This is a genomic window from Rhodocaloribacter sp., assembly GCF_056451265.1.
The window spans coordinates 1-41,708 of sequence record NZ_JBWOPL010000049.1; the positions used below are offsets into that span (position 1 = coordinate 1).

Annotated in this window: 33 protein-coding genes; 14 read left to right on the top strand and 19 right to left on the bottom strand. The window is 62.5% G+C overall.

All coding sequences use genetic code 11. The features are described 5' to 3' along the window. The 4 genes from AC1HIY_RS08335 to AC1HIY_RS08350 form a co-directional block, all read left to right on the top strand. On the top strand, positions 1-371 hold a 371-nt coding region (locus AC1HIY_RS08335; protein ID WP_479576264.1), incomplete at its 5' end, for an aldehyde dehydrogenase family protein. A gap of 522 nt (positions 372-893) precedes the next feature. Further along, a complete protein-coding gene (locus tag AC1HIY_RS08340; protein WP_479576296.1) occupies positions 894-1,121 on the top strand; it encodes a type II toxin-antitoxin system HicB family antitoxin in 228 nt (75 codons plus the stop codon). After that, positions 1,118-1,354: a type II toxin-antitoxin system HicA family toxin gene (locus AC1HIY_RS08345; protein ID WP_479576265.1), complete on the top strand. Its 237-nt coding sequence runs from the start codon at positions 1,118-1,120 to the stop codon at positions 1,352-1,354. The genes AC1HIY_RS08340 and AC1HIY_RS08345 overlap by 4 nt, the downstream gene beginning before the upstream one ends. A gap of 232 nt (positions 1,355-1,586) precedes the next feature. Next, complete coding sequence (locus AC1HIY_RS08350) at positions 1,587-2,522, top strand: DUF5655 domain-containing protein (RefSeq protein ID WP_479576266.1); 936 nt, start codon at positions 1,587-1,589, stop codon at positions 2,520-2,522. 658 nt (positions 2,523-3,180) lie between these two features. Here the strand turns inward: AC1HIY_RS08350 and AC1HIY_RS08355 are convergent. The 6 genes from AC1HIY_RS08355 to AC1HIY_RS08380 form a co-directional block, all read right to left on the bottom strand. Then, positions 3,181-5,082 (bottom strand): ABC-F family ATP-binding cassette domain-containing protein, encoded by a 1,902-nt coding sequence (locus AC1HIY_RS08355; protein WP_479576267.1) that lies wholly within the window; start codon positions 5,080-5,082, stop codon positions 3,181-3,183. 112 nt (positions 5,083-5,194) lie between these two features. Continuing rightward, positions 5,195-6,694 (bottom strand): amidophosphoribosyltransferase, encoded by a 1,500-nt coding sequence (gene purF, locus AC1HIY_RS08360; RefSeq protein ID WP_479576268.1) that lies wholly within the window; start codon positions 6,692-6,694, stop codon positions 5,195-5,197. A gap of 104 nt (positions 6,695-6,798) precedes the next feature. Continuing rightward, positions 6,799-7,290 carry a hypothetical protein gene (locus AC1HIY_RS08365; RefSeq protein ID WP_479576269.1) on the bottom strand — a complete coding sequence of 164 codons (492 nt, stop codon included), beginning with the start codon at positions 7,288-7,290 and terminating at the stop codon, positions 6,799-6,801. Then, positions 7,244-8,635, bottom strand: coding sequence for a hemolysin family protein (locus AC1HIY_RS08370; protein ID WP_479576270.1), 1,392 nt, complete (start codon positions 8,633-8,635; stop codon positions 7,244-7,246). The genes AC1HIY_RS08365 and AC1HIY_RS08370 overlap by 47 nt, the downstream gene beginning before the upstream one ends. 125 nt (positions 8,636-8,760) lie before the next feature. Beyond that, positions 8,761-10,134, bottom strand: a complete 1,374-nt coding sequence (locus AC1HIY_RS08375) for a sodium-dependent transporter (protein ID WP_479576271.1) — start codon at positions 10,132-10,134, stop codon at positions 8,761-8,763. Positions 10,135-10,429: 295 nt separating this feature from the next. Further along, on the bottom strand, positions 10,430-10,894 hold the full coding sequence (locus tag AC1HIY_RS08380; protein WP_479576272.1) for a single-stranded DNA-binding protein: 465 nt from the start codon (positions 10,892-10,894) through the stop codon (positions 10,430-10,432). Between the two features lie 365 nt (positions 10,895-11,259). Between AC1HIY_RS08380 and mazG the strand changes: the two genes are divergently transcribed. From mazG to AC1HIY_RS08400, 4 genes are all read left to right on the top strand, one after another. Beyond that, positions 11,260-12,084, top strand: a complete 825-nt coding sequence (gene mazG, locus AC1HIY_RS08385; RefSeq protein ID WP_479576273.1) for a nucleoside triphosphate pyrophosphohydrolase — start codon at positions 11,260-11,262, stop codon at positions 12,082-12,084. A 109-nt stretch (positions 12,085-12,193) separates the two neighbouring features. Further along, positions 12,194-13,306 carry a type III polyketide synthase gene (locus tag AC1HIY_RS08390; protein WP_479576274.1) on the top strand — a complete coding sequence of 371 codons (1,113 nt, stop codon included), beginning with the start codon at positions 12,194-12,196 and terminating at the stop codon, positions 13,304-13,306. 99 nt (positions 13,307-13,405) lie between these two features. Beyond that, on the top strand, positions 13,406-14,614 hold the full coding sequence (locus tag AC1HIY_RS08395; protein ID WP_479576275.1) for a hypothetical protein: 1,209 nt from the start codon (positions 13,406-13,408) through the stop codon (positions 14,612-14,614). A gap of 274 nt (positions 14,615-14,888) precedes the next feature. Continuing rightward, complete coding sequence (locus AC1HIY_RS08400; RefSeq protein WP_479576276.1) at positions 14,889-19,616, top strand: DUF3320 domain-containing protein; 4,728 nt, start codon at positions 14,889-14,891, stop codon at positions 19,614-19,616. A 53-nt stretch (positions 19,617-19,669) separates the two neighbouring features. Here the strand turns inward: AC1HIY_RS08400 and AC1HIY_RS08405 are convergent, their stop codons facing one another. The 8 genes from AC1HIY_RS08405 to AC1HIY_RS08440 form a co-directional block, all read right to left on the bottom strand. Next, complete coding sequence (locus tag AC1HIY_RS08405; RefSeq protein ID WP_479576277.1) at positions 19,670-21,013, bottom strand: amidohydrolase family protein; 1,344 nt, start codon at positions 21,011-21,013, stop codon at positions 19,670-19,672. Between the two features lie 56 nt (positions 21,014-21,069). Next, a complete protein-coding gene (locus AC1HIY_RS08410) occupies positions 21,070-22,458 on the bottom strand; it encodes an amidohydrolase (protein ID WP_479576278.1) in 1,389 nt (462 codons plus the stop codon). Positions 22,459-22,519: 61 nt separating this feature from the next. Continuing rightward, positions 22,520-24,265 carry an amidohydrolase family protein gene (locus AC1HIY_RS08415; protein ID WP_479576279.1) on the bottom strand — a complete coding sequence of 582 codons (1,746 nt, stop codon included), beginning with the start codon at positions 24,263-24,265 and terminating at the stop codon, positions 22,520-22,522. 161 nt (positions 24,266-24,426) lie between these two features. Beyond that, positions 24,427-25,680 carry an NAD(P)/FAD-dependent oxidoreductase gene (locus AC1HIY_RS08420; RefSeq protein ID WP_479576280.1) on the bottom strand — a complete coding sequence of 418 codons (1,254 nt, stop codon included), beginning with the start codon at positions 25,678-25,680 and terminating at the stop codon, positions 24,427-24,429. Between the two features lie 159 nt (positions 25,681-25,839). Beyond that, on the bottom strand, positions 25,840-26,841 hold the full coding sequence (locus AC1HIY_RS08425) for a 4-hydroxyproline epimerase (RefSeq protein WP_479576281.1): 1,002 nt from the start codon (positions 26,839-26,841) through the stop codon (positions 25,840-25,842). A gap of 35 nt (positions 26,842-26,876) precedes the next feature. After that, positions 26,877-28,469 (bottom strand): aldehyde dehydrogenase (NADP(+)), encoded by a 1,593-nt coding sequence (locus AC1HIY_RS08430; RefSeq protein ID WP_479576282.1) that lies wholly within the window; start codon positions 28,467-28,469, stop codon positions 26,877-26,879. Between the two features lie 13 nt (positions 28,470-28,482). After that, complete coding sequence (locus AC1HIY_RS08435; protein ID WP_479576283.1) at positions 28,483-29,136, bottom strand: GntR family transcriptional regulator; 654 nt, start codon at positions 29,134-29,136, stop codon at positions 28,483-28,485. A gap of 34 nt (positions 29,137-29,170) precedes the next feature. Beyond that, positions 29,171-30,085, bottom strand: a complete 915-nt coding sequence (locus AC1HIY_RS08440) for a dihydrodipicolinate synthase family protein (protein ID WP_479576284.1) — start codon at positions 30,083-30,085, stop codon at positions 29,171-29,173. 362 nt (positions 30,086-30,447) lie between these two features. Between AC1HIY_RS08440 and AC1HIY_RS08445 the strand changes: the two genes are divergently transcribed. From AC1HIY_RS08445 to AC1HIY_RS08470, 6 genes are all read left to right on the top strand, one after another. After that, on the top strand, positions 30,448-31,578 hold the full coding sequence (locus tag AC1HIY_RS08445; RefSeq protein WP_479576285.1) for a S1C family serine protease: 1,131 nt from the start codon (positions 30,448-30,450) through the stop codon (positions 31,576-31,578). Between the two features lie 51 nt (positions 31,579-31,629). Next, positions 31,630-33,594: an ATP-dependent zinc metalloprotease FtsH gene (gene ftsH / locus AC1HIY_RS08450; protein ID WP_479576286.1), complete on the top strand. Its 1,965-nt coding sequence runs from the start codon at positions 31,630-31,632 to the stop codon at positions 33,592-33,594. Between the two features lie 73 nt (positions 33,595-33,667). Next, positions 33,668-34,828 carry a VLRF1 family aeRF1-type release factor gene (locus AC1HIY_RS08455; protein WP_479576287.1) on the top strand — a complete coding sequence of 387 codons (1,161 nt, stop codon included), beginning with the start codon at positions 33,668-33,670 and terminating at the stop codon, positions 34,826-34,828. A gap of 71 nt (positions 34,829-34,899) precedes the next feature. Further along, positions 34,900-35,232 (top strand): thioredoxin, encoded by a 333-nt coding sequence (gene trxA / locus AC1HIY_RS08460; RefSeq protein ID WP_479576288.1) that lies wholly within the window; start codon positions 34,900-34,902, stop codon positions 35,230-35,232. 343 nt (positions 35,233-35,575) lie between these two features. Continuing rightward, positions 35,576-36,529, top strand: coding sequence for a HipA domain-containing protein (locus AC1HIY_RS08465; RefSeq protein WP_479576289.1), 954 nt, complete (start codon positions 35,576-35,578; stop codon positions 36,527-36,529). 11 nt (positions 36,530-36,540) lie between these two features. Continuing rightward, a complete protein-coding gene (locus AC1HIY_RS08470; RefSeq protein WP_479576290.1) occupies positions 36,541-37,305 on the top strand; it encodes an HIRAN domain-containing protein in 765 nt (254 codons plus the stop codon). A 206-nt stretch (positions 37,306-37,511) separates the two neighbouring features. Here AC1HIY_RS08470 and AC1HIY_RS08475 read toward each other — a convergent pair whose 3' ends face one another. The 5 genes from AC1HIY_RS08475 to AC1HIY_RS08495 form a co-directional block, all read right to left on the bottom strand. Then, on the bottom strand, positions 37,512-38,336 hold the full coding sequence (locus AC1HIY_RS08475; protein WP_479576291.1) for a hypothetical protein: 825 nt from the start codon (positions 38,334-38,336) through the stop codon (positions 37,512-37,514). Between the two features lie 62 nt (positions 38,337-38,398). Next, entirely contained in the window at positions 38,399-38,854 is a 456-nt protein-coding gene (locus AC1HIY_RS08480; protein WP_479576292.1) for a hypothetical protein, read from the bottom strand. A gap of 49 nt (positions 38,855-38,903) precedes the next feature. Continuing rightward, positions 38,904-39,557, bottom strand: coding sequence for an RNA polymerase sigma factor (locus AC1HIY_RS08485; RefSeq protein WP_479576293.1), 654 nt, complete (start codon positions 39,555-39,557; stop codon positions 38,904-38,906). A gap of 15 nt (positions 39,558-39,572) precedes the next feature. Next, positions 39,573-41,129, bottom strand: coding sequence for a Do family serine endopeptidase (locus AC1HIY_RS08490; protein WP_479576294.1), 1,557 nt, complete (start codon positions 41,127-41,129; stop codon positions 39,573-39,575). A 95-nt stretch (positions 41,130-41,224) separates the two neighbouring features. Further along, the coding region (locus AC1HIY_RS08495; RefSeq protein ID WP_479576295.1) for an Hsp70 family protein at positions 41,225-41,708 on the bottom strand (484 nt) is incomplete at its 5' end.

Below are 41,708 nucleotides of genomic sequence, written 5' to 3' on the forward strand. Positions count from 1 at the left end.
TGCCCGAGGGCCCGGGCGCGTTCTATCCCCCCACCGTGCTCACCGACGTGAAGCCGGGCATGCCCGCGTACGACGAAGAACTGTTCGGTCCCGTGGCCGCCGTCCTCCCCGTACGCGACGAAGCCGAGGCCATCCGCGTGGCGAACGACACCGTGTTTGGCCTTGGCGCGGCAGTCTTCACCGCCGAAGTGGCGCGGGGGCGGCGCATTGCGGTGGAGGAGCTGGAGGCAGGGAGCTGTTTCGTGAACACCTTCGTCCGCTCCGACCCGCGTCTGCCCTTCGGCGGCGTCAAAGAGAGCGGCTACGGGCGCGAACTGGCCGAGCCGGGCATCAAGGAGTTCGTCAATCTCAAGACCGTGTACGTGAAGTGAAGGGGGCGTATTTCGTCGTGCGTAATCGGGCGGGATAGGGGGGGGTATGGCATTGATCCGTGAGAAACGACACCGTCATTTCACACCTCGCCCCTGTGTTTTCGCAACACGGCAGGCGCTCCGCACTCTTACCTTCACCCTTGCGACAAAGACGAACCGCTTGCCGAAAAGACCTCCAGCACGCTTCAATGGGCGTTTTTCGCTTGAAACAGTCAACACCTAGCCTCGCAAGGAAAGGCATTGCTCTTTCGGGAGAGATTCATGGTATCCTGCTCTCTCGGAGGGCCGGGGTGAGGGGGAATCGAAGCGGTTTCGGTGGGTTCAAAGCGCACGGAGCGCCGAGGGGGTGCATCGAGGAGTCGGCCCCGATGGAATGCCGAAGGGATGGTGGTTCGCAGCCTTACCCTCCATTATAGGGACCTCCACGTTATACGGTCGGAAAGAAACAGTGACCGAATCAATTACCTCCGGTACGGGTATCTGACTCTACACGGAAACGCGATTCTCAAGCAAGTCCCCATGATTCGGAACATCAAAATTATCGTCGAGAAACATCCCGATGGCTACGTCGCCTATCCGGTAGGACTCAAAGGCGTCGTCGTTGCCGAGGGTGATTCCTTAGAAGAGGCGCTAGCTGAAGTCAAGTCCGCCATCGCATTTCACATCGAGACCTTCGGAAGCGAGGTGCTCGACGAGGAAGAGATGGCGCAGGAAGTCTTTGTGGCCGAAGCCGGTGTTTCGGTCTCATGAAGTTTCCGGTCGATGCGCCGCAGTCGCGCGTAATCAGAGCGTTGGAGCACTTGGGCTTCGTGCTCGTACGCGAGGGCAATCACATTGCGATGCGGCGTGAGAATTCGGATGGTAGTGTCACGCCGCTGACGATGCCGAATCATCGTCGGATCAAGCGTTCGACGTTGCGGACGATCTTGCGTCAGTCGGGGATATCGCGGGAGGAGTTCCTGGCAGCGTACGAGGCTGCATAACCCCTGAGGCTTTAGGGCTAATAAATGATACTAAGGAAATAATTGAGGAAATGTTCAATTAGACTTTTGCTAACAATTGGCTTAACTTGACGACAGGGCTGTGTAGATTTTTCAAGGTTGAAGCTCGCATAAAATTTATTATTTTTTAAGAATTTATACCCCGCAACCTGCTCCAAGTTAGTCAAAACGTTATATGCCTTGAAGCAACACTATCACAGAAACCGTTTCTGAAATGCCAATATTTTATATTAAAGGACAATCGCTGGTGCCGATACAGCAGCGTAATTTTCGCAAGGAGAAAGAACTCCAGGCGCTCATCGAAGCTAATCTCGGTCCTGTCTTCAATTGCCGATTCGTAGCGTCTGAGTTTTCAACGGGAGCCGTTCATGCGGGCCGAATCGATACGCTTGCGCTGTCCGAAGACAATAATCCCGTTATAATCGAGTATAAGAAAGTTGAATCGTCGGAGCTGATTAATCAAAGCCTGTTCTACCTACATTGGCTGCAAGATCACCGAGGCGACTTCGAGATCGCTGCTCAGAAGGCTCTCGGCCCAAGTGCAGAGGTAGATTGGTCTGACACCCGCGTGATCTGCATTGCCCCGAATTACAAGAAGTACGACATCCTGGCCGTGCAGGTCATGGGCGCAAACATTGAACTCTGGCGGTACAGGCTCTTCGACAATTCTACGATCTACCTTGAGGAAGTTTATCAACGTTCCGTCACGGTCCATCCATCGATGAGCACTGACGGCAAAGATCCCGTCATGGTAGCGGCAGGCAAGAAAGCGGCCATTACAAGAGCAACAGCCGTTTACACGTTCGAGGAACATATTGAAGGGAAATCAGAAAAGATCAAAGGGTTGGTCTTTGCAATACAAGATTATATCGTAAACCTGGATTCGGCTGTCGAGGAAGTGCCAAAGAAATACTATATCGCCTATAAAATATCGCAGAACATCATGTGCATGGAGGTTCAACGACAACGGCTGTTGTTGTATCTAAAACTAGATCCCAAACAGTATGACAGCCTACCCAAGAATACCCGAGATGTGACAGATATTGGACATTATGGCACCGGCGACCTTGAACTGTCGGTAAGTTCAGAGGAAGACTTGGAAGTCGCAAAGCATTATATTGAAATGGCTTACCAGAGAATAGGAGGGTGAATGGCATATAACTAACCAGGCGCTCCAGGTAAAAATGGGCAAGACGGTCTTGCCCATTGCAAGCCTCAGGTCTATGTTGCTGTAGTTGAAAGTTGTGCCGCAAGCCCACTGCACCGGAAGTTAGATGTAGTACACATCAGTGAATAATAAAGCTGAAAAATTATAATAGATATAGAGTGGTTAATAAGTGAATTAATTTTGGCATTCCAGCAATACCTAAAGGCAGGAGGAAAAAGTATAGCTTAAGCTTCACAGGAAGCCGAGGGGCTTAGTGCGATCCTGAGAAATCTGACAATACATGAAGGTGTTGCCGAAGAAGTCGAAAAATTTAGAGGCTCTACAGGAGTAAAGGAACAGGTGAGTCGCTTCCCTGCTCTGAATGAGAATGGCACAGCAAAATATCGAGGCTAACCATCAGCGGAGATGCGGCGCGTATGGGATTTGTATTCTACTCGTCCAGAAGCAGTAGAAATCATGGCAAAAGCAATAATAGACGCATTTGCAAAAGGTTAGATCAAGGAGGAGTGCATAACAAGGCCACCAATACGGATGAAAAGCGCGCCGGTGTTGAAATCAACTTCCCTGCAGGGCCTCGGAAACGCCCATCTCGGAAGCGAGAGGGGTATCGGGACCTGTGGAACGGCGGGAGAAGTTGCGTCTACGAAGCCGCCATTGCCCGTTCGGCCAACGTGCTCCACCGGTCCATATCGGCTTCCAGTTCGGTCAGAAGGGCCTGCATCTCGGTGGAGAGGGCCGAAACGGTTTCGAAATCGCCTGCCAGGGTGGCCAGTTGCGCTTCGATTGCAGCCTTGCGTGTTTCGGCCTCGGAGATGCGGGCCTCGAGGGCTTCCAGTTCGCGCTGTTCCTTGTACGACAGCTTGCGGTTTTCGGGGGGGCGCCGACGGGGTTTCTCGGACTTGACCTTTCGGGGTGTTTCAGTCGCCGGTTTCGTCCCTGCTTCGCGCGCCTGAACCTCCAGAAATGCACGATAATTGCCGGGATAGATGCGGATGTGTCCGTCGCCCTCGAAGCGCAAAAGGTGGTCTACGGTGCGGTCGAGGAAGTATCGGTCGTGTGAGACGACGACGAGGCATCCGGCGAAGGAATCGAGGTAGGCTTCGAGGGCGACGAGCGTGGGGATGTCGAAGTCGTTGGTCGGTTCATCGAGGAGGAGCACGTTGGGCGCGCCCATGAGGAGCCGGAGGAGATGGAGCCGTCGCCGTTCTCCCCCCGAGAGGCTCCCGACGAACGTGTACTGCGCCTTCGGTGGGAACAGGAACCGCTCCAGCATCTGGCTCGCCGTGATCACGGAGCCGTCAGCCGTGGTTACGTTTTCCGCGACCTCCCGGACGTATTCGATCACGCGCAGATCGTCCTTGAGCGCTCGGCTCTCCTGATCGTAATAGCCCATCACGACCGTTTGTCCCACCGCCACGGTCCCGGTATCGGGCGAAATACGTCCGGCGATGAGTTCGAGGAGGGTGGTCTTTCCCGAGCCATTCGGACCGATGATGCCGATGCGGTCGTCGCGAGTGAAGTTGAACGAGAAATCGCGGATGAGCGTTTGCCCGTCATACGCCTTCGAGACGCCTTCGAGGTCAACCACCCGGTTGCCCAGGCGCGAAGCTGCTGCGGCCAGTTCGAGCGACGCTTCGGGCTGCTCTTTCGGCGTCGCCATGAGGTCCATCGCGCGGTCGATACGGGCCTTTTGCTTGGTGGTGCGGGCTTTTGCGCCGCGCCGGAGCCAGGCCAGTTCCCGGCGGATCAGCCCCTGCCGCTTCCGGTCCTCCGCCTTGCGTTGGGTTTCGCGTTTCGCCTTTTGCTCCAGATAGTAGGTGTAATTCCCCTCGAAACGGTTGACCCGTCCCCGTTCTATTTCGAGCATTCGGTTCGTGACCCGGTCGAGGAAATATCGGTCGTGGGTGACAAGCAGGAGCGCGCCGGTATATCGGGCGAGATAAGCTTCGAGCCAGCCGATGGTGTCGGCGTCGAGGTGGTTGGTGGGCTCGTCGAGGAGGAGGAGGTCGGGTTGTAGGATGAGGGCTCGGGCGAGGGCCACCCGCTTGCGTTGCCCCCCGGAGAGCATCGCGATGCGGGCGGTGGTATCGGTGATGCCGAGTCGACTCAGTATGGCTTCGGCCCGCGCTTCCAACTCCCAGCCGCCCGACATATCGAGCGCGTGGGCCAGGTCCGTCACGCGCTGGAGGAGGGCTTCATCCGCGCCGCCCGCCTCGGCAAGCGCCCGGGTCGCGGCCTCGTAATCATGCAACCGCCGCATGGCTTCGTCGCCACCGGAGAAGACGGCGTCGCGTACCGACTGGTCGGTTGCGAAGGCGGGGTTCTGGGGCAGGTAAGCGACGTGTTTCCCACGCGCCGGCATCACGCGCCCGCCGTCGGGCGACTCGGTCCCCGCGATGATCCGGAGGAGCGTCGACTTCCCGCACCCGTTCGGCCCGATGATCCCCATCTTCTCGTCGTCTTCCAGACTGAAGGTCACCGCTTCGAAGAGCGGATCCATGCCGTAACTTTTGGAGACCGATTCGAGGGTGAGGACGTTCATGGGTGGCGCGAGGGTGGGTCGGTCGGGGGACGGGCGCGTGCTCGGCGGAGCCCGGGGCCGGGAGCGGGAGAAAGAAGGTCAGGCGCGTCGCATACGTTTCGCCTGACGGGGCTCACCACTCATTTTCCTCTTTCGTCACGCCCATTTCGACGGGGACGGGATACTTCGCCGTGAAGCAGGCATTGCAATAGCCGTGGGGGCCGTCGTTGGCCGAGCGGACAGCGCGCATCAGCCCTTTTTCCGAGAGGTACGCCAGCGAATCGACGCCGAGCCATTTTTGCATGGCTTCGAGGTCGTCGAACTGGTTGGCGAACAGCTCTTCGGCGCTGGGGAAGTCCATTCCGTAGAAGCACGGGCTGATGACCGGCGGCGAGGCGACGCGGAAGTGCACTTCCTTCGCGCCGGCTTCGCGGACCATGTTCACGAGGAACTTCGCCGTGGTGCCGCGCACGATGGAGTCGTCCACCATCACCACGATGCGGTCCTTGAGCACGCCCTCGACGGTGTTGAACTTGCTCCGCACTTTCTGCTCGCGGCGGTTCTGCCCGGGCGAGATGAAGGTGCGCCCGACGTAGTGGTTGCGGATGAGCCCGATCTCGTACCGGCACCGATAGCCGAGTTTCCGGCATTCGCTCACGAAGCCGAGCGTGGCCGTGTTTGACGAGTCCGGCACAGCGATGACGATGGGCTGCTTCTCGTGCATCGGCGCTTTGGGCACGGGCGCGTCATGGGCGAGCTGTTTGCCGATCTTCCGGCGCACCTTGTCCACCATCTCGCCGAAGATCTTCGAGTCGGGACGGGAGAAGTAGACGTATTCGAAGACGCACTGGCTGACGCCGTGATGGCGGGCGAGGTGATAGCTCTCGAAGCGGCCCGTCTCGCAGCCTTTCCGGTTGATGACGAGCACTTCGCCCGGCTCGATGTCGCGGATGTACTCGGCCCCGATCATGTCGAAGGCGCACGTTTCGCTGGCGACGCAATAGGCCGGGCCGCCGTCGCGGTCGGCGTCGCCGAGGCGGCCGAGCGCAAGGGGGCGGAAGCCGTTCGGGTCGCGCACGGCGATGAGGCTGTCGTCGGTGAGGATGACGAGCGAGAACGCGCCTTCGACCTGTGTGAGCGCGTCGAGGATCTGGTCGATCTGTTTGCGCCGGGCGCTCTGCGCGATCAGGTGGAGGATGAGTTCGCTGTCGCTGGTAGTCAGAAAGAGGGTGCCGCGCTGGCTGAAGCTGTTGCGCAGTTCGCGGGCGTTCGAGAGGTTGCCGTTGTGCGCCAGGGCCAGGTTGCCGTCGCGGTAATGCACCACGAACGGCTGGATGTTCGCCCGGTTGTCGGCGGCGCCGCTGGTCGAATAGCGGTTGTGCCCGATGCCCGCGCGTCCGAGCAACTTCGTCTCGAAAATTCGGGGATCGTCGAAGACGTCGAGCACCAGCCCCTGATCCTTGTGGTAGGGCATCACCCGGCGTTTCTTGCGCTCGTCATACGTGGACGTGACGATGCCCGCGGATTCCTGTCCCCGATGCTGGAGGGCGTGAAGCCCGTAGTAAATGTGCTGCGCGGCATTGTCCGCATTGAAGATGCCGAAGATGCCGCAATACTCTTTGATGCGTCGCATAAGACAGGGCGCGGATGGACCGCCCGTTGGATTCGGAAGAAATTGGGGGCCGGGGGTAAAATACGGAAACGACGAACGGCGCGTGTGGGTTTTCGGTGTTTTTTTCAAAGCAGAATGAAGCCGGCGGCAAGGAGGATGCCGAAAGCGTCGGCGGCGAGGTCGCGGCGGCTGAAGGTGCGTCGGGGACCCGCGCGCCAGTCATACAACTCCTTGCCGAGCCCGAGCGCCGCCCCGAAGCCCATCGACACCGGAAGCGCCCGCCGCTCGGACCACCCGGCCTTCCGGACCAGCGTGTATTGCCCGCCGATGACGCTGAGGAAGGCAAAGGCCGCATGCTGCGCTTTGTCGAAGGCGAGCCAGCGGTCGGGCGCCGGGAGCCGGATGAGGGGGGGCGCGGCGGGGGGATGCACGAGCCGGGCGCGCACCTCGGCGTGCGTCGGCTTCGGCTGCGCGTGAGCCCTGCCGCCGAAGCCGGACGCCGTCACGATCAGCGCGAGCCCGACGGCCCATCGCGCCGTGGCACGCGCCGGTCCCGAAAACGTGCCGCCCTCACGGCGACTCGGAGACGCCTTTCTCGGAAATTTCTTTGTTCTCAAGGGGCGGTTCATAGCGCACGAGCACCTGCCCGATGCGGTGATTTTCGATCGTCTCGACGCGCATGCGCAAGCCCTTGTAGGTCACCTCCGTGCCGACCGACGGGATCGCGCCGGTGAGGTGGAAGATCAGGCCGCCGAGCGTCTCGAAGTCGAAGCTTTCCGTGTCCAGGTCGACGCCCAGCAACTCGTTGAGATCGTCGAGGTTGATGCGGGCGTCGCACCGGTAGGTGTGATCGTCGATTTTCTCGTAGAGTCGTTCCTCGGACTCGTCGTGCTCGTCGCGGATGTCGCCGACGATCTCTTCGAGCACGTTCTCGAGCGTCACCAGGCCCGCCGTCCCCCCGTATTCATCCACCACGATGGCGATGTGGGTTTTCTTGGCCTGGAAGTCTCGGAGGAGGTCGTCGAGTTTTTTGCCGAGTGGGACGAACATGGTGGGGCGGGCCAGCCGCGTCCAGTCGACGTGTTGTCGTCCGTTGCTTCCGGAGAGGAAGCGAAGCAGGTCTTTGGCGTAGATGATGCCGAGGATGTTGTCGAGGTGTTCGACGTAGAGGGGCAGGCGCGAATGCCCGCTGGTCCGGATCGTTTCGATGGCTTCGGAGAGGGTGGCCGTCACGGGCAAGGCCACGATGTCGAGCCGGCTGACCATGATTTCGCGCACGGTCGTCTCGCCGAACTCGACGATGGAGTGGATGAGGGCTTTCTCTTCTTCTTCCAGGGTGCCGTGGGCCTCTCCGATCTCGGCCATGGCTTTGAGGTCCTCTCCCGAGATGGGGCGGGCGCTCGGTTTGATGCGGTCCTGGAGGGCGCGCATGATGCGGGCGAGGGCGCCGGAGATGGGGTGGAGCACCCGATGGAAGAGCAGAAGCGGTCCGGAGATCGCCCGGCTGAAGGCGCGTGCGTGCCGCGTGGCGATGAGCTTCGGGGTGATCTCGCTCACCACGAGCAGCACGAACGTCAGGGCGATGACCTCGAGGAAGACGGTCAGGCCGGGACTCCAGCCAAAGGCGCGGGCCGCCTGATGCGTCATGAGCGCCGCGAGGATGGCCGCCGCCACGTTGACCAGCGTGTTGAGGATGAGGATGGTGATCAGCAACGAGCGAGGTTGACTGAGCAGCTTGAGCACCCGCCGCCCGGCCCGGTCGTGCGCCTGCGCGAGCGCGTCCCGGTCGGCGGCGCTGAGGGAGAAGAGCGCCACCTCGGAGCCGGAGACGAAAGCCGAGACGAACAGGAGAAGCGCAAAGAGGCCCAACGCGACGGCGAAGACGCCGGGATCCAGCGAGGAAGGGGGCGTTTGCTGTACGAGAAAATGTGCGAGCGCTAACGGAGGAGAGTCAGGGTCCAAGGCCGGTGAGGGGCGGTCCCTCGGCTAGTTCAACAGGCAGGTGGAACCTACGCGCAGAGAAGTCCAATGCGGAAACTACGATGAGGCCGCGAGCGGAGTTCCGTACGGATGCGCCGGAAGGGTTCCTAGAAATACGTTCCCGTGGCGACGATGAAGATGAGGAGGATGAGGATGACCACCGGGCACACGTAGCGGATCAGGAAACTCCACAGACCGGCGGCCGGGAGGCGGTCGCCGCTGGCTTCGAGCGAGGCGAGCGCCTTCGGGATGCCCCAGTTCCATCCAACGAATACGCAGATGAGGAACGCACCGAGGCTGAGCGAATAGTTGCCCCAGATGTTGTTGTTGAGCGTCAGGAAATCCCAGGAGAAGAGGCCGCCCGCGCCGAGTTCGTCGACGGCCCCCTGCGAGAGCGCAGACGGAACGGCCAACAGGAAGCAGGCACCTCCGATGGTCCACGCCGCTCTGTCCCGGCGCCAGCCGCGTTCGTCCACGAAGTACGAAACGATCACTTCAAGCAGGCTGATCGTGGAGGTGAGCGCGGCAATGGCGAGCAACGTATAGAAGGCGACGGCGAATAACGTCCCGGCGGGCATGGCGTTGAAGATCGTCGGGAGGACGACGAAGACCAGGCCGGGGCCGCCGCTCGGATCGCCGCCGGTGGCGAAAAGGGCGGGGAAGATGATCAATCCCGCCATGATGGCGATGAACGTATCGAAGAAAGCCACCGAGATGCCCGCGAACGGCATGTTCTCCTTCTCCGGCAGATACGAGCCGTACGTGATCATCGCGCCCATGCCCAGGCTGAGGCTGAAAAGCGCCTGCCCGAGCGCGCTCATGATGACGGTGGTGGTGATCTTGGAGAAGTCGGGTTTGAACAGGTAGCTGATGCCGGCCCCCGCGCCGGGCAGCGTCATGGCCCGGATGACGAGGATGAGCAGAATGACGAACAACAGCGGCATCAGGATTTTCGTCGCGCGTTCGATGCCGCCGGAGATGCCGCCCCGCACGACGACGACGGTCAGCAGGATAAAAACCCCGGCCAGCACGATGGCCCAGAAAGGATCGGCGACGAGGGAGGTGAAGATGTCGGCGCTTGCGCCTGGATCGGCTACGGCGGCCAGGCCGCCGGTGGCAGCCATATACAGATAGGCGAGCGTCCACCCGGCGACGACGCTGTAAAAGGCCAAGACGCCGAATCCGGTGAGCACGCCGAGTCCCCCCACCGCCGGCCAGAACTTGCTGTCGGTCAATGCCTTGAAAGCGCCGACGGGGTTGCGTTGCGTCTTTCGTCCGATGGCCAGTTCGGCCAGCAGCACCGGGATGCCGATGAGCGCCACGAACCCGAGGTAGATGAGCACGAAGGCGCCGCCGCCGTGCTCGCCCGCCGTATAGGGGAAGCGCCAGATGTTGCCCAGACCGATAGCCGAACCGGCGGCTGCGAGGATGAAACCGAGTTTACCGCTCCATTGACCGCGATCAACCGATGGTGCAGACATAAAGGGCTCCTTGTTTGGATGGGGTCGTACGGCGTTGGTGGCTTATGCGAAGCGCGCGCCGGGAGGTGAGACAGAAAACGTGGTGCGGTGGCCATAACGAGGCGCATCCCTCTGTTCCGGCAAACGCCCCCAATAACCTTCACGGTGAGCTAAAAATCAAGGAGAAAGTGAGAATACATGTGTGGGGTTCAAGGGGGGCGGGCGAGAGGAACCGCATAAAAGCGGCGCCACATAAAAAAAGCGCCGCCTCCGGGAAGGAGACGGCGCTCGTTGGGGATCGACGTGGAGGAACGTTCTAGAACGGAAGGTCGTCGTCGGGCGCGAACGTGTAGTCGTCGCCGGCGGGTTGCCGGGGCTGCGCCTTCGCCTGCTGTTGCGGGCGCGCGCCCGGGCTGCCCTGGTTGAAGCCGCCGCCGGCGCCGCCGTCGCGGCTGCCGAGGATCAGCATCTCGCGGGCCTTGACCTCGGTGGTGTACCGCGTGTTGCCGTCGCGGTCCTCCCACGAGCGCGTCTGAAGCGAACCCTCGAAGTAGACCTGCGAACCCTTCTTGAGGTATTCATTGCAGATCTCGGCGAGCCGGCTCCAGGCCACCACGGTGTGCCATTCCGTCTTCTCGACCCATTCGCCGTTGGCGTCCTTGTACGACTCGCTCGTCGCCAGACGCATGTTGCAAACGGCCGTGCCGTTGCCCGTGTAGCGCAGTTCGGGATCCTGACCGAGGTTGCCGATGAGGATGACCTTGTTGATGCCACGTGCCATAATTACACCTCCTGTGTTTTGGTTGATACATGAGCCCCTGGCGATTCTACATGAGTCCACCGACCGACCCTCCCCTCGGAGAAAGCCGCCCGGCCAGTCCTGACTTCATCACACGAATCCACCAGAAGATGTAATGATTCAAAAAATCAAGAAACGATCGCCTGCCGGAAAATCCACCCGGGAAATCCCGGCGTCGGCGCGTTGAACCTGACGTTCGGAGGCAAGATACCGAGGCGCGGTGTCAACCCTGTGTCATAACCCGAGAAGAAAAAAACAAAATTTCTTCTGAGGGGTTGACGGGAGACGCGATGCCTCGCGCCCAAACCCCTTCTCCACACCGAAACATACCCCCCGACGCTCCCTTCATGCCCGACGAAAAAATTTACGACCCGCAGTTCCACGAACCCCCCGAGGGCCGCGAAGCCTACGCCGACTTCGTCGCCATCGTGCGGCAACTCCGGCGCGACTGCCCCTGGGACCGCGAACAGACCCACGAGTCCGTCAAACACCTGCTCATCGAAGAGGCCTATGAAACCGTCGAGGCCATCGACGAGGAGAACTGGGAGGAGTTAAAAAAGGAACTCGGCGACCTGCTCCTCCACGTCGTCTTTCACAGCGTGATGGCCGAGGAGGACGGACGCTTCACGATGAAAGAGGTCATCGACACCGAAGCGGCCAAGCTCATCCGACGCCACCCGCACGTCTTCGGCGACACGGAGGTGGCGGACGTGGACGAGGTGCTGAGCAACTGGGAACAGATCAAACGCACCGAAGGCGAGGGACAGCAGCGACGCTCGGTGCTCGAAGGTGTGCCTGCGCATCTGCCGTCGCTCCTCCGAGCCTTTCGCATTCAGGAGAAAGCCGCCGGCGTCGGGTTCGATTTCCCGGAGCGGGACGGCGCATGGGAGAAGGTGGAGGAGGAAATCCACGAGTTTCGCCGGCTCGCCGACGGGGACGCCTCGCCGTCGGCGAGGGAGGAGGAGTTCGGCGATCTGCTCTTTGCCCTCGTGAACTATGCGCGTCTGACGGGCATCAACCCGGAGAATGCCCTGCGCCGCACCAACGACAAGTTCGTCCGCCGCTTCCGGCACATCGAGCGCCGCCTCGACGAGACCGGACAGTCGCCTTCCGACGCCGATCTCGCCGCCATGGACCGGCTGTGGGACGAGGCAAAAACGCTCGAACGGTAGCGCGTTTGATTATTGGAACGTTTGGTCGTTGAAAGGCGAGGTTCTGTGACGACCCGACGTTATCATGTTCTAACGCGCAACGTTTCATCCTTTAATGCGCGAACGCACTATGGTCATGACGCTTGAAGCCATCGCCACGGGCAATCCTTCGCTGCGGCGTGCGCAGTCGTTTGCGGCTTCGTTCATGCAGCGCGTGGAGAGCCAGCCCGAAGCGCTCCGGCGTCGGCTGCCGCAGATCTACGAGCGCTCCGGCATCGACTATCGGTTCTCATGCGTCGAGGACTACGTGCGGGAGCCGGAGGACTGGGACTTCTTCCCGCCGGACTGGTCGCTTCGTCCCGAGCCGACGACGGGCGCGCGGAACCGGAGGTACCGGGAGGCGGCCGTGCCTCTGGCGGAGGGCGTGGCGCGGGAGGCGCTCGAACGGGCAGGTCTTGCGCCGGAGGAGGTCACCCATGTCATCGCCGTGAGTTGTACGGGGTTTTTTGCGCCGGGCCTCGACATCGAACTGGTCAGACGCCTCGGCCTCTCGCCCCATACCCGCCGCGCCGTGATCGGCTTCATGGGCTGTTATGCCGCCTTCAACGCGCTCCGCGTGGCGGAGGGCTTCTGCCGGTCCCGCCCCGATGCGCGGGTGCTCCTCGTGTGCGTCGAGCTGTGCACGCTTCATTTTCAGGTGAGCCGGACGCTCGAGAGCGCCGTCGTCAATGCCCTCTTCTCCGACGGCGCGGCCGCGGCCGTCCTCGCAGCCCGCCCCGAGGCTGAAGCGAACGGACGGCTCGCCTACGCGGGCGACCACTGCCTCCTCGACGACGATTCGATGGACCACATGACGTGGGACGTGGGCGACACCGGCTTCCGTATGGGCCTTTCAAGCCGCGTGCCCGCCGTCCTCGCGCGCCGCCTGCCCGCGTTCCTCGACGGCCTCCTCGCGCCGCACGGCCTCTCCCGGGAAGCCGTCGATTTCTGGGCGATCCATCCGGGTGGACGCGCCATCGTCGAGAAGGCTCGCGACGTGCTCGGCCTCTCCGAAGCAGCCGTGCGCGACAGCCTCGAAGTGCTCCGTCTGCACGGCAACATGAGCTCGCCCACCATCTTTTTCGTGCTCAGGCGGTTCCTCGACCGGCTCGACGACGGGGCGGACCTCCGGACCGGCGTCGCGACGGCCTTCGGGCCGGGTCTCACACTCGAAGGCTGCCTCTGGCGACGGATCGACGGATAGGGCCGGTTCCGTAGACGCCGCAGGCGCGCCGCGTCGGTCGGGCGCATGCCTTATCTTCGACCGAGTCCTTCGCCATTCAAGCACGCCTGAGCAACGGATATGGAACAGTCCCGGCCGGAAACGCACGTCCCCGCCCTCGTCGTCGGATGGGTGCTGGCCGGTATCTTCGACGAGGTGGACCGTGCGGCGATCCGGCTGGCGCGAACGGACGTGCTCCGGCGTCTGGAGGAGGCGTTCCCGGCGTTCGAGTGGCGGATGCCGGTCGTGCGCCGCACCGAACTCGGGCAGGCGCGGCGCATCGAGCCGGTGGAACTGCTCGACGCCGGGGTGATCGAGCGCGACGCGAACCGGTGGGACTTCGTCTTCGTCGTCACGGCGGCGGACCTTCAAAGCTATTTCCGGCCGTACGCGCTTGCCGCTCCGGCCCAGTCCATCGACTGCGCCGCGCTCTCGACGGCGCGCCTCGACCCCGACATGACCGAGGGGGACCTGCCCCGCGACGAGCGCATCGCCTTGCTCGCGCAACGCATCGGGGCGCTGGCGCTTCATCTCTTCGGCCACCTCAACGACGCGCCCCACAGCGAGCACCCCGAGGATTACATGTACGATTTCCGGGCCGTGACCGATCTCGACCGCATGACCCGGTTCTCGGAGGAAACGCGGAAGGTGCTCGAAGAAGCTCTCACCGAAGCGGCGGACCTCCGGCTCGAAGAGGAGCACGGCGTCCCGCGCGGGGCGTTTCGCTTCTATCTGCATGCCCTCACCGATCGACGGGAGGAGATCTTCAGCGCCGTCCTTCAGGTGCGTCCGTGGCGCTTCCCGTTTCAATTCAGCAAACTTACCACTGCGGCGGCCTCCACGCTCATCGCCCTCATGATCTCGGCGGAGGCGTGGGACCTCGGCATGCGCCAGTCGGCGGCGCACGTGGCGGTGCTCTCGGCGCTGGCCCTCGCCGGGACGAGCTATTATCTGATCCACAAACAAAACCTGATCCTCCACCGGCACGCCCGGCGGCTGACCGAACAGCAGGCAGTCACGGCGCTCTCCGTCATCTTCGCCGTGGTGCTCGGGATGTTCACCACGTACGTGCTGCTCTTCCTCACCACCGTGGCGCTCGGACAGACGCTCTTTACCCCCGACCTCATCGGAGAATGGGCGACCTCGCTCCACGGCGACGTCAATTCGGCCCACTACTTCAGCTTCGCCGGCTTCGTGGCCGCGCTCGGCATCAGCATCGGCGCGCTCGGCGCTTCGTTCGAGGAGCAGGGCTACTTCCGCCACGTCGCCTACGTGGACGAGGAGACGTGAGGGGCGTCAGGCGCCCACCAAACCTTCTTCAGTTCGCACCCTCAAAAGAGACGTTCAAGCTTGATTTAAAAGCAAGGTATCTTGACCTTAGATGTCTCCGAGTAATTGAGGCCTAAGAACTGCGAATAGCAAAATTGATCGAACCAGTTCATCTGACCGTGCTGTTTGAAATTGAAATGCGATATTGATATGATCGGACAGGCGGATCCCTGATCCGCTTTCCATGCTCAATAATCTGAGGTTACGTTGCCATAACATCGTCAGGGTGAAGTAAATGAGTGTTACTGAAAAATTGCATGAGGCCCGAAAAGAATTATTGGATTTCAGTCTTCGAAATCCATTGGTAAATTTCCGTCGTCTCAAAGCCAAGGGGATAGAGGTTGTGGATGAAATTCCGAAAGAAATCTTCCGCATACTGGTGCTTGAGGGTAAGGCAATGTCTTTTCTTCCGGCTCCCGATGGAGAGGCGGATGAAGGCGATGAACTGTTTGAACAGCCTGAAGATGATTCGGGAAATGGTGTTGCGGCCCGTCACGTTGACAGCAAGTTGCAAACCTCACACTCCTCGGCAAAGCTTCAAAAACGGTTGCTTAACACCTTCTATACGGCTCGAACCCATATGGAGGAGAGAGGGGTCAATGTGCTTTTTTTGGCGCTTGGTATGCTCGAGTGGTACGAGTCCGAGTCAACTGAGAAGAAACGGAGGGCGCCTCTCGTATTGATACCCGTAGAGTTATACCGCAGCAGTGCTCAAACGCGATTCAAACTTTCCTTCACGGAAGAAGATATCGGTGGGAATCTGTCATTACAGGCAAAATTAAAGACCGAATTCGGTATCGATTTACCAATAGTAGAGACAACGTATGATCAATTTGAAATTGATGCTTACTTCGATGATATCTGCAAATCCATAGAGCATATGCGGCGATGGATGGTGGATCGAAAGGCTATAGAACTTGGATTTTTCTCTTTTGGCAAATTCCTTATGTATAATGATCTCGACGTGAAGCGATGGCCGAAAAGTGTGTCACCTGAAGATCATCCTGTATTTGAAAGCTTGTTTGGTGAGGGGTTTCCACAAGCAGAGGGGCGCCTCGAAGAAACGGCTCATTTGGATGATCACCTGGATCCGAAGCAGGTGTATCAGGTGATGGATGCCGACAGCACACAAACGCTGGCGATCCTCGATGCTGTAAAAGGAAACAATCTCGTAATTCAGGGGCCTCCGGGCACAGGTAAGTCGCAAACCATTACCAATCTTATTGCGGAGGCTCTTGCTCAGGGTCGCAAGGTATTGTTTGTATCTGAGAAGATGGCGGCTCTTGAGGTGGTGAAACGACGTCTGGACGCCATTGGTATCGGTGATGCTTGTCTCGAGCTGCACAGTCATAAAACCAAAAAGAAGGCGGTTCTGGAAGAGATCGCAAGAACGCTTCGATTAGGGAGGCCAAACCATGTAAATTTTGAAGATAAATATGAAACCCTGATTGATGCGCGGGACCGATTGAATGCGTATAGCACGGCTATCAATACTCCTGTCGGCGAGAGCGGCGTTACGCCCCAACAGGCATTTGGACATCTGGTGCGTCTGCAACGTCTGCAAGAACAGGAGAACATTCGGTTTCCTCTGCTTGAATGCGAGGAGATGCAATTCTGGACGAGCGCTCAGTTTTCCAGGCGTCGCGCCCTTGTGGAACAGGTGCAGGCTCTTGTTGCCCAGATGGGGCTTCCTAAAGAACATCCCTTCTGGGGCGTTCAGCTTGCTCGGTTTCTTCCTACCGAAAAACCTGCTATCATTGATTCGGCCGAACGAGCAAAGGCTGCCACGAGGCATCTGCAATCAGTCGCGAAAGCATTAGCATCGGATCTTCTTCTGCCTGAACCTCTGGGGCCTGTCGAGGCCGGCGTGTTATGCCGCGCGGCGCGTCGTGCACTGGAAGCGCCAGAGTTTCAGGACGTGAACCTGCGCCCGGCAGAATGGGCGGCCCGACGCAGGCAAGTTGAAGCTTTACTCCGTGATGGTGAGAAATATCGTCAGATACACCTGAAGTATGATGCGCAGCTTATTCCGGAGGTCTGGACTCAGGATGTGCTTGCCATTCGTCAACACTTGGCAGCTCATGGAAAAAAATGGTGGCGTTTTCTCATAGGCGACTTTCGCCGTGCCAAAAGCGAGCTTGCAGGGTATTGCGCTCAACCCTTGCCCAAAGAATATGACGCGCGGCTAGCCATTGTGGAAGCTGTTATGGAAGCTCAGCGTTTGTCTAAAGCCATTCAGGCACATGATGAGGTCGGAGGCTTTCTGTTTGGCACGCAATGGCAAGGAGTGGATTCTGATTGGGCGGTACTATCTCAAATCACCCGGTGGGTAGAAAAACTCCATCAAGACATCGAGCATGGAGAGTTACCGCGTGGTTTAATTGATTTCTTGGTGGGTGGACCGGATCTGGAAAAGCTAGAGCCGGAAGTTACCGAAGTAGAGCAAGCACTCAGGGCACACGAACCGGTTGCTGCTGAGATTGCCAATCGTCTCAAACTGAATACGGAGGTGCGTTTCGAAGATGGGAAGCCCCTCTCAGGGCAGAGTTTTGATGCGCAAGTGGCCCTTTATGAGGCTGTAATCAGCAATACGGACCGCTTGCATGATATGGTTTCTTATCGTCATAAGTCCCGGACCATGCAAGAGGAGGAAATGGCTTTTTTCCTACCCGTTGCAGAAAATTGGTCTCATGCTTCGAGCCGCCTCACGGATGCTTTTCGTTTTAACTGGTACAACCAGCTTGTCGTTCGAGCTATGCGAGAGCGTCCCGCATTGGCTCGTTTCGACGGCGCCGGTCACAACTCTACCGCGGAAACCTTTTGCCGCCTGGATGCGGAAACTTTCCAGGTCAATCGAGTCCGTCTGGCTCTTAAACACTGGAGGCAACTCCCAAGGAATAGTGCCTTTGGACAAATGAGCCTCTTGCGGCACGAGATGCAGAGAAGGCGAGGACATCTTCCGATACGACGGCTCATAGAAAAAGCCGGCAATGCCATCCAGGCAATAAAGCCTGTATTTATGATGAGCCCGATGTCCATTGCCATGTATCTGCCCCCTGGAAGCATTTCTTTCGAAATGGTCATTTTCGATGAAGCAAGTCAGGTGAAGCCCGTTGATGCGTTCGGCGCCATTTTGCGGGCCAAGCAAGCCGTGGTAGTCGGTGATAGTAAGCAGCTCCCGCCCACCAGTTTTTTTGAAAGTATGGTTGCTGAGGAGGATGAAGATGAAGAGGATGAGGTTACGATGCGGCCCGGCGACGTAGAAAGCGTACTCGCGCTCTTCGCTTCAAAAAACGCTCCCGAGCGAATGCTCCGATGGCATTATCGTAGTCGTCATGATTCTCTCATTGCGGTGTCGAACCGGGAATTCTATGACAGCCGGTTGATCGCCTTTCCAAGTCCTGACAAAGAGCGCGCATCTTTAGGTTTGCGTTTTCATTATCTGCCGGACACGTATTATGATCGAGGCGGTTCAAGGGCCAATAAGGGGGAAGCGCGAGCGGTGGCTGAGACCGTCATGCAACATGCGCGGGAGAACCCCCAGTGGACCCTGGGGGTGGCCGCTTTCAGTCAGGCGCAGGCCGAAGCCGTCCTGAATCAACTTGAATTGCTTCGGCGAAAAGATCCTTCTTGTGAATCATTCTTTAACGGACATCCGGAGGAACCTTTTTTCGTCAAAAACCTGGAGAATGTACAGGGTGATGAGCGGGATGTGATCTACATCAGTGTCGGTTATGGTCGAGATGCCAACGGAAAGCTAACCATGAATTTTGGCCCTCTCAACCGAGATGGCGGAGAACGACGGCTGAACGTGCTCATCACGCGTGCTCGAAGGCGGTGTGAGGTGTTTAGCAATATTCGAGCGGATGATATTGATCTTGGGCGCACGAATGCGCGGGGCGTTGTTGCTCTGAAGCGCTATTTGCACTACGCCGAAACCGGGGAATTAGAAATGCCCGAATTTACGGGGCGAGGCGCCGATTCCGTCTTCGAAGAGGCCGTGGCAGATGCGATCCGAAAGCACGGATACACGGTGCATCATCAGGTAGGATCTGCCGGTTATTATATTGACTTGGCCGTGGTCGACCCGGACGCACCTGGACGTTATTTGCTTGGCATTGAATGTGATGGCGCAAGCTATCACAGCGCTCGGTCCGCACGCGACCGCGATCGAATACGACAGGCCGTGCTGGAGGGACTCGGTTGGCGGTTTCATCGCATCTGGAGCACGGACTGGTTCCGCAATCCGGAACGTGAACTGGGCAAGGTCATTGAGTCCATCGAGGCGGCAAGAGTTCACGTTCCCGTGGATCAACCGGAACGTCCGGAGGTCGAAATCATTACTCGTGCCGAGGAGACGCCTACCGGTATCGAGCGGGAAGAGCTGGAGGATGCTTTTGACGTCGAGCAAGAGCTAAGCGTGCCTTACAAGCCGGCGGATCTTCCTTCAAAAGTGTGCCCCATTGAGGGGCTGCACGAAGAACCTGTTTTAGATCTCGCTGATCTACTTAGAGAGGTGGTTGAGATTGAAAGCCCCGTTCACTTTGAGGAAGCGGCGCGCCGCATCTTGGATGCCTATGGCATTTCGAGACTGGGTAATCGAATTCGAGATCATCTGGAGGAAGCTGTCGAATGGGCCGAGATACAAAATTGGATACGCCGAGAAGGGGCGTTCCTTTTTGCGCCTGAGCAGACGAACGTACCAGTCAGGGATCGAAGAACAATGAAAAGCAGAAGCCGAAAGCTCAAGTTTATCGCACCTGTTGAGATACAAGCCGCCATAGAACGCGTGGTTCGACATTCCCATGGCATTACGGCTGAAGAAGCGCTTGCTGCAACGTGCACCTTGCTCGGATTCCAGCGCACCACTACCGACATGCGAGAGAAGGTGCAAGAACAACTTGAAGTCCTTCTCGAAAAAAACCGTATTGTCAACCAGAGCGGAGTTCTGATGGTAAGCTGAGCATGACTTCCGCCACGTCGCCTACGTGGACGAGGAGACGTGAGGGGCGCCGGTCAGTTGCTCGGCGGGACCACCTTGACGGGTGTCAGGCGGCCTTCGTCGCGGTGGAGGAACTCTTTGTAGAGTTCGATTTGCCGGTTCGTCATGGGGATCTTGAAGCCGTCGATGAAGACCTGCCGGATCTGCGTTTCCGTCTCGAACGGGTCGCCGTCGGCGATGAGGAGGTTGGCTTTCTTGCCCGGTTCGAGCGAGCCGTAGTCGTCGGCGATGCCGAAGATCTCGGCCGGTACGATGGTGACGGCGCGGAGGGCCTCCTCGCGGCCCATGCCGTAGGCGGCGGCGAAGCCTGCATGGAAGGGCAGGTTGCGCACGTTCTCCGACTCGCCCGAGCGGAGGGCCACCTTTACGCCCGCCTGCTGCATCAACCCCGCGTTGGCATAGGCCTTGTCGTACCGATCGTACGCGCGCGTGGGCGTCGAGAGCACCGGCCCGACGAGGCACGGGATGCCCGCCTCGGCGAGCTTGTCCGCCACACGCCAGCCCTCGGCGACGCCGCTGAAGACCACGTTCGTCAGTCCCCGCTCCTTCACCCAGTCGATGGCCGCGAGGATGTCCTTCTCGCGCTGGACCTTGATCATGAGCGGCATCTCACCGCGCACGACGGGCAGGAGCGCGTGCATCTCCGGGATGTATTCCGGCTTGTGGTCGGGGTCCGGCGCGGCGTGATACGCGGAGTCGATCCGGGCATAGAGCACGGCGCGGTCCCACACGTCGTTCAGCTTCTTGAGCGCCTTCTCGGCGGCTTTCTTGAGGTCCTCGTCCGAGCGCCGGTCGAAAAAACCGCGACGGCCCGAGGCGGGGAACTGGAGCACCATCATGCGCACGCCGCCCGCGTGCATCTGCTCGGGCGTATAGCCGACGAGGTTGATCAGGGCGGCCACGCCGGGAAAGAGCCCGCCCGCGGGCTCGGTGACGACCGTCGTGACGCCGCTCACGCGGGTGACGGGGATGAGCACGGAGTTGGGGTTGACGGCGGAGAGCGCCTCCAGCTCGGGGTTGAGGTCGCCCACCTCGCGGAAGTCGTTCGTCTCTTGCACCGCGCCGATCTCGGCCAGCCCGAGTTGCGTGCCGGAGTCGATCATGCCGGGATAGACGGTCATGCCCGCGCCGTCGATCACCTCGGCGCCCGGCGGGATCGCCACGTCCGCGCCGACGGCCTCGATGCGGTCGCCGCGGATGACGAGCGTTCCGTTCTCGATGACGCCGTTCGTGACGGTCTCGATACGCGCGTTCGTGATGGCGAACGTGCCCTGGTAACCCTTCGGCACTTCCCCGTCTCCGGTTTGCGGTTGCATCTGAAAGAAGAGGGCGAAGGCGAGCGTGAGGAGGAGGTTCATGGGTCTGTCGTCGATTGCAGAGAGCGAAGGTCTGGAAAGGAGGGCGCGCGCCGGAGTCATTTCAGGTGAAAGAGCCAGTCGCCGACGGCTTCGAGCGCGTGGAGATGCCGATGCTCGTCGTTGGCGACCGATGCGCCGTCGTCGAGGGAGGCTTCGGGATCGACGGCAAGGCGCACGTCATCCGGGTCGCGCTGCCGGTCGAAGTACCGCACGCCGTCGACGAAAGTCATCCGGGGCACGGCATAGACCGAGAGCGGGTGCCCGTCGAAGACGGCAAGGTCGGCGTCTTTGCCCACCTCGATGGAGCCCACGCGGTCGGCAATGCCGAGTTGAAGCGCCGGGTTGATGGTGATGAGCGCGAGGGCCTCGTCGTCCGTGAGCCCGCCGTAGCGCTGGCTTTTGGCGGCCTCGTGATAGAGGTGCCGGTCGAGTTCGCCCGAGTCCGAGTTGACCGACGTGACGACGCCGTTCCGGGTGAGGATGGCGGCGTTGTAGGCGGTCGAATAGTAGACCTCGAACTTGTACGACCACCAGTCGGAGAAGACCGAGGCGTACGCGCCGAAGGCCGCCAGCTCAGGGGCCACCTTGAAGGCTTCGTTTGCGTGCTGGAACGTGACCTTGTCGACGCCGAAGTCTTTGAGCACGCGCATGAGCATGAGGATCTCGTCGGCGCGGTAGCTGTGGCAATGGACGAGCACGTCGCCCCGGAGGATGTCGGCGATGGTTTCGAGGCGGAGGTCGTAGGGCGGCGGCACGGCGCGAGGATTGCGCTGCTTCTCGGCGGTGTACCGCTCCCACGCCTCCATGTACCGCCGGCCGTCGGCGAAGGCTTTGCGGAGCACGGCCTCGACGCCCATGCGCGTGGCGGGCATTTTGGCCTTGCCGCCGCCCCCCGCGCCACGCTTGCCGTGGACGCGTGTCGGGTTCTCGCCGAGGGCGAACTTGATCGTGCGCGGCGCGCCCTCGAAGCGAAGGTCGTCCGGGTTCGTGAAGCCCCACCGGTGCTTGATCGTCTCGTTCTGCCCGCCGATGACGTTCGCCGAGCCGTGCATCGTGTGCGAGGTGGTCACGCCGCCGGCGAGCGCGCGGTAGATGCCGATATGGTACGGATTCGTCACATCCTCCATGGTCACCTCGGCGGTGACGGGGTTCGTCGCCTCGTTGACGGCGCTGAGCGCAATGTGCGAATGCGCGTCGATGATGCCGGGCATGACGTACATCCCCGTCGCGTCGACGACCTCCACGCCGTCGGGCGCGCGCAGCCCCTGGCCGATGCGGGCGATTTTGCCGTCGCGCACGAGCACGTCGGTGTGTTCGAGCGTGCCGTTCGTGACGGTGAGCACGGTGCCGTTCTTGATCAGGACGTCGCCCACCCTGGGCTGCGCCGCCGCCGTGAGCGTGAAGGCGAGCGCGAACAGAAACGGAAGGAAAGCTTGCTTTTTCATGAGATGGCGTCGGTTGAGGCCGCCCGGAGGCGCGGGAGAGCGGGAAAGGTTTGGAAACGGGTCAGGACCGGTCGGGGCCGGATGCGCGCGTGCCGGTGACGGGGGCGTCGCCCATGCCCGGCACGTTGACCGAGCCTTCCATCTCATCGCCGGCGATGACGACGGTGAAGGTGAGCGTGCCGGGGCCGTCGGGGATCTCGAACGTGAACGAAAGCTCGTTGCCGTCGAAGGTCAGGTTCTGAAGCTCCGTCACACCGGGGTTTTGACTGCTCGTGAGCGTGCCCTTGAGGTCGTCCGGCGCGCCTTCGAGCGTGAGCGTGCCGTCGAACTCGCCCATCGGCGTGGAGATGACATACTCCCACACCCCAGCGGGGTTGGCCGCCTCGCCTCCGGCTTTCGGCTTCTTCTCCTTGACCTCGTATTCGTACTTGACCCCGTCGACGAAGACGTATTTGATCTTCGCGTTCTCCTCGAAATACGGGGCGGTGGTCACGACGAGGTTGGCGATCTTGCCCTCATCCACGGAGCCGAGCATGGCCGAGAGACCGAGCAGATCGGCTCCGTCGGTGGTGAGCGCGGCGAGGGCGGCGTCTTCGGGCAGGCCGTGCTCGATCATCACCCGCAGGTTTTTGTGGATGTCGGCGGGTTTCACGTCCATCGTCGAGAACCCGAAGCGGAGGCCGGCTTCGTGGAGCAGGGCGGCGTTCTTGAGGTATTTCTCGCGGCTCATGCGCCGGCGGGCTTCGAGGTTGCGGCGTTCGGCTTCGAGGTCGCGGTACGTAGCCGTGCGGATGGACGGGTCGTACTGCGCCGCCATCTCAGCCTCGACGGAGTCCTCTCTGGCCTTCGCCTCATCCTTCGGCGCTTTGGGCAGGTCGAGCGTGAAGAAGAGCGGCGCGCGCGCTTCCTTGAGCGCGTCGATGAGGTCGAAGCTCTGTTCGAGACCGCCGAGCGCGAGCGGGAAGCCGAGGTCCTTTTGGAGGCGGAGGGCGCGGTAGCCTTCGAGGGCGCTCTCGACGAAGAAGAAGACGGGCTTCCGGCCTTCGAGGACGGGGAAGAAGGCCTCGTGCACGGCGTCGTGGGGCGGGCGTTCAAGCCCCGTCGGGTTCTCCTCGTACATCCGCTCGATCATGCGGCGGCGCTCGGCTTCGCGATAGAGCTGGCGCATCTTCGCCATCTGGCCCATCGGCGTGGCGGGATAGACGCCGGGCGCGCCTTCAAACTGCGCAAAGAGGGAGGCGTCGCCCCGAAGCACCATCGCGCCGGGGTCGTTGCCGGAGAGGAGGACGACGGCGCCGGAGCCGGGGAGCATGCGCCCGTGCGGGACGGTGTGCGCCGCCCCGAAGCCCGCCGCACGCAGGTCCTTGACCGACTTGTCGCCGGGCGCGAGCATCGTGCGGGCGTCGCGCTGAGGCTGGATGCCCGCGTAGTCGTCGGGCGGGTTGCCGGGGTCGTCGGGGCGCTTGCGGTTCGCGTCCTCTCTGGGCTTGGGGATGCCCGCGTGCGAAAGGCCGTCGATGAAGCCGGCATAGACGACCATCGAGTCGGCGGCGATGCGCTCGGCGTCAAAAGGGATGTCCACGTCCGTGCCGACGGCCACGATGAGGCCGTTGCGGAGGACGACCGTCCCGCGCTCGATGACGCGGCCCGGGGCCTGCACGATGCGCGCGTTCATGAGCGCGTACGTCCGCGTGACCGTCGGGAGGTCGTCCGTCTGAGCATGAACGCGGAGCGGCGTGCACGCGAGCGCCGCTGCGAAGACGAAGAACAGGGCCGCCGGGGCCGACCGGGAGGAGGGAAAGAACATGGACATTCGGGATCGAAAGGAACGAGTGGGCGAACTTCCGGAAAGGGAACATAAAGTACGGATAGCCTCCGTTCCGGGCAAGGCGATTCGGAGGCGCGAATGGGGAGGGCGAAGGGGGGCCGACCGCCGGTCGCACAGGACGGCTATCGGCAGAAAGCCCCTCATCCGAACCTTTCCGGAGCCAGCGGCGCAAGGGGGAGGGAAGGGACGCCGCCGGAGAGGAGCTCGGCGAGCAGCCGTCCCGTGACGGGCGCGAGCGTGACGCCCATCATGCCGTGGCCCGTGGCGAAGAACAGGTTGTCGTGGCGGGGACTCCGTCCGAGGAAGGGCAGCCCGTCGGGAGAACAGGGGCGGAAGCCCGACCACACGCCGGCGCGTTCGAGGTTGTCTTCCGAAGTATCCGGGGCGTATCGGCGGGCGAGTCGTCGGATCGGGGCGACGCGGCGGGCGTCCACGGAGGGGTCGAAGCCGGCGAGGGCGAGCGTCCCGGCGAAGCGGATCCGGCCCGGCATCGGCGTGACGGTCGTCTTCTCTTCGGTGAGGATCATGGGCAGGCGCGGGCCGTCGTCCGGGGCGGGGAGGGTGAGGCTGTACCCTTTCGCCGGCTGCACGGGGAGGCGTGCGCCCGCGGCCTTCGCCAGCCGTCCGCTCCAGGCGCCGGCGGCAATCACGACGCTCTCCGCCTCGACGAAGCCCGCCGTCGTGTGCGCGCCGGTGAGCCGCTCCCCGCGCCGTTCGAAGCCTGTCACGGCGACGCCTTCGTGGAGGGGGACGCCCCGTGCGGCAAGCGCCACGGCGAGCCGGTGGAGAAGGCGGTCCGGGTCCACGCGCCCGTCCTGCCGGTAGCGCACCGCGCCCTCGACGGGCGTACGGAGCCCCGGCTCGAGCGCGCGCACCGACGCGGCGTCGAGGCGGTCGACGGCAAGCCCGGCGTCCTCCGCAAGGGCGGCGGCCCGCAGGTTGTCTTTCCGCCCCTTCTCCGTGTGATAGAGCATCAGAAGGCCGGTCTGCGCGAAACCGAAGTCGCCGAGATCGTTCTGCATCTCGCCGAAAAGCTCGGCGGAGGCGAGGCTGAGGTCGCGGAGGAGGGGGGCGGCGCGGGCGACGTGCGCCTCGGTGCAATGCCGCCGGAAGACGAGGAGCCATCGCGCAAGCGCGGCGTCGGCCCGGGGTTTGATGTAAAAAGGGCTTTCCGGATGCGCCAGCCAACGCAACCCCTGCGCGACGACGCCGGGTGCGGCGAGCGGGACGAGGTGGCTCGGCACGATCATCCCCGCGTTCCCCGCCGATGCGCCCGTGCCCACCGGGTCGCGCGTGAGCACCGTCACGTCCCGCCCCGCCCGCCGGAGGAAATACGCCGCGCACAACCCCACCACGCCGCCTCCGATGACCAGCACGTCCGCTCTGTCCGTCATGTGCATGCTCCTTCCGGGTCGCCCCGGTTCGTTCGATCCGCGCCGTTCACCGACCGGAGCGGCCGTTGCGTGTTCCGTATCGGGGAAGGACCCTTTTTTCAAACCATAGGCCCTTCGAATCCCGAGCGCGGGCCGACCGGGATCGCATCGGGGGGCCCGTCAGACGACCTGAAAGCCGTGCGCGTACGGGTCGTCGTCGTCGATGAAAATCGTATTGAAGCCCGTCACCTTCGCCCAGCCTTCGACGCTCGGGACGATGGCCGCCCGGTCGCCGACGGTGGTCCGGTCCTCCACGCGTCCGCGAAAGAGGCTGCCGATGATGCTCTCGTGCACGAACGGGTCTCCGGCGTCGAGCTTCCCTTGCGCCGCCCATTGCGCCATGCGCGCCGAGGTGCCCGTGCCGCACGGGGAACGGTCGATGGCCTTGTCGCCGTAAAAGACGGCGTTTCGGGCGTGCGCCCCGGGGCGGGTGGGCGCGCCCGTCCACAGGATGTGGCTCAGTCCCCGGATGGCCGGGTCCTCGGGGTGGACGAACGTGTATCGCTCGTTGAGAAGGCGTCGGAGCGTGAGGCTCCAGCGGATGAGGTCGGCGGCGGTGTGGTCGGCCAGGTCGCGGAAGTTCGGCTGCGCATCGACGATGGCGTAAAAATTACCGCCATAGGCCACGTCCACGGTGAGCGGGCCGAGGTCCGGGCTTTCGACGGCCAGCCCTTCCGCCGCGAGGAACGACGGCACGTTGACGAGGCGCACCGAGCGGACGCGCCCGTTCTCGACGTGAACATGCGCGTCGACGCGGCCCGCAGGCGTTTCGAGGCGGACGACGCCCGGCGCACGCGGCGTCACGAGGCCGTGCTCGATCATCACCGTCACCGTGCCGATGGTCCCGTGCCCGCACATGGGCAGGCAGCCGCTCGTCTCGATGAAGAGGATCGCCGCGTCGCAGTCGTCGCGGGTGGGAGGATAGAGGATCGCGCCGGACATCTGGTCGTGGCCGCGCGGCTCAAACATCAGCCCCGTGCGGACCCAGTCGTATTCCGCGAGGAAATGGAGGCGTCGTTCGCGCATCGAGTCGCCTTCGAGCGGCGGCCCCCCGCCCGTGACCACCCGCACCGGGTTTCCACACGTGTGCGCGTCGATACAGAAGAAGGTTTTTCTCGGCATGAGCGTGGGGGCGTGCAGGTTGCGCGGAACGTGGATCAGGACAGGGGGGCGCGGGTGAAGGCGCCGTCGACGAGCCGCCGGATGCCGCGCGGGTTCTCGTCGCGGAGTTCGGGGGGGAGCGCCGACGGCGGGAAGTCCTGAAAACACACGGGGCGGGCGAAGCGGAAGATGGCCGCCGTGCCCACGGAGGTGGAACGGACGTCGGTGGTAGCCGGGTACGGGCCGCCGTGGTTCATCGACGGGCACACCTCGACGCCGGTCGGGAAACCGTTGAAGATAAGGCGTCCGGCCTTGTTTTCGAGGAGGCGCACGAGTCCGGCATGGCGGCGGAGGTCGTCGTCGTCGCCGTGGAGCGTGGCGGTGAGGACGCCGGGGAGGGCGCGGCCGACGCGTTCGAGCGCCGCGTCGTCGTCGCACCGGACGACCATCGTCGCGGGGCCGAAGACCTCTTCGTGGAGGTGCGGGTTCGCCTCGAAGGTGGCGGCGTCGGTGGCGAAGACGGCGGGCCGGGCCGGCGTGGCGGTTTCGGAGACCGCGTCGCTCACGGCCACGGGCCGGACGCCTCCGGTCGCATGCCATCGCGCCAGGCCTTCTTCATAGGCCGATCGGATGCCCGCGTGGAGCATCGTCCCACCCGAGGCGCGGGCGACTTCCGCTTCGATGCCGGCGATGAAGCGTTCGAGCGCCGGACCCGACGGGGCGAAGACGAGGCCGGGGTTTGTGCAAAACTGTCCGGCGCCAAGCGTCACGGACTGGAGGAGGCCGCGCACGAGCTCGTCCGTCCGCGCCTCGAGCGCGGAGGGAAGCATGAAGACGGGGTTGACGCTGCCCATCTCGGCATACACCGGGATGGGCTCGGGGCGGGCGGCGGCGGCGTCGAAGAGGGCGCGTCCGGCGCGCAGCGACCCCGTGAAACCGACGGCGCGCGTGAGCGGGTGGCGCACGAGGGCCAGGCCGGTGGCGGGCTTCGCGCCGTGCACGAGCGAGAACGTGCCGGGGTGAAAGCCGAGCGCTGCGACGGCCTTCGCAAGGGCGCGGCCCACGAGTTCCGACGTGCCGGGGTGCGCCGGATGCGCCTTGCAGACCACCGGGCATCCCGCCGCAAGCGCCGAGGCCGTGTCGCCGCCGGCAACGGAGAAGGCGAGCGGAAAGTTGCTCGCGCCGAAGACGGCCACGGGTCCGAGCGGGATGAGCATCCGCCGGAGGTCGGGCTTCGGCACGGGCTTCCGGTCGGGGCGGGCGCGGTCGATGCGGGCGTTCACCCACGAGCCTTCGCGCACGACGTCGGCGAAGAGCCGAAGCTGATGCGTCGTCCGCCCCCGTTCGCCCCGGATGCGCCCTTCCGGCAGCCCCGTCTCGGCCTTCACCCGTGCGACGAGCGTCTCGCCGAGCGCCTCGATCTCTTCGGCGATGCGTTCGAGCAGTTCGGCCCATGCTTCCGCCGGGCGCATCCGGTCGGCGCGAAAGGCCTCCTCCGCCGCCCGCAACGCCCGGTCGATCTCCTCCGGCGCGGCTTCGTGAAAGGCGGGGGCGAGCGCCTCGCCGGTGACCGGGTTCACGGCGCGGATCGAGGGAGCGCCCTCGTCCGAAAGTGCGCCGGCGATCAGGTTTTTTCCGTGGAGCGTCATGCGGTTCTCGGGTTCACGCGCGCGAGAGTTCGAGCACGTTGTGCGTGAAGTGTTCGAGGTAGTCGAGGAGCGCGTCGGAGGCGGCCACGGCGGCGTTCTCGTTGCCTTCGACGACGGCCTCGATGAGGCGGGTGTGGGCGGCGGCGGAGCGGATGAGGTCGCCTTCATGTCGGTACTGATACCAGAAGCGGCGGCAATGCGCGTGGAGCGGCGCGGCGGCGCGGGTGGCGAACGGGTTGCGGGCGGCTTCGGCAAAGCGCTCGTCGCAGGTTCGGTCGGCGCGCATGAAGGCGTCGAGGTCGTCGCGGGCGGCGGCGTCGCGCATGGCGTAGGCGCACGCGGCGAGCGCCCGTCGGTGCTCCGGGGCGGCGCGGCGCGCGGCGCGGGCGATGACGAGGCGGTCGAGCACGCGCCGCGTCTCGAGGAGGGCGAGGAAGTCGAGAAGGTTGATCTCCGTCACCATCATGCCGCGCCGGGGCAGGGCCGCCACGAGCCCCTCGGCGGCGAGCCGCTGAAGCGCTTCACGGAGCGGCGTGCGCCCGATGCCGATGTGGGCGCTCAGATCGGCTTCGGAGAACACCCGGCCGGGGGGCAGCTTCAGCGTGACGATCATCGCCTCGACGAGGTCGTATGCGCGGTGGGCGAGGGTGGGCGCGTCGCGGGTCATGTGCGGTTCATGCGAGTCTGTGGCGGCCGGGCGCTCAAACGGCTTCGAGCACCGGGAGCGGGGGACGTTTCGAGAGGCGGTCTTCGATGATGGACGTGACCCGGGCGCGCTCCTCGCCGACGAGCGGCAGGCGCGGCGGGCGGACGCGCTCCGTGCCGAGGCCCGTCATCGCCTCGGCAAGCTTGATGTTTTGCACGAGCTTCGTCGAGACGTCGAGGTGGAGCAGCGGCATGAACCAGCGATAGAGCGCGCGCGCTTCTTCGAGGCGGCCCGCCCGCGCCAGTCGGTAGATCGCCACCGTTTCGTGGGGGAAGGCGCACACGAGCCCCGCCACCCAGCCGACGGCGCCGAGGAGCATCGCCTCGAGCGCGAGGTCGTCCACGCCGCAGAAAATCCGGTACCGGTCGCCGACGCGGTTGAGGATGTCCGTCACCCGCCGCACGTCGTCCGAGGACTCTTTGATCGCGACGAACTTCGGCTCGTCGGCCAGTTCTTCGAACATCTCCGGCGTCACGTCCACGCCGTAGGCGACGGGGTTGTTGTAAATCATGACGGGGCGGTCCGTGGCGGCGGCGACGGTGCGAAGGTAGGCGAGCGTCTCGCGCCGGTCGGAGCGGTAGAGCATCGGCGGGAGGAGCATGAAGCCGTCCGCTCCGTCGGCGGCGGCGCGCTCGGCGAAGCGGACGGCGTCGGCAGTGGTGCGCTCGGCGATGCCGCAGAGCACCGGCACGCGCCCGGCGCTCACCCGAAGGGCCAGGCGAAGCACGTCGCGCTTCTCCCCGGAGGTGAGCGTGCTGCTTTCCCCGAGCGAACCGCCTACGATCAGCCCGTGCACCCCGGCGGCGATCTGCCCGCCGAAATGCCGCTCCATGGCCTCGTAGTCAAGGCTGAAATCTTCTTTGAACTTGGTCGTGACCGCGGGGAAAACCCCCGCCCAGGGTGCCGCCATGATGCCTTTTCCGGGAAAGGTGGGACGAAAGACAGTTCAAGATATGCCACTGATATATTAATTGCATAACAAAGTGGAGCCCCGGATAATTTTCATGGAAAGACGGAGGAGGGAGGAACAAGGGAAACGGAAAGAACTTGACGCAACGTTGGAGCGGCGGAATCCGTGACGGGACGACCGGAACGCCGGGGTCGGCCGTGCTCGTCGCGCCCGTTCGGGGGATGAACAGGCATGCAACGGGTCCCGGATACGACGCCGCGCACGCGCTGTTTACAGGATTTGGAATTTCATGATAAGGAACGGAAGGGAGATGCCTATATTGGAGCAAGCGGGTGTCTTACAACCAGAAAGAGGGCGGCGTCATGTCTGACAAACGAAAAAAGTGGCTTCCCGTCATCGTCATGGCTTTGCTGGTGGCGGGGATCGGGTTTGCCGGTGCGACGGCATGGCGCACGGCCGAGGCGCAGCGCGTGTCGGTTCGGGAAGCGGCTCGGCCTCGACCGGTCGCGCCGCGCGCGGATCTGACGCCGGAGGAGAAGGCCACCATCGCCCTGTTCGAGCATGCTTCTCCGTCGGTGACGTACATCACCTCGCTCAACGTGCAGCGCGACTTCTTCACGCGCAACGTGACGGAGATCCCCCGGGGGACGGGCACCGGGTTCGTCTGGGATGAGGGGGGACACGTCATCACCAATTTCCACGTCATCGAGGGGGCGGACCGGGCGCTGGTGACGCTGGCCGACGGCACCACGTGGGAGGCGGGTCTGGTGGGGGTGGCGGCGGAAAAGGACCTCGCCGTGCTCCGCATCGAAGCGCCGGCCGAGCGGCTGCACCCGATCCCCGTCGGGACGTCCGGAGACCTTCGCGTCGGGCAGTCCGTCTATGCCATCGGCAACCCCTTCGGGCTCGACCAGACGCTCACGACGGGCGTCATCAGCGCGCTCGGGCGGGAGATCGAGTCGGTGGCGAAGATCCCCATTCGAGGGGTGATCCAGACCGACGCGGCCATCAACCCCGGCAACTCGGGCGGCCCTTTGCTCGACTCCTCCGGGCGGCTCATCGGGGTGAACACGGCCATCTACAGCCCCTCCGGAGCGTACGCGGGCATCGGCTTCGCCATCCCCGTCGACGTGGTAAACTGGGTCGTGCCCGAACTGATCACGCACGGCCACTTGCGGCGTCCGAACCTGGGCGTGGAGGTTGCGCCCGAGCAGCTCATGCGGCGGCTCGGCATCGAGATGGGCGCGCTCGTGATCGACGTGCAGCCCGGAAGCTCCGCCGAACGCGCCGGCATCCGCCCGACGACCCGCGACCGGCGCGGCTACATCCGCCTCGGCGACCTGATCGTGGGCGTGGACGGTGAACCCATCCGCTCGCCCAACGACCTCCTCCTCGCGCTCGAACGCCGCAACCCCGGCGACATCGTGCGCCTGACCCTGCTCCGGGACGGAAAGAAGATCGACGTCGACTTGAGGCTTGAAGCCTACCGGTAAACGGCGACGCTCGCTACGGGGCGACGAAGAACAATCATTAGATAGGACACCATGGAAAAGCCTGCAAAATTCTCGATATGGTATTACGTGATCGTGATGTTGGGCTTGTTGGCGATGGAGGTTTTTTTATTCTCGGGGCCATCCACAAATCATGAGATTTCCTATAAGGCATTTCGCGATAAACTTCAGGAAGGCGCCGTCGAAAAAGTCGTGATTCTCCCGGATCGCATCGTCGGGACGTTCAAAGACACCACGGGAGCGGATACGACGAAAGCCGGCTCGGATCTGAGTTTCGGGCCGAATGCGCCGTGGCGGTTGCGGCTCGAAGAGATCGAACGGCAGGCGGCGCTTCAGTTCACCGTGACGCGCCTTCCGGACGTGCAGGACGACTCCCTGCTGGCCTATCTGGATGCCGCCGGTGTGGATTATAGTGGTCATATAGAAAATAACTTCTTCCGTAATTTCTTTTTGAACTGGATCCTTCCCTTTCTCCTTCTGGGGGCGATCTGGGTGTTCATATTTCGCCGGATGAGCATGGGGCAGAACAACATTCTGAGTGTGGGGAAGGCGAATGCGAAGATCGTGGCCGAGTCTCCCCGGAATCGCGTCACGTTCAAGGACGTGGCGGGGGTGGACGAAGCCGTGGAGGAAGTGCGGGAGATCGTCTCGTTCCTCAAAAACCCGCAGAAATACACGCGTCTGGGGGCAAAGCTGCCCAAGGGCGTCTTGCTCGTCGGGCCGCCGGGGACGGGCAAGACGCTCCTGGCCCGAGCCGTTGCGGGCGAAGCGGAAGTGCCGTTTTTCTCGCTCTCCGGCTCCGACTTCGTCGAGATGTTCGTGGGGGTGGGGGCGGCCCGCGTGCGCGACCTCTTCCGGCAGGCGAAGGAGAAAGCGCCGTGCATCATCTTTATCGACGAGATCGACGCCATCGGGAAGAGCCGGGCGCAGGTGAGCGTCATCGGGGGGAACGACGAGCGCGAGAACACGCTCAATCAGCTCCTCGAAGAGATGGACGGCTTCGAGGGGACCGAGGGCGTCATCCTCATGGGCGCGACGAACCGTCCCGAGGTGCTCGATCCGGCGCTCCTGCGTCCCGGGCGCTTCGACCGCCAGGTGCTCGTCGACCGGCCCGACATGAAGGGGCGTGAGGCCATTTTCCGCGTGCACACGCGCAACCTCAAACTCGACGATACGGTGGATCTGAAGCGGCTGGCCGCCCAGACGCCGGGGTTCGTGGGGGCGAACATCGCCAACGTGTGCAACGAGGCGGCGCTCCTGGCGGCGCGCAAGGGCAAGGACCGCATCTCGATGCGCGAGTTCGAGGAGGCCATCGAGCGGAGTGTGGCCGGACTGGAGAAGAAGAACCGCATCATCAACGAGAAGGAGCGGCGGATCGTGGCCTACCATGAGTCGGGCCATGCCATCGTCGGCTATTTCACGCCGGGCGCGGACGTCGTGCAGAAGGTGTCCATCGTGCCGCGGGGGATCGGGGCGCTCGGTTATACGCTTCAGATGCCGCTCGAAGACCGCTACCTGATGAGCCGAAGCGAACTTCTGGGCAAGATCAAGGGCTTGCTCGGGGGGCGCGCCGCCGAGGAGATCGTTTTCGAGGAAGTATCCACGGGGGCCTCGAACGACCTCGAACGGGTGACGCAACTCGCGAAAAGCATGGTGGTGATTTACGGGATGAGTGAAAAGCTGCCCAACCTCTCGCTCGTGCAACAATCGGGGCCGGGCTTCCTCGGGCAGACGGGGCAGACCGAACGGCGCTCCGAGCGCGTCGAAGAGATGATCGACGAGGAGATCCTCGGCATCATCCGGACGTGCTATGCGGAGACGAAAGCCCTGCTGAAGTCCAAACGCGACCTGCTCGACAAAATGGCCGCCGTGCTGATCGAGAAAGAGGTCATCGAGTACGAAGAGATCCGAGACATTCTGGGAGAGCCGCCGAAGGAAAAGGAGCCCGAGGCGGCGACTTCAAAGAAGGCGCGCAAACGAACCGACGGGCAAGCGTGAAGGAGAAAAGCACACGGGCCACGCGGACGTTTGCGCGGGTACCTCATAAACCAACACCAGACGATAGAGCCGTATGGAAGACTGGATCGATACGTTGCAGGAACAACTCGGCGCGTACGAAGCGCCGATCCTTTCGCTGTATCTGGACGTGAACCCGGCCCATGCCGAAAACTTGCGGGAGGGATATCGGATACGGGCGGAGAACGCCATGAAACAGGCAGGCGTCCCGGAGACGCTGATCGAAGAGGTCGTGGCCCGGTTCCGACAGGATCCGCCGCATCGGTACGGGCGGACGCTGGCGCTTTTTGCCGCCGAAGACCCGGAGGCGCTTTTCGAGAGGCATTTTCTCCAGGTGGATCTCCCGCTCGTCTCCGAGGTGGACCGCGTCATCGCGCGGTGGTCCGCTCCGTACGTGGCGCCGTTGCTGCTGGCCCGCGACGACTATGAGCGGTACGCCGTCGTGTACATGGACCGGGCGCGGTGGCGCTTCTTCGAGGTGCATATGGGAGAGATCGAGGAGGTGAAGGAAGCTTTCGTGGAGATCGACACGACCGAATGGCGGCGGCTGACCGAGCCGACGGGCGGCTCGCCTGCCATGGAGACGGTCGGCGCCGGGAAGGATCTCTACGAGAGCCGGGAAGAAGCCTGGGTGCATCGTTTTTACAAGAAGAACGCCGCGCTGCTCGAAAAAGCGATGGCGGCCCGGGGAGCCGAGCGGCTGATCCTCTGTGGGCCGGAAGAGCGTCGGGCCGCCTTCGAGGCGGTGTTGTCGAAAGCCCTCGCGGAGAAGGTGGTTGCGCGGCTGCCGGGGTTGCCGTATCCCGAGGCGTCGCCCGCGCAGGTGCTCGATCACGTGGCGGATGCCGTCGAACGGGCCGAGCGAGAAGGCGAGGTGGCGCTCCTCGAACGCATCGCCGAGCGCGGGGTGTGGGGGCTCGACGCCGTGCTTCAGTCCTTGCAGCAGGGGCAACTCTATACCGTGGCCGTGCCGTGGACGCCCCGGGTGCTCTTCACAACGGTGCACCGCTGTGAAGAGACGGGCTTCGTCGCCGTCGATGCGGCGAAGGCGGAAGCGGGCTGCGCGCCCGGCCATACGCCGGCTCCGACGCGCCTGGACGAGGTGTTGCCCGCCCTGGCCGTGCAACATGGCAGCCGGCTGGAGTTCGTCCGCGGTGAGGCCGAACGCAGGCTGGTCGAAACGATGGACGGCATCGCGGGCCTCCGCCGGTGGTAGCAAGGACGCCCTCGCGCGCGGCGGAACGCCCCGGGTTCCGGCAAAACATCAATCAACATCCCAGAGAGATCATGGCAAACGTACCGGAGTTTTTTCAGAAGGAAGTGCTCGACAAGAGCCGTGAAAAGCCCGTTCTGGTGGATTTCTGGGCGCCGTGGTGCGGACCGTGCCGCGTCCTGAGCCCGACGCTCGAAAAGCTGGCGAAAGAGAGCAAAGGGGCATGGCGGCTGGTCAAGATCAACACCGACCGGCAGCCCCAGCTCTCCGCGCAATACGGCATCCGGGGCATCCCCGCCGTGAAGCTCTTCATCGACGGCGAGGTGAAGGGGGAGTTCGTCGGCGCGTTGCCCGAGCCCGCCGTGCGGAAGTGGCTGAGCGAACACCTGCCGGCGCACACGGGATGAGGCGGCGAGCGGATGCTCGTCATGCCGTTTCCCTTATCGAGCGTGGCGCATAGGGCGACCGGCCGGTCGGCTCTACGGAAGGTCGTTTGAAGGATGGCGACATCCTTTTCGAAACGCTTGTTCCCATGCGCTGCGAGGGAACGTCCGCCGTACGCTCCGCGTCTCCTGCGTCGGCGCACGATTCCGGGTAGCGTGCCATGCGTGGCGCATAGAATCCTCGACGGGACCTGAGTGACGGCTTTATGTTGAAATAACTGAATTGACGTACAATAGAAATCTCGAAGGTTTTATAAGAAGGCAACCTGACATTCAGTTGTCAGGGGTCATCTCATAGATTTCTCCCATGAAGTCTTTTCCAATCATTCGCGTACCTGATGAAGCACCGGAGCGTTTGGAAAATGTTGGGAGCAAGGAGAAATTCTGGTATACCCGCAGCGAGCTTGAACCACATGAACGGTGGCTTTTCAAGGCAAACCGCCTCATAATCCCCGAAAACACCGATAGTTGGGCTGGCGAAGACTGGTCAGAGAAAGTTGCTGCCGAGCTTTGCACATTGCTTGGCTTGCCATGTGCGACGTATGAACTGGCTGTTTGGATGAATACCCGTGGCGTCGTGACGCGCCGTATCGAACGGGAACATGAGCGACTTGTGCTCGGCAATGAGTTGCTTGCCGGTCATGACTATCCGCGCGTCACAGAGAACCGATTTGACCGGATACCACAGTACACGCTTGATCTCACTCTCGAAACGCTTGCCAATTCTACAATTGGTGTTGCGCTTGACCCTACATGGGCGCTCCCGGAAGGTGTGGCGTCCCCTCCTGAGGCTTTTGTCGGGTTCCTGCTACTTGATGCCTGGATTGCCAATACGGATCGTCATGACAGGAATTGGGGGGTTTTGGAGTCGTACACCGAGAATGGTCTTCACCGGTACCTCGCTCCAACGTTCGATCATGCCTCTAGCTTGGGGCGTGAATTGTTAGATGAAAAACGTCGCGAGCGGCTGACATCTCGGGATCGTGGTCAGAGTATCGAGAAGTATGTTGAACGTGCGCGTTCCGGGTTTTTTCGCAGTGAGGGTGACCGAATAACCATGCATCCTGTAGAAGCCTTTATGCATGCAAAGAAGCGATATAGTGTGGCAGCCGATGCGTGGTTAAGCCGTCTTGCGGCAATCGATGACGAGCAGATAGAAAGGATATTGAACCGTCTACCGGGCGAACGAATTTCGTCGGTTGGCACCGAGTTTGCGCGAAAAGTGTTAGATTTGAACAGAAAAGCCCTCCTTGAGCTTTGAGGTTAAACCGTATGAGCATCCTTTTTCTCGCTTGGCAAGATCCTGTCCGCAGGCGGTGGTTCACCGTGGGGAGATTACTTCGACGGAGAGAGAAGTACGTTTTTACGTACACGAAAGGCGCCCGTGCCGCTCAAAAGAGCGGATTTAAACCGCTCGTGTCGTTTCCTGTTTTGGAGAAGTACTACGAGTCAGATGAGATTTTCCCCTTGTTTGCTAACGCAGTCCTTTCTCCTAACCGTCCCGAATACAAGAATTTGATTAAGTGGCTGAGCATTCCTCATGACGAAGCCGATCCTATTGCTATTCTTGCCCGTACGGGCGGCAATTCCATGACGGAAACCCTGGAAATCTTCCCCTGTCCGGAACCCGACAGCGATAACACGTACCTTGTGCACTTCTTCGTTCGAGGGTTGCGCCACCAATCACTATGCGCCATTGATCGGGTGAAGACCCTGAAGCCGGGGGAAGAGTTGTTGCTCATGGCTGACCTGCAAAATCCACACGATCCGAATGCCTACGCACTCCGAACGGCAGAGCAATCCAAGAACGATATGCACCTCCTCGGCTATCTACCTCGTTATCTTGCCGGCGAGTTAAAACGGTTCGAGCGGAGTGACATCACGAAGGCAATCGTTGAAGTTGTACAAGTCAATGCATCGCCGGCCCCCATCCACTTCCGTGTACTATGCCGTATGCGCATGCCATGGCCGGAAGGTCATGTTCCGTTCAGCACGGAGGAATATCAGCCACTGACCGTTTTGGACAAAAGTCCATGATGCAAGGTTTAGGAAACTCCAGTCGTGAATTGAAGAAACGTAGAAAGTCAACATTCTCAGTCATGTGAGGTCAACTTAGTTGACCTCCACTATAGCTTGCGCCGGATCGACGAAATCGCACGATTTTTGGAATTTTGGAAAAGGGATAAAAAAAATAGCCTCGACCCGGTCATCAGGTCGAGGCTATTTGCGAGTAAGAAGGCAGGCTATCGCTGCGGGACGGGTTCGACGTTCAGCGCTTGCAGGTAGATGTCCTCGCCGGAGAGCTCCGCGATGACCTCCTCGGGGAGCTTCCAGCTGGTCTGGAGCAGCCCCGGCCCCGGCAATTCGCGGATGATGCCGTAGAACGTCCACAGGTCGCCTTTTTTGATGTCGAATTTCTTTCGATACTCTTCCGGCATCGTCAGCACGACGAAGAGGCGGCCGGTCTCTTTCGAGCCGATCCAGAAGGCATTCTCGGCGACCACCTCGTCCACCGGGGCGTGCCGGAAGAGGGCGGTCCGGTCGATGTACGCATCCTGGTTCTGGGACATCGCCACCTCTGCGAGGTTCGTGAGGGGCGTCATCGAGGTCGGAGGCTCGGGCGCCGAACGCGGCGTGACGACGACCGGCGGGAGGGTGGCCGCCACCGACTCGCCGATGACCACCACGGGCCGGTTCTTGAACATCCCGGCGAGCACGGGGTCGAGCTGAAGATTGTATTTCCGCTCCAGCCCCTCGACCGAGAAAGGCTCCACGCGGCCGGTCACGAGCACGAGGTCGTTTTTCTGAAGCGGCGCCTCCACCGTGCGTTCCGGCGCCGCGGCGATGGCATCGAGGCTGATCACGAGCAGGTCGCCCCGAAATCCATGACCGCCGACGGTGAAGATGCGTGGGTCGAAGACGTCGTTGACTTCGCCGCTCAGCGTCACGGTCTTCCCGACGTATTTCGTCGGGTTGGTTATAATCTCATCTGCACTCAGCCCGATGGTGTCGGTCTTCGACTGGCACGCGCCGAGTGCGAACACAAAGATGAGGGGAAGGAATCGCATATATGTTCGGGCAACGGGCCTTGTCGTTGTTTTCATGGTTTTGCCTCCGTTACGCTTGGGATTCATGGGGTAAGGGTGTCGGGGACGCTTTCGCCGGACCGGGCATCCTCTGCAAAGGATTTGGGAAGTTCTCCCAGCGTCATCGTGAGGACGTCGCGGGCGGCATAGGAGCCGTTGAGGATGGCTTCGCGCTCGGTGATCGGCAGCGGGTCCCGCCCGGTGAGGGCGGGCGCCTGGGCCTCGAGCATGAGCGCGAGGTCGGCGGGCGTCCGAAGTATGCTCGCCAGCTCGACGGCGGCCTCGACGAGCGCGCGCAGGGGCGTCTCGGCGGTGAAGGGAACGCCGTGGTACGTCAGCAACCCTTCCAGGGATCGCCGCGTCGTCAGGAGGCTCTCCGTCAGGAGCGCGGAGTAATCGGGAGCGGCGTCGTCGCGCAGCGCGCGGACGTTCTCCAGATGCTCCGCCGCTTCCCGGAGCAGCCGCCGGGTGGTGTTCATGCGTGTTTCAAAGGTGCTCATCGTCGTCTCGGGTCGGATCGTGGGGATCGGGCCATTGCGCCGCGCGCGGTCAGGCGTTCTGCCGGGCGCGCTCGTCGCGGATGCGGCGGCGGGCGTTGCGCACCATCTCCGCCGCGCGCTCGACCGTGACGCCCAGCGCATACGCGACCTCGATCATCGTCAGCTTGTGCTCCTCATAGAGCAAGAGCGCTTGCCGCTCGTCGACCGCGAGCGGATAGGTCTCGGTCTCTTTGAGCAAGAAGTCCTCCTCGGGGTTGGGGACGTTGTCCGGGAAGACATCCTCCCACTTTTCGAGGTCGTCCGGCTGATACCATTCCCAGAAGGACTCCTCGTCGTCGTAGAGCGGTTCGGGGGGGAGCGGCTCGTCGAGCGAGATCGCCCAGAGGTCGCGTTCCCACCGGGGCCGTTCGATGAGTTTCCGGAGCACCCGGTGCTGCGTGCCGAGCAGCCAGGCGCGCAGGCTCACGCCCTCGGGTCGTTCTTTTCGGGAGGCCCAGGCTCGGAGGAGCGTCTCGCCCACGAGTTCCTCGGGGGTGATGTCGCGGGCGGCGGGCTCGCCCCGGAAGCGGTGGTAGCCGAGGTCGCGCCGCGCTGCGGTGAGGAGCTCTTCGAGAAAGGGTTCCACCAGGCGGTTGAAGGCGGCGCGGTCCCCGTCGAGGGCGGCCTGCCAGTCTTCTCTATGTCGATGGTCGTGTTTTTCCATGTCTGCAAAAACCTCTCAGCTTTTGGGTTTGGTCAGCGCGGTGAGGATGGAGCCGTTCAGGTTGGGCTGGCGCACGCGCACGAGGAACGTCGCGCCGGGCTCAAGGTCGTGATAAATGCGCTCAAAGTCGCGGACGTTCTGGACCGGCTGCTTGTTCACCTCTACGATGAGCTGTCCGGCCCGGAGGTTGGCGTCCCGATACGCGTCGCTCTCGGCGTCCACACGGGTGATGAGCACGCCCCGGGCGTCCTCGTCATAGCCAAACTGCTTCGCCAGGTCGGGCGTCAGGTCGGTATAGCTGAAGCCCAGCTGCTTTTCGATGTCGCCGCGGGTGGACGGCTGCGCAGCGGAAGCGGCTTCGGCGGTTTCCTCTTCACTTGCGCCGAGCGTGACGGTGACGGTTTTCTCCTCTCCCGCCCGGTTGAGCGTGATTGCGACCTTCTGTCCCGGCTTCATGGCGGCGATGAGGGTGGAGAGTTCGAGCGAGTTCGTCAGGGGTTTGCCGTCGACGGCGGTGATGACGTCTCCTTCCTCGATGCCCGCCTTGTCGGCTGCCGAGCCTTCGACGACGCTCATCACCTGCGCCGCGCCGCGCGGCAGGTCGAGCGCCTCGATGAGGGCCGGGCTTGCCGCCGTGTATTGCACGCCCAGCCGCGCCCGGCGCACCTTGCCGTGCTCGATCAGCTCCTCGGCGATGGTGTGCACCGTGTTGACCGGGACGGCGAAGCCGATGCCCTGGTAGCCGCCCGTCTGCGAATAGATCGCCGTGTTGATGCCGACGAGGCGTCCGTGCAGATCGACGAGCGGGCCGCCCGAGTTGCCGGGGTTGATGGCCGCGTCGGTCTGGATGTAATTCTGCACGCTCTCGCCCGTGCTCGAGTACCGACCCACCGCGCTGATGATGCCTGCGGTGACGGTGTTCTGAAGCTCCTCGGACAGCGGCGAGCCGAAGGCCATCACCCACTGGCCCACGCGCAACTCGTCCGAGTCGCCGAGGGAGATCGCCGGCAACGCGTTCGCGTCGATGTGGATGACGGCCAGGTCGGTGAACGTGTCCGTGCCTACGACCTCGGCGTCGTAGACGTCGCCGTTGGAAAGGCGCACCTTAACCTCGTCGGCGTCCGTCACCACATGGTTGTTCGTCACGATGTAGCCGTCGTTCCGGAGGATGACGCCGGAGCCGAGGCCGCGCTGATGGAACTCGCGCGGCTGCCCGTTGCCGTCCTGCCCGCGCGGCGCGCGGAAGGGGGCGAAGAAATCCTCGAAAGGCGTGCCCTCGAACGGGTTGATCGGGAAAGGATTGGCGGGCGCCTCGATCACTTTCTCGATCATGATCTGGACGACGGTGGGGTTCACCTGTTCGGCTACTTTGATGAAGGCGTCTTCGAGATCGAGGTCTTCGCGTATCTCGGTGTCGCCTGCGACCAGCGCGGCCGCATGCTTGGCCTCGCTCTCGGGCGCGACGCGGTCGCCCAGGCCGAAGAAATTGGAACCCAGGAGGATGAAGAAGATGCCGGCCAGGAAAGCCGCGAGGATCAGGGCCGGGGTGGTCAGTTTTTTGAATCGAGTCATGGCTGTCGTGCGCTTGAATTGAAGTGGATGCGGCACAGAAGGATAAAAAAGGAAGAGCCCCGACCGCCGCAGGGGCCATCGGGGCTCTCGGGCGCTTATTGCGCCTCGCCTTCATCAACGACTTCGAAGTCGACGTCTTTGACCTCATCTCCACCCGCCGGAGCAGCCTCTCCTTCCGGAGCGGCCCCCTGCTGGGCCTTGTAGAGATCCTCGCTGGCCTCGCTCCAGGCCTCGTTGAGCTGCTGCATGGCCGATTCCGCCTCGTCGACGTTCTCCGTCTTGTGGGCTTCCTTCAGCCGTTCGAGCGCGGCCTCGATCTTGGCGCGTTTCTCCGCCGGGAGCTTGTCGCCGTACTCCTTGAGGTTCTTCTCCGAGGTATAGATCAGGCTGTCGGCCTGGTTCATCACCTCGATCTGACGACGACGTTGCTTGTCCTCGGCGGCGTGTGCCCGGGCGTCGGCGCGCATCTTCTCGATCTCGGCCTCCGTCAACCCGCTCGACGCCTCGATCCGGATCGACTGCTCCTTGCCCGTCGCCTTGTCCTTCGCCGAAACGCTCAGGATCCCGTTCGCGTCGATG

Excerpts from the sequence above, each read along its gene's own strand:
- AC1HIY_RS08435 (WP_479576283.1), bottom strand. The coding sequence starts at position 29,136 with ATGACCCGCGACGCGCCCACCCTCGCCCACCGCGCATACGACCTCGTC.
- mazG (WP_479576273.1), top strand. The coding sequence starts at position 11,260 with ATGCCCGACGAAAAAATTTACGACCCGCAGTTCCACGAACCCCCCGAG.
- AC1HIY_RS08380 (WP_479576272.1), bottom strand. The coding sequence starts at position 10,894 with ATGGCACGTGGCATCAACAAGGTCATCCTCATCGGCAACCTCGGTCAG.
- AC1HIY_RS08410 (WP_479576278.1), bottom strand. The coding sequence starts at position 22,458 with ATGAAAAAGCAAGCTTTCCTTCCGTTTCTGTTCGCGCTCGCCTTCACG.
- AC1HIY_RS08430 (WP_479576282.1), bottom strand. The coding sequence starts at position 28,469 with ATGACGCTCCACGGAAAAAACCTGATCGCCGGCGCACTTTCGGACGAG.
- AC1HIY_RS08415 (WP_479576279.1), bottom strand. The coding sequence starts at position 24,265 with ATGTTCTTTCCCTCCTCCCGGTCGGCCCCGGCGGCCCTGTTCTTCGTC.
- AC1HIY_RS08440 (WP_479576284.1), bottom strand. The coding sequence starts at position 30,085 with ATGGCGGCACCCTGGGCGGGGGTTTTCCCCGCGGTCACGACCAAGTTC.
- purF (WP_479576268.1), bottom strand. The coding sequence starts at position 6,694 with ATGCGACGCATCAAAGAGTATTGCGGCATCTTCGGCATCTTCAATGCG.
- trxA (WP_479576288.1), top strand. The coding sequence starts at position 34,900 with ATGGCAAACGTACCGGAGTTTTTTCAGAAGGAAGTGCTCGACAAGAGC.
- AC1HIY_RS08405 (WP_479576277.1), bottom strand. The coding sequence starts at position 21,013 with ATGAACCTCCTCCTCACGCTCGCCTTCGCCCTCTTCTTTCAGATGCAA.
- AC1HIY_RS08470 (WP_479576290.1), top strand. The coding sequence starts at position 36,541 with ATGAGCATCCTTTTTCTCGCTTGGCAAGATCCTGTCCGCAGGCGGTGG.
- AC1HIY_RS08390 (WP_479576274.1), top strand. The coding sequence starts at position 12,194 with ATGGTCATGACGCTTGAAGCCATCGCCACGGGCAATCCTTCGCTGCGG.
- AC1HIY_RS08345 (WP_479576265.1), top strand. The coding sequence starts at position 1,118 with ATGAAGTTTCCGGTCGATGCGCCGCAGTCGCGCGTAATCAGAGCGTTG.
- AC1HIY_RS08400 (WP_479576276.1), top strand. The coding sequence starts at position 14,889 with ATGAGTGTTACTGAAAAATTGCATGAGGCCCGAAAAGAATTATTGGAT.
- AC1HIY_RS08455 (WP_479576287.1), top strand. The coding sequence starts at position 33,668 with ATGGAAGACTGGATCGATACGTTGCAGGAACAACTCGGCGCGTACGAA.
- AC1HIY_RS08395 (WP_479576275.1), top strand. The coding sequence starts at position 13,406 with ATGGAACAGTCCCGGCCGGAAACGCACGTCCCCGCCCTCGTCGTCGGA.
- AC1HIY_RS08350 (WP_479576266.1), top strand. The coding sequence starts at position 1,587 with ATGCCAATATTTTATATTAAAGGACAATCGCTGGTGCCGATACAGCAG.
- AC1HIY_RS08475 (WP_479576291.1), bottom strand. The coding sequence starts at position 38,336 with ATGCGATTCCTTCCCCTCATCTTTGTGTTCGCACTCGGCGCGTGCCAG.
- AC1HIY_RS08485 (WP_479576293.1), bottom strand. The coding sequence starts at position 39,557 with ATGGAAAAACACGACCATCGACATAGAGAAGACTGGCAGGCCGCCCTC.
- AC1HIY_RS08490 (WP_479576294.1), bottom strand. The coding sequence starts at position 41,129 with ATGACTCGATTCAAAAAACTGACCACCCCGGCCCTGATCCTCGCGGCT.
- ftsH (WP_479576286.1), top strand. The coding sequence starts at position 31,630 with ATGGAAAAGCCTGCAAAATTCTCGATATGGTATTACGTGATCGTGATG.
- AC1HIY_RS08425 (WP_479576281.1), bottom strand. The coding sequence starts at position 26,841 with ATGCCGAGAAAAACCTTCTTCTGTATCGACGCGCACACGTGTGGAAAC.
- AC1HIY_RS08480 (WP_479576292.1), bottom strand. The coding sequence starts at position 38,854 with ATGAGCACCTTTGAAACACGCATGAACACCACCCGGCGGCTGCTCCGG.
- AC1HIY_RS08445 (WP_479576285.1), top strand. The coding sequence starts at position 30,448 with ATGTCTGACAAACGAAAAAAGTGGCTTCCCGTCATCGTCATGGCTTTG.
- AC1HIY_RS08355 (WP_479576267.1), bottom strand. The coding sequence starts at position 5,082 with ATGAACGTCCTCACCCTCGAATCGGTCTCCAAAAGTTACGGCATGGAT.
- AC1HIY_RS08465 (WP_479576289.1), top strand. The coding sequence starts at position 35,576 with ATGAAGTCTTTTCCAATCATTCGCGTACCTGATGAAGCACCGGAGCGT.
- AC1HIY_RS08375 (WP_479576271.1), bottom strand. The coding sequence starts at position 10,134 with ATGTCTGCACCATCGGTTGATCGCGGTCAATGGAGCGGTAAACTCGGT.
- AC1HIY_RS08420 (WP_479576280.1), bottom strand. The coding sequence starts at position 25,680 with ATGACGGACAGAGCGGACGTGCTGGTCATCGGAGGCGGCGTGGTGGGG.